Here is a 57,671-nt window from a genome sequence, read left to right on the forward strand (position 1 = left end):
GAAATTGTAAGCCAGCGGCATCTTTTTCAAGGCCATCACCAAAGCCTTGGTAAGCGATATCAACAAAAGGTAAAAAGCCATTTTTATTAGCAAGCTCTGTAATCGTCTGCCAATCTGAAAATGTTATGTCTGCCCCCGTCGGGTTATGACAGCAACCATGTAATAACACCACATCTCTCGGGCCCGCTTTCGCTAACTCAGCCAGCATGGCTTGGCTGTTCACTTGCTTAGTCGTTGTATCAAAGTAAGGGTAAAACTTAACCTTTAATCCTGCCGCTTCCATCACTGGCTTGTGGTTAACGTAACTGGGGTTGGTTAACCATACAGTCGTATCTGGCTGCGCAATATGGATTAGATCAGCCAACATGCGAAGCGCACCACTCGCGCCTGGTGTTTGCACAGCTGCCGCGCGACTATAAGCCGATGTACCTTTCAACAACAGATCCATCATGGATTGGTTAAATACTTCGTCACCCGCTAAACCAACATAAGCCTTCGTGGTTTGTTCGGCCAACAATTGTTGCTGTGCTTTTTGAACAGCCAACATGATTGGGGTTTCACCATGAGTATTACGGTAAACACCAATGCCTAAATCGACTTTATCTGCTCGCGCATCTTCACGGTACGCTAATGAGAGTGACAATATAGGATCTAATTGTGCAGGGCTAAGTTGTTTAAACATTGCGTAAAAATTCCATTTCCGGCTGGTAATATCTTCAAAGTATCACACTCATTAAAAATATCACGGTGTTATTCACTGTTAATACCAACTATTTGGGCGCATAAAAGAGAGAAAGTGTGACATCAGAAAGCATGGTCTTTGATCCTAGTTAATGAAAATTCAACTTACACTGGAAAGGAAGCACCAACGTTCTACAGTAAGAGTAGATAAATGAAAATATGCACAGTCAGGAGGCAGTAATGAGAAACAATGCAGACGTTCGCACGCTGCTAAGTGTATGCGAAAAAATAAAATCACAGGGTCAAACCATAGGTGAGAAAGGAAGCCAATTAGACGGTATAACCTGTCAGGAAAGCTATGACGGCTATAGCATCACGCTTGCCGATGATAATGTCAGCTTAGACATTAATTTCCACAATACTTACCACTTCCATACTGCCAATGAAGATCCTGAAGGTATTATTAATCAAACAACCACAGATTTTCACAGCAATAATGAAACTCAAATCCAAGCCTTTATGAAAAAGCTCATCATTTTAGATGAAACCTACTAATTTGAATGGCTTTGCATTGTCAGCATGTTACACCTAACATGCTGACTTTGTTGAAATAACAAACACCCCACTGTGCACATTAAAGCCAAACAATCCACTAAAAACACAAAGCGCATAAAATCCCAACAGTCGTACCTCTCACCTATTTACAGATACCAGCTTCATCTATATTATTCACCGCACTTACGGAGAGATGGCTGAGTGGTTGAAAGCACCGGTCTTGAAAACCGGCATACGTTTATAGCGTATCTAGGGTTCAAATCCCTATCTCTCCGCCATATTTAAGAAAGGCGCTAATTTATTAGCGCCTTTTTTGCGTTTGAGCTAACGTGATATTTAGACGTGTCTCAATTTAAAACGACCACGCCTTACAATACCGAAAAAGCATAATGCAATTAAACTAAAGATTGAGGCGCTACCGCCATTATCATCACTCGATGAAGAAGGTACAACAGGAGCTTTCGGAGCCGCAGTGTAGTCGGCTTTAAAAGGATCGATTGCGAAAGTTGATGCAGCCGGTAAATGTCCTCCGATATTGCGTTTAATCCACGGAATATAATTGCTGACCTGCGTATACACAGCACTTTCTGAGGTACCACATAATCGTTTACCGTAGCTAACAATACCCACTAGGCGTAAGCCCTTATCTGAATCACTACGATGAGATGGGTCTTGCCATACTAAAGGGCCACCTGAATCACCAAAGCACGAATCTGTCGCAAGTTCTGGATCTGGTGAGTTGGTACAAACCACCTTCTCATGTGGAAGCGATGACCAGTCCCGATCACAAACACTATCAGGCACACCTGTTAGCAATGTTTGCTTTAGGATGAAACTGTCACTTTTTTTTGGCTTGCGACTATCCGTCGATCCCCAACCGGAAGTAAGTAAATATGCTTCACGTTTTTGATTTTCTACCCATTTATTTGCAATAAGATTATCGAGTTCAACCTGTTTACTCGCTGACAATAATTGAATCATAGTATTGTCAGGAAATTCAGTATTAGGATTGCCCCCCATAAAAATGCTATCGCTGATCTTTAAAAGGGCAATATCATCATGGCGATAATCATTTAAATAGCCAGGGTGCACAATAACGTCTGCAACGACATAAGATTTACCCTTTTGATTATCCATGATGTTTTCAGCGTGGGCAAAAATCGTAATGTCATTCGGTTTATCGATTTTATTAGTATCCGGATCAATAACACAATGGGCTGCGGTTACAACCCATTTACCACTAATTATACTGCCACCACAGATAAAATTAACAGACACTTGCCATGGTAAGCTGTTAGCGGGTGTATCGATACCATTGATGATTTTTGGCACCATAACTGAATGGGATATATCTTCGTTTCCAAAAGCAGAAATGGTAGTAGGTCGCGCATCACTTGCTGTAGCAGTAAAAGCCAAAAGTAATAGCGAAAATGTCGTGCTGCGTGGGGTAATAATCTTATTCTTATACACAATTAAATACTTGTATGACATATGTGCAAGCTATTATCCGCATTTGTGGTTAAATAGTGGTCGGATGAGGCCGCAAATAATCCTATGAGTCATGTTTGGTATTAATATTTTGCATGCAATTAAAATACTGCTGAATAATTCGCCATTATTTTGGAGGGAACTCAACCATCTGCAATCCATACATGGCTTAATTCGCACCAGCCATAGCCATTCACAATGCTGCCGTTTAACCTTTCTGATACTTCGAGTGTAAAAGCCTCATGTTTGAGTTCGCGCATAATCCCTTGCTCGCATAACCAGTCATGAAGCGCTACTAGCTCAGCAGAGGCCTTATCAAAATCCTTTTCTCGACGGACGTGAGTAAGGTATAGGTCAATAGTTCCGAGTAATTCTGGTGTCAAATTATGGCTTGCAAAAGGGTAACGAGATAAGAAGCTTAACCACGCACTAAATGCATCGTTTTCTTCGATAATACTGCATAGCGTTATCTCTTTTACTTTGCGGTAATCCCCGTATTCTACTTGCTCGCCATGACTTTCCTCTGCGGATAACTCATTAAATAATCTTGCACATTCAAGGGTATCTTCAAAGGTGAAGTAACGGGAGCTATATGCTATTTCAGGATTTTCGATTTTGAGGAAAATAGCGCGCCAATCACTACCAATGATGCGGGTTTGATCTTGTATCTCAAGGCTAACTTTATTGCTTGCACACGTTTTACTTTTGGCCCATTCAGGGTAAACCCAAAGCTCTACTCTATTCAGAATAGCGAGTGCGTGTGAATAGTTAGGGTTGCGGTTAAGTCTCAGCATTTTGCTCGAAAAAACGTCTAATGAGAAAGCCCCTGATCCCATTAAACGTTCAGATGGCGACGCTTTAAATATCGAACCTTTAAATATCGAAGCTTCAGCCCTCGCAAGTAATCGGGGCAAATGCCAATCCGTTTGATTTAACCTGATCGCGATGCTGTCCTCAGAAACCGTTTGTACACTTGCAATGTGGCTGAAACTCGCCTGCCAACACGTGTTTTGAATCAACAGATTCAGACAGCGCGTTACATCTTGTGCGGTTAACATAGTGCCATCATGAAAATGTACACCATTTCTAATTTGAAAGTGCCACAGACTTGCATCGTCATTGGCTTGCCAATGGTACGATAAGTCACCCACCACCAGCCCTTGCTCTATCGAGGTTAAACGCTGGCAAATTTGCGTCACTAAAAAGCGTTCGGTACGCCTTTGTGAATGATGAGGATGAAGTACTTCTAACTCTCGATGAAAAGGAAGATAAGCAATACGCAGCCTAGATTCAGAGGAATAATGTAAAAAAGATTGAAACTCGACATTTGCATCGCGGCCACCAAAACTCAGAATATTCAGTAACGGCTCTACATTGCCTTGATCTGCCAAGAGGCTCGCAGACTGATAACAGGCGTGAATGGGTTCAATGCAACAGGTTAACAAGGCTTTTTTGTTCCGCCCTGAGCTTGCTTGCCAAGCAATCCACCCCGCGGCAACCAACTGCTTTATGAGCGTTTGTACGTGGCGCTCACTTACATGTAACAACGATGCCAACTGGCTTATCTGACACCGCGATTCCCCAGGGCCATAGGTTTGGAAGATCTGTTCATAGATTTCAAGCCTGCGCTTAAGGTTTCCCATTCCACTTACCAAAACTGTCTACTTCTCCATACTGTATGCTTGCGTTAAATGACCATACCCGGCATCTGTTAATCCACACTCCATGATCGAAAGAACCTGAGTCGTCACTTGTGGCAGTAAGATATCAGGCACGCTATCTTCCTCAAGCAAACGTCGTGAAAAATGGTCAATTTCAAACTCAAACCCATTTCCTTTCACCTGGTGCTCAATCGTCATGCTCTCTCCATGATATTCGATATCAATAACATCTGGATTCCACCATTTATCACGAATCGTGATTGTGAGTTGATCACCACGTAATATCGCATCTCGCGGTAAATTGTTTACGATTGAAGCTGAAATTTTACCGTCTATTTCACCTGTAAATGAAAAACACGCCTCTGTATCGACTTGAGATTGAACAATCGAGCTAGACATATCAACACTCGGCTCTGGTACATCAACCCCCAAGGTTAAGCACAAATCACAATATAACCATAAGCCATAAACGCCAACATCCAGTGTCGCCCCACCCGCTAAATTAGGATTAAATATAAATAATTCAGGATCGTATTCATGCTCGTTACCAAAGCTCGCTTCAATCGATGTCAGTTGAAGATTATTGGTAAGTAGAAAAGATTTAAGCGCTTGATAAGCTGGAAATGCCACTGTTTTCATCGCTTCACGCAATATCACACCATGTTGGTCTGCCAACGCACTCATTTTTAGCCAGTCGTCAAGGTTAGTGAAAGCAGGCTTTTCTACCAACACATGTTTTTTGTGACTTAAAAATAGTTCAGCTAAAGGTTGATGGAACGGATGAACCGTCGCGATGTAAACAGCATCAATATTGGGATCTTTTGCCATTTCGTCATAACTGCCATAACTCACCGGACACGCAAAAGTTTCACTAAAGGCCTCAGCTCGGACTAGATCTCTAGCGGCAACCGCATGCAATTCGCCATGCTCGCTATGTTTCGTTAATGCAGTAGTAAAGCGCTTTGCAATATTACCTAAACCCGCAATGCCCCATCTTACTTTTCGTGTTGTTTGACTCATAACCACTCCTAACAAACTGTATTGCTTCAGTGTACCCAGAGAGTCGTTAATTAAATATGGAACAGATGAACCAGCTTGTTCATAATTTAACGTGCGGATTAGGATTAGAGATAAGGCCTAACTTTTAGAGATAGATCTATCCGAAGATGTGGATGAGTGGAGTGGCGTAGAACAAAACGCCCAATGCAAAAAAGGAAATTAGAAAAGGCTAGAAAGTTAAATGAGATTTCTCCCCTCGGCACATGTATCGTAATAAAACGGTGTAAAGGGGAGTTAATTGAATTGCGCTAGCCTTTAAATCCTTTACCTACTACATAAACTTCACGAGAACGTGGGCGTGAAGCTGCAGGCTTACGAATAATTACTTTGTTAAAAGAAGTTCGAACATCTTTCACATACTCTTCGTAGCCAACGCCTTGGAAAACCTTAGCACAAAAGTTACCACCCGGTTTTAGGACATTACGCGCCATATCTAACGCCAACTCAACGAGATAAATTGAGCTGTATTGGTCAGTCGTTTTTACGCCACTCAAGTTGGGTGCCATATCCGAGATCACCACATCAACCCCTTTGCCATCGATGGTTTCCACGATACGCTCATACACAGCTTCATCAGTAAAATCGCCCTGAATAAAGGTGACGTCCATCAGGCTATCCATAGGTAAAATATCAGAGGCGATCACCTTGCCATTATCCCCAACGATCGGAGCGACAATCTGCGACCAACCGCCTGGTGCAGAGCCAAGATCCATAGCGATATCTCCCGGCTTGATCAGCTGATCTTTTTCGTTAATTTCAATCAACTTATAGCTTGCTCGCGATCGATAACCATCGACTTGAGCTTTTTTTACATAAGGATCGTTAACGTGTTCATCGAGCCATTTCTTACTGGTTTTTGAACGTGCCATAGGTTGTTCGCCGTGCTGGTAAAATATAGGAGCGCTATTGTAATCATGTCCCGTTGTTTTGCAAATATCTCCTGACTTCCAGTGGTGACATTTTGCCAAACAAAAGAGTACAATCTCTGCGAAAACTTGCTAAAGCACAATATATGAAACTGGACCATCTATGAAACTGGATAATGCAAAGAAGCTGCATCAAAAAAAATATCGTGAGCAGTTTGGCCACTATTTAGTTGAAGGGGAGCACCTGATCCTCGAACTGGATAAAGCAGCACTGGCTCAGCCCTATCTAAAAAATACCATTTTATATGTGACTGATGAGTATCAAGCATGGGCACAGCAGCTCAATCACTCTTACACGATCATTGAGATTAATAAAAACCAGATGGCTGGACTGAGTGATACCAAAACACCACAAGGTATCATCGCCTGCGTTCCTTTGCCCGCTCAGACAGAGAGAGCACCTCTGCAAGACGGTGAGCGCTGTATCTACTTACATGAGGTACAAGATCCCGGTAACCTGGGCACTATTTTGCGTAGCCTTGCGTGGTTTGGGCACTTTCGCTTGTTATTAAGTAACAACAGTGTCGATCCCTACAATCCAAAAGTAGTGCGCTCTAGCATGGGGGCTATTTTTCACCTTCCTCTAGAGCAAGGCGTTGAGCTTACTGAGTTAAATCAGCGTTTTAAGCGTTTTGCTTATCTTGATATGCAGGGTGATAAGGTTAACACGCCCCAATTTTCCGACTATGATTGTTACCTATTTGGTAACGAAGCTCGTGGCGTACCAAAACAAGCCTTGGCCGATTGTAACGCGCAGCCTTTTACTATCGCAGGTAGCGGTAAGATTGATTCATTAAACTTGGCTAGCGCTGTTAATATATGCGCTTATCAGTTGTCGATATAAACGAACTATTACAACTGGTCATAAGTTGATTTCCTCCGATAAGAGCTATCAAAAACCAGACTGAGCAGCAGAGTTTACTTGTTTGAAGCTATGTCGGCTTCTCCCCGAGTTCAGGTTATCAGCCTCTAAAAAGGAGGCCAAATTGAATGAACCACTACACGTAGCACTCCGCCACATTCAGAAAGCCTCGACAGAAATGTCGAGGCTTTCGTCGTTTTTTTGGGGGGTAATTCTGCCACTCTCATGAAATACGCCTCACATTAAATACTTAGACATTATCTTCGAAAAGTTGCCAAGAATATTTAAGATTTATTGGTCAGTATCACTTATAGCGTTTTCATATACGCTCTTGGCGTTAATCCAAACTTTCGCTTAAAACGCTGGCTAAACCTATCTTCAGATTGATAACCACATAGTTGTGATAACAGTGCGACGCTAAAATGCTCATTTTGCATCAGGTATAGCGCATGATTTAGCCTCACCTCTGCCAACAATTCACGGTATTGCATTCCCTCATGCTTTAACTTGCGTATTAAGGTAGCTCGGCTCATTGCGAAGTGCTCAGCAACCGACTCTAACGGGTGTTCTTCACCTGGGGAGTGCGATAAATACTGGCTCAGCCTATGACTAAAACGCGTATTCGCACTGGGAAATAACAAATGTAATACCCCCCTCTCAGCCAGCTGTTGATAGAGCCCCATCACCCAAAATGTTTGCGTTTCTTTGCTTAACTGGCTTAATTCAAACGAAAACAACGCATCTAATGTCGATTGCAAAGCACGATCAGTATTGATCATAGGTGCATCTTGATCGCTTGCTATTGCTTGGCTCATCGTCAGCATTGCTTCACTCGGCGTGCAATGAAAACTAAATACTCTCGATAAAAAATGGCCTTTTTGTGGCAGGTTTTCAAAGGTCAAACAAGCTGATGCCTCACACAATAAGAGCTGAGATGAAGAAAGGGCTATGGTCGCCTCTTTCCAAAATAACTGTTTACTACCCGAGATAATTTGAATAATACAGGGGGAGTGAAGCCTAACATTACGCAGCTGTTGAAGCTGCTCAGCCTTGAATATAGTGACTTGGTATTGATTGTTCATCACTTCCCCTTTGGTTTCATACCTTAATTTAACGTGTATATGTCGCGGTTAAGGTTACTTTATCCAGCGCCATGCTGTTCAGCGTAAATCCAGCAACGGCAGCTGACGTATTTTCATTTAAATCTAACTTGTCTGTTGGTAGCGCCCAAACCGTAAATTGGTAGCGATGCATACCGTCATTTTCTGGCGGACAAACACCGCCAAATCCAACCGTGCCGTAATCAATACGCAGATTTTGACCACCCAATTTTTCAATGTTCACTCCACGGGGCAGCTCACTCACAGAAGCGGGAATATTAATCGCAATCCAATGCCAAAAACCACTGCCCGTCGGTGCATCAGGATCAAACGCTGTAATGGCAAAGCTTTTCGTCCCTTCAGGGGCATCTTTCCACATTAATTGCGGTGACAAATTACCACCATCACACCCCCAACCTTTGTATTCAAAAGTCTTAGCCATTGGGTGGCCTTCTTGAATATCTTTACTGCTGACTTCAAATGCATGAGCGGGAATTGTGGTTGCTAAAAGACTTAATGCTAAAACCGATTGGGTAACTAGTTTCATCGTGATATTCCTTCTATTTAGTTCGATATAAGTATATTCAAACCAAGAAGCACCAACTCAACATTAAGTATCAATTATAGCCACACAACCCCTAATTTTGATACTTTAAGTGTAATCGCATGGGGAAGGGATAAGAATACCGCCTCTGCGCATGACTCCTTAAAATTTAAACGAATAACAATCACTACTGTTATAGCAAAGCAAGTATGTCGAAGCAGTTAAGTAATTAAAACTTAGATCGCTGATATAGATATAACTCAACAACAAACCTTAAACCCATCAGTAACAGCCACACCCAAACGTGACAGCCATTCACAGTAATGATGAATCTTTTTTCAAGCTCAATCTATAATGAGATATTCGTTCACAATACTGCAACATGCCGGCTTTTTTGTTTAAATTCATATTATTAGCGTGATACCGGTTCAAGTCAAAATGTCACTTTTCTCCTACCATATTAATGGCACCGCATAACTATTAATTAAATTACCCAACGGTCTCACCGTTCATGCTTGTACTATAAATAGGATATAAAACATGATCAGATTTAAACCTCTGCATCTTTCTCATTTAGCACTCGCAATTATTTCTTCTTCAGCTCTGGCACAATCTTATGAAATAAATTTGAGCCAGCTACAACAAGACGAAGCAAGTATCATTGCCAGTGCACCTGAAGGGTTGCAGCTTGTAAAAGATTCAATAAAAACGCTCGATAACAAAACAGTAGAAGCCATCCAAATTAACGCGGCTAATAACCCAGACAACGTTAAGCGAGTTGAGCGACTCGTCAACCAAGCTGCTTGGAACGAAGTATTCCCTGAGCGTAACGCCCAATACACATACTTAAACTTTTTAAAGGCCATAGGTAAGTACCCTGCTTTTTGCGGCACTTACAGTGATGGGCGAAATTCAGACGCTATCTGTCGGAAATCATTAGCGACCATGTTTGCCCACTTTACCCAAGAAACGGGCGGCCATAACCCACATAGCAGTAACCCTGAGTGGCAACAAGGGCTCTATTATCTGCGAGAAGTGGGCTGGGAAGAAGGAACATCAGGTGGTTACGGTATTTGCGATCCATCATTGTGGCAAGCACAAGCCTACCCTTGTGGTAAATTTGCTGACGGCAGTTACAAGAGCTACTTCGGTCGCGGCTCAAAACAATTAAGCTATAACTATAACTACGGTCCATTCTCACAATCTATCTACGGTAATGTAGACATACTCCTCAATGAACCTGAACTGGTGGCTGACACTTGGTTGAACTTAGCCAGTGCGGTCTTTTTCTACTTATACCCACAACCACCCAAACCAAGTATGTTGCATGTTATTGATGGTACTTGGCAGCCCAATGAGCGAGATGCCGCCAATGGATTAGTACCCGGCTTTGGGGTAACCACGCAAATTATCAACGGTGGTGTCGAATGTGGCGGTAGCAGCGAACACCTGCAATCGCAAAATCGCATCAATTACTACCGTCATTTTGCGGAATACTTAGGCGTGCCCATTGCAGACAATGAGGTACTCGGTTGTGCTAGCATGAAACAATTTGATGATGGTGGTGCAGGTGCACTCAACATCTAGTGGGAACAAGACTGGGGCTGGTCACCAGATACACCTTCTGGCGAAACCTATAAGTGCCAGTTAGTGTCTTATCAAGGGCCTTTCTCTGCATTCATCGAAGGTGATTACCGTCGGTGTGTCGAAAATAAATTTGATGTTACCGTTATCGATGACACTGAAAGTGCAACGCCTAAAGCCAATGCTGGTGCTGATATCGAGCTAATTTCAAACGATGATGTCGTTATTCTTGATGGCAGTCGCTCAACATCTGCACCTGATGACACGTTAAGCTATCACTGGGTCGCGGTTGATGGCACTTTAGTCGTTCAGTCTCCAAACCAAGCTAAAGCGCAAGTGTCTGTCCCTAGAGTGGATACGATCACCCAATACCGTTTTGTACTGACAATCACCAACCAAGATGGTGTTAGTGACAACGACGATGTGACGATCACTGCAAAACCTAAACCCGATAACTTCCCACCAACGCTGACCCTAACAGGTCCCGACAGTGTGAAAAGTAACGAAGAGATCAGCATTAGCTTAGCCATTGAAGACCCAGATGATACTGCATTTAGCATCGCGTGGAGCAACGACCGTAACATCACCATGGTCATCGCTGACGACAACCGCAGTATGATGTTTACCGCACCAGACGTGGAAGCCGAGCAAGTGGTTAATGTTCAGGTGAATGTGATTGATGGTGGTAATAATGCAGTTGATTCAGCCAAAACGATCACCATTAAGCCTGAAAACAGCAGCACGTCTACATGGGATAAAAACACAACCTATATTGAAGGTGATACCGTTATCTATGATGGTGTAACTTATACTGCTAAATGGTGGACCAAAGGCGATACTCCTGGACAATCAGAAGTTTGGCAAGCCAACGACAACGGTACCATTTCTGAGTGGATCGCAACGAAAGCCTACAATGGCGGTGATAAAGTGATCTATCAAGAAATCATTTATAAAGCGAAATGGTGGACTAAAGGCGATGTACCTAGCGCTGCTGGCGCACCATGGGAACGAGCTTAATCATACTGCATATTGATATATCACCGTGTGGTGACTTCATTCACAATCACCACTGTTAAATGAAATACCGAAACCAAAATCGCTCTATTCCTCTCAGGTTAGAGCGATTTTATTGTTGTACTTATAGACTTCTTGTACTTTCCCTTTCATGCTCGCTTCATAAAACGAGCAGTACTTTTAGCCACAAGTTGTTGGCCAACATAAATTCCAGCTTCAACTTTATAGAGTGTTAAACAAGAAGATGTTATTTCACCGCGAATAAGCATATCTGCATTAAGAGGAATTTCTGCAAGATAACGAATATTCATATCACCCGTAACGGCTTCAATGCCTTGATTAAATACCGCTTGGCACATACCTGCATCTAACAATGATGCAATAAAACCACCATGCAAAATACCTTGGTAGCCTTGTTGATGGATGCTGCCTTTCGCTTTGCTCCAAACAGCACCTTTTTGATCATTATAAAAGTCGAGTTTTAAGCCAAAAGTTGGCTCAGTACCACACAGCATACAATGTTGATGACTTTGGTGTTTAGTCACCTTCTCAACTAAACGTATCGATTTAAAGGGTTCACACTTCGCTATTTCTGCTTGTAACAAACGTTGATCTGGGTTGTCCATTTTCCACTCTTTCTACTCAATACCCATCGTGGTATAGCTTGTTTATACGCCTAGTTTATGGCGTATGCCACAAACTAGAGCCTATATCGAGTGGAATCTAATGTTGCACTTTAACCATAGGTTAAGGTAGCCGCCAAGACGCGCCATAGTACTTGATTGATAACCAACCTGTATATTAACGCGCGTTTATCAAGGAACCACCTTGGGTATTAATCACCTCTTGGTACCAGTGGAAACTCTTTTTACGCTTACGAATGAGTGAGCCCGTACCATCATTGTGCCTATCAACATAGATAAAGCCGTAACGTTTACTCATTTCTGCCGTTGAGTTTGCAACCAGATCAATCGGTCCCGAACTCGTGAAGCCCATTAACTCAACCCCATCAGCAATGGCCTCTCGTGCTTGCACAAGATGATCGTTGAGGTATTGAATGCGATAATCATCGTGGATCTCGCCATCTTCGCTGATCTCATCACGTGCCCCTAAACCATTTTCAACCACAAAGAGCGGCTTTTGATAACGGTCATATAGGAAGTTCAGCAAAATCCGCAGTCCTTTAGGATCAATGAGCCAGCCCCATTGGCTTTTCTCTAAATAGGGATTTGGCACGCTATCGACAATGTTACCCACTTCTTTTTGTTTAGGATCAGCACTCGCGCAACCACTGGCGTAATAACTAAAAGAAATAAAGTCGACCGAAGCATTAGCGATAGTCTCTAAATCTCCCGCTTCCATTTCAATATGAATGTTATTCTCACGGAAGTATCGCTGCATATAGCCAGGGTATTTACCACGCGTTTGCACATCACCAAAGAACAGCCATTTGTTATTTTCATGCATGGCCGCAATCACATCATCAGGATTACAGGTATACGGGTAATTAATGGCACCCAATAGCATATTGCCAATCTTGCCATCAGGAATAATGCTTTTACACAGGCTAACTGCTTTAGCATTGGCGACTAATTGATGGTGAATAGCTTGATAAATTGCCTGCTCGCTCGCATCCTCTTGCAGACCCACACCAGTAAATGGCGCATGAAGCGACATGTTGATTTCGTTAAACGTCAGCCATAACTTCACTTTATCTTTATAACGCTCAAAGACAGTGCTGACATACCGCTCAAAAAACACAATAAGCTTTCGATCTGCCCAACCACCATAATTCTCGACTAACGCATAAGGCATTTCATAATGTGACAAGGTCACAAACGGCTGAATATCATGCTTGGCCAGCTCATCAAAAATGCGGTCATAATAAGCAAGACCTGCTTCATTCGGCTCTTGATCATCACCGTTAGGATAAATACGCGTCCACGCTATCGATAAGCGTAAACAGTTAAAGCCCATCTCTTTAAACAATGAAATGTCTTCTGGGTAGCGGTTATAAAAATCAATTGCAACATCTTTGATGCCGGCGGTACGCGCTTCACGCGTTTGGTGCGGACTTAAGATCCCCGAAGGCAGCATGTCGGACGTTGACAACCCCTTACCATTTAGATCATAAGCGCCTTCAACTTGGTTAGCAGCAATTGCACCACCCCATAAAAAATCATTCGGAAATTGAGTCATACAAACCTCTGTTTATCGCTTCTGTCTTATCGCCTTGGCTTTCATGCTGTTTTATGCATAGTTAAACAGAAAGCATCTAGCAAATTATGCGGAACATGGCGCTAGTATTGATGAATATAACAGGAAGAAAAAGAGTGTATTTACTCGCGTGTTAGTTCCTTATTTATCGGGTTTATCGCCTTACATTGCATAATATTCAGTCTATCCATTAAAAACAGGCACTTTCTATGATGTAAAGTGCCTCGTTTTCAGTGAAGTGGCTCACTGCTTTTTATATTTATTCAATAATCCGAAAGGGATATGGCAGTAATCATTGGGGAAACGTGTCAGCCTGTCTTGGTGCTCATCATCGCTTTTAACGTAGTTACTCAAGGCTAATACTTCCACAACAATTTTAGCGCAGTCTTCTCTCTCAGAAATATACGCCTTTACTTGCTCAAGATGTGAAGGGTTAACACTGTACACGCCAGTTCGGTACTTTTCGCCGACATCATCACCCTGTTTATTGACGCTATAAGGGTCAATGATTTCAAAAAAGTACGCCATTAGCTGCGCAATAGTCACCTGCTGAGGATCAAACTGAGTACGCACACATTCCGCATAACCATCGTAGTCACTTTGCGTGGTATTCGTTGTACCATTCGCACGCCCACTCTCTGTTGTAATCACACCGGGTAGGTGCTTCATAAATTCTTGCACGCCCCACAAACAGCCGCCCGCAAAATATATTTCTTCCATCAGATACAATCCAATTAATAAACAAAAAACAGGTGATCGCTAGCTACGTAGGTCGCCTGACTTTTCTAGCAACTCAGGAAAGCGTTCAAACAAGTAATCTAAAAACAGTCTAATCCGTTTAGGTTGAAACTGCTTACTGATATACACCACATTCAAATCAGCACTAGAGACCATAGTTGAAGTATTGAAGTTCTTCATGTAGCCATTAAGCACAGTCACTAAGCGCTGGCTATTAATGTCAGCTTGAACATCCAGTACAGATTTAAGCGCAATTCCCGCCCCTTCTAATGCCCACTGACGAATAATCTCACCATCATCGGAAAAACGTTTTGGCGACACCGTTATCGAGACTTTTTTTTCTTGTTCTTGAAAGTGCCACGTTTTCAGCTCTTCATTGCTTCGTAGCATCACCAAACAATCATGACTAGCTAAATCTTCAGGCTTCAAGGGGGTACCGTGCCTAGCAAGGTATTCAGGTGAGGCACACAAAACCCGTCGGCTAGGCGATAAACGCCGTGAGATCAGGCTACTATCAACCAGTTCACCATAGCGAATCACAATATCACGGCCAGATTCCGCAATATTTGAAATACGATCATCAAGGTATAAATAAGGCACGACATCTGGATACTGCTCAACAAACTCATTCAAAATTGGCATGATGTATTGCTTGCCGATATCTTTAGGAGCAGAAACTCGGAGCGCACCTTTAACTTCCTTCATACCATTCTGGATAAGGTTCTCTACCTCGCTAACATTATCCAAAATGTCGAGACAGGCCTTGTAATAAAGTTCACCCGCATCGGTTAAACCAACATGCCTCGTACTTCGGTTAAGTAACTTAACACCATACCTCTCTTCTAATGCTTGAAGCCTCGCCGTCATGGTCGCAGGAGAAAGTCCAAGGTCTCGCCCAGCCGCAGCCAACCCCTGACGCTTAACAATACTCACGAACATGGTCATATCCGAGAATTTATCCACTCACACCTCGATTATTCAGTTATTCAAAATAATGAATTCGAATTCTACCCAATTATCAAAATAAATCGAATAAATATAATAACCAACATCAAAGGAAAACATTTAAACCAGAACAACTAAATCAGAATAACGACAGAGAGGCGGATTATGAGTCAGGATAAAACAAGCTACGTCATTTTAGGTGGTACATCAGGTATCGGTGCTGAAGTAGCAAAACAATTTGATAATGGCGAAAACATTATCCATGTGGCTAGCCGCCAAACAGGTCTAGATATCAGCGATGAAAAATCTGTGCACGCTTACTTCGAATCGATTGGTGCTTTTGATCATCTGATCATTACAGCAGGCTCTGCGGCACCTGCAGGTAAAGTGGTAGACGTGAAAATTCCAGACGCAAAAGCGGCTTTTAATATTAAGTTCTGGGGATCAATTAACGCCGCTAAACATGCTAGCCGTTATATCAAACCCAATGGCACGATTACGTTAACCACAGGGATGCTATCACGCAAAGTGGTTGCTAATACCTACACAAAAACCGCTATTAACGCCGCGCTAGAAGCGGTAACAAAAGTATTAGCGAAAGAGCTGTCTCCTATTCGCGTTAACGCGGTGAGCCCCGGCTTAACAATGACAACCGCCTACCAAGGCATGGATCAACAAAGCCGAGAATCCATGTATGAAAACGCACGTAATACCCTTCCTGCAGGCCGTGTTGGTACAGCAGAAGATGTCGCTCAAGCCTATGTAATGGCTATCACTAATCCCTATATGACGGGCTCTATCATCGATGTTGATGGCGGCGCATTAATCAACTAATTCCATCTAACTCTCTCGATAGCAAAAAATATAACCACTCTACCTTTCACTAGAGTAACAAATAGGAATAAACATGAAACTCTACATTTATGAACATTGCCCATTCAGCGCCCGTGTACGCTTTGTTGCTGGCATGCTGAATTTACCACTTGATGTAGTAACCATTGATTACGATGATGACAAGACAACGACTGATATCGTGGGTAGCAAACAAGTCCCTGTCTTAGTGAAAGATGATGGAACAGCAATTGCTGAAAGCTTAGATATTATTGGTCACTTTTTATCTCTTGCTGACTCAATTCAAACCAATATTCCATCTGAAGCAATTCTAGAATGGCAACGTCGCGCCTTCCTGCCATTACAGAAAATTGGTTACCCACGGTGGTCTTCGATGGATCTCGCTGAATTCAAAACCGCATCATCTCAACGTGCTTGGCGCAGTAAAAAAGAAACCGAAGCACTTAGCTTTGATGCTCTATTAGCAGATACACCTGCCATTGCAAAAGAAGTGGGATCTTTGATCCGCGAAGCGGGCATTTTACTGAATCTAGGTTCTATTAGCCCTATCGCCATCGTCGATGAAGCGATTATTTTCTCTATCCTTCGCGGCTTCTTTAGCGCCGCTGAAATTGATTGGGAACCATCAGTAAAAGAATGGATGGAACTTGTCAGCAAAGAAACAAATGTTCGATTACTAAAATAAGATGAAGACCATGAAAAAATTATTCGAAAAAACAAACCTTAAAAGCCTAGACCTACAAAACCGTGTTGTTATGGCTCCCATGACGCGAGCACGTACCAGCCAACCTGGCAATATTCCCAATGAAATGATGGCGACTTACTACCAACAACGAGCAACAGCAGGCTTGATCATTTCAGAGGCCACTCAAATCTCTGATGACTCACAAGGTTATTCATTCACGCCTGGCGTTTACACCGCTGAGCAAGTCAAAGGCTGGCAACCTGTCACGAAAGCAGCACACGCACAAGGTGCGGCCATGTTCTGTCAGCTATGGCATGTCGGCCGTGTTTCTCATCCCACGTTCCAAAAAGGTGAACTACCTATAGCGCCTTCTGCCCTTGCCCCCATCGAAACCAAGGTCTGGATTTCTGATGATCAAGGTAATGGCAACATGGTTGACTGTATTCAACCTCGTGAAATGGATCAAAGCGATATCAGTCGTGTTATTAAAGATTTTGCCTATTCAGCCAAACGAGCCATTGAAGCTGGCTTTGATGGTGTGGAAATTCACGGCGGTAACGGTTATCTCATTGACCAATTTCTCCGCACCAATTCCAACAAACGAACCGACAACTATGGTGGCACACGTGAAAACCGCATTCGTTTCTTAATTGAAGTGGTCGACGCCGTTATTGAGGTGATTGGCGCAGATAAAGTCGGCGTTCGCTTAGCGCCTTTCATTACATTCAAAGACATGAACTGCCCTGATATTGTGCCAACAATTCTTGAAGCATCTCGTCAATTACAAGCGCGAAATATTGCTTACATGCACCTATCTGAAGCAGATTGGGACGATGCGCCAGTCATTCCTGAGAGTTTCCGTATTAAACTACGTGAAATTTTCACCAACACCATCATTGTGGCAGGTAGTTACACCCAAGAACGTGCTGACGAGGTTCTTAACAAAGGTTATGCGGATTTAGTGGCATTCGGTCGCCCATTTGTGTCTAATCCAGACTTAGTCGCCCGCTTAGAAAACGGTTATGAGCTTGCCGATTTAGACGGCGCAACCTTGTTTGGCGGTAATGAGCAAGGCTATACCGATTACCCAATAATGCAAATCGCAGAAACTGTGGACTAATTTAGCCTTTTAAAACAAAGTTCTTAAACAAAATCACAGCAGATAGAAGCCACCGTCAGTCGCACCATTTCGTTACGTGATTTTAATAAGCCTGCTGAAATTGCAGGCTTTACTCATTGAATAGATGTATGGAACATCAACTTTTCATACCCCATCTTTATCTTCAACTTGCTTCAGTCGAATAAAATCAATAACCTCATCACTGCTGTTTTTTACTATCGCGTGGAAGTTATGCCATCTGCTGTAAGTTATCGACTAGGCACTGATTCTAAAGTCACTTTTATTCCAGAACAAAATCGTCTAATTGTAGATGAAGGGCATAACAGTGAAGAGCGTCACCTTGAGCCCCTTCAAGCGCGGATGCTCAGTTTCTTCATCCAACATCAAGGCAAAGTACAAAATACCAGAACGATAGCAGAAGCCGTTTGGGATCGTAGCCAAGTATCCGACAACTTAGTGCGCCAGGTGATCAGTCAACTTAGAAGTCAGTTGAACGATCAACAACGCCCGTATTCAGTTATCAAAACAATTCCTAAGCAAGGGTATTTGTTTGATATTGAAGTGAGTGAACATCACCTTCCCCTCGTCACAGCAGCAATTCAGCAGCAGTTAGAACAAGAAATAGATGCAAAAGAAAACCAAATATCCGAGTTACAATCCACACTCGACAACCATGTGAAAGATACAACGCGAGCGCCTCAACCTCATTCCAACATAAATAAGCCAGATAAAGCGCCGTCAATTCAGAAGCCGTCTCAGCAGCAAGCTCGGCAATCAATGAACCGTTTAATGATATTGTCCATTATCATTGCGGCCTTACTCTCGACTATAATGGGTATTAATCATTTCACACTGCCAGATAATGAAAATGTTACCGTCACGCAGGATGAAAGCAGGAAAGTCATCCCTGTTATATTTCACGATATTGAATTAGACCAAAATAAAGATCTCACTGTCGCTCGCAATGTCTATAACTACCTTTTCTTTGGCCTTAACTCATCAAACAATATTGTGGGTTATCACTATTCTCAACTTACACCAGCGGCAAGAAAACAGTTAACGCCAGACGCTATTTCACTCAAGGGCTGGATTAAAGAGACGAAAAATGGGTATCATCTTAAGCTTCTTATTGATATACCTTCACATTCTGGTGAAATAAAAAAACTTGATGTCACTTTTACTAAGGATGATTTCTTTTCAGCAATTGGCGATCTTGTTCTTTCGTTAAAAACGACCATATCACCTGCTACGCCTGATTATAGTTTTGCGAACCATAGAGTCACCTCAGTGCAAAACTATAATGATTGGCAGGCTATATCAAAAGGTATTTCTCTTTTTTATCAAGGGAAAGGTACGGAAAGTTTTAGTGGGTTATCATCTGAACTTGAAATGATTAAAAGACAAGGCAGGGATAATTACTTAATTGAAGCATTATTTTCTTACATGTCATCGATGAATTATTTAGAGACGAAAGATAGTGAAGATAAACGGTTAGCGCTCAGTTACGCAAAGAGAGCTTTTGAAAAGAATCCACGCTGTAATATTGCCAATATAAGCTTAGGGCTCGCACTGATCGTGAACAATCAAAGTGAACAAGCATATCCTTACTTATTCTATGCTGCGGAAAACTCACCAAGCCCGCTTAGTTACTACTTACTGAGTATCGCAGATCTACAAGCAAACAACCCTAAAGGGGCTGAGTACTATTACCAGCGCTTTAACCGCCTGAGCAAGGGACAAAAGAGCCAACTTGCTGAACTTAAAGCATCTTTACAAAAATCAAACCTTTTCCCTACAAGCAAATAAGCCGATTAATTCTAGTCTCTAGGCACCGTGAAACCCTTAGGGCACGGTGCTTTTACTCTATTCACTCTTTTCGCATGCATGCTCCGACTGTTTGATTTTTGTTTGTTTTTTTCTGAGTTTGTCTTGCATCAGTTAAGTAAAATCTGCCTCCCGTCATACTCTTCACATCAACAAATCATATTAACAATTCAATAGATGTGAATATTATGAAAGACACTCAAAATTCAAACTTCATCAAATCACTTGCATTCAACATTATCCCAATACAAATATTCTTATTTGTTTTTTGGTTCAAGAATGGTTTTATCGATAAAGTATGCGGCGTACTCCTTGGACTTATATCTCCAGAGACGGCTTATCAAGGCGATACCTGGGTAGGTTGGAAAACCTACATTGTCGGTACTTGGGATAAAAGCGCAGTTGGTCACCTTTTTATTAGTCCAACATTTGATTTCATGTTCCCTATTTTAATCATCCTACAATGCATTCCATTCCTGCTTATTTTTCGCTCTGTTATTGCGGGTGAATTTATGCAAGGTAAAGAGCGAGCATGGCTACTAAGGGCTGCTATTGCCTCGTTATTCGTCACCTCTTGCATGGCATTTACACAAACGATTACAGGCGCGAGCGATGGTCAATACCTATGGCAATTCCTTGGTTTTGGCATGGTTGCTCTTATGTACATCCGTAATGAAAACGGAAAGTAATAATTACTATCACCTTTAATTAAATATCCCTTCTATTTTATTGGCACGTTATACAGCGATGTATTACGTGCCTATTTTCACCATGTAAAGAACAATTCGCTCGCGCTAATGTGCGATAGCGCTTAAAACGATAAATTATCTGTATGTTGGCATTTATCGCTCGCCTAAAACGCCAGCAACGTATTACGACAATTGTTAATTAACCACCGTACACACCCAAGCCAATTCATACCCAGAATGCCGAGCGTTGATGGTCGTTTTGATGGCTTTGACGCCCGAAGGCTCATATGTGTTAGTTGCCCTGCCACATATCGAGTGCTAACATTTGTACACACACAAATTTAGGCGCTACTTATGGACACCAGAATTCAATTTCGTGTTGATGACGAAATCAAACGCTTGGCTCAACAAATGGCAGAGAGCCAAGGTCGCACACTCAGTGATGCCTGTCGAGAACTTACAGAGCAAATGGCTGAACAACAAAGAAAAGCATTATCGCACGACTCTTGGTTAACAGAACAAGTTAACCTTGCATTCGATAAGTATGATTCAGGAAAAGCTTCATTTCTTGATAACGATTCAGCAAAAGCCCGAATGGCTGAACATAAAGCAAAAATTCGTAATCGAGGTCAACAATGATTTTATGGGAAGAAGAATCCCTTAATGATCGTGAAAAGATCTTTGAGTTTTTGTATGACTTCAACCCTAGAGCAGCAGAAAAAACTGACGAAATCATAGAGACAAAAGTAGAAAACTTATTAGAGCAACCGCTAATGGGTGTTCAGCGCGACGAAATTCGCGGAAGATTACTCATTATTCCTGAAATCTCAATGATCGTGTCCTACTGGGCTGAAGGTTCAACCATTCGTATCATGCGCGTTCTTCACCAAAAGCAAAAATTCCCAACCGACTGATTTTTTCGGTTGGCGACTAATATCCCAACCAATATATTTTCATCTCGATGTATCGTCAGGCTCTACACCAAACGCATGTAAATTGAAGAAACATTCCGTGTTTTAAAAAACCGTACTCATGACCCTAAACGATTCGACATTTTACTGCTCATTAGTCTACTCGCTTTTATGGTCTATTGGTGGTTTGAAATAATTGCAGAACATAACGGTTGGCACCGTCACTTTCAGGCAAATTCAGTTAAAGACCGGCGCGTTTTATCATTTGTTAAGCTAGGAAAAGAGGTCATCCGACGGCTGGAATATCACATCAATGAACCAGCAATACGCTGGCCACAATCCACCCTAATTCTAATGGCAAGGAACAATTACCGTCCGTAAATTATGTGGGGATCCGCCAGTCACCCAGGTTAATGGCAGAGTTCGCCATCACGACCTTGGCGAACTCATCAGTTTTAAGTTACCTCTTTTTTACACAACGAGAAAAAGCCAGTATAGGGGGAAGCTAACTGGCTTGTTGTCGTTAGTAAAAAATACCGTTATTGCTGAACTGCTTCGGTACGACTGTTTCTACCCGAGACTGTCACACTACGCGTTTTAATCGTTTCAGCATGGTTAACATCAACTGGCGCATAATATGGCAGCCACGTGCTACCACCATCAAGCGAATATTGATTTCTCAAACCAGGGAAACGTGTATTTATCTTCAACTTACCTGCATCAACAACTGCACCAGGCAGAGGGATTCGGTAATTCACACCATGCAGAGGTGGCAACTGCTCATAAATATCAACAGGTTGAATATATTCCAGTTTACTTAAAGCGTACTGGCCTAAGGTATTAGAGAAGGTATCCCAAGCCTGATCCATTGGCGTTTTACCACTTTGATCGATTGGCAATTCTGCTGGCATATTGATTACCCAAGCACGCTCCGCAACACCCAATAATTTAGGGAAAACCAAATACTCCATAATCTCTGGGGATTTCGAGTTTTCAGAGAATAGCTGACCTTGCAAGCCAACTACATTACGTTTACCTTCTTCCGTCAATGAAACCCAGTTTGGATTCCATTCAACAGGATTACCCAGTTTATCTATTTTCCCATTGGCGTAAATATTAAATGGTCGATATTCAAACGCTTTTTTTGTATCGGTATAACCTGCCCAATGATAGCCAACTTCGTCTGGGTGTTTATTGTAAGCTAAATCAAAGTACAAGTTGGTCGCATGCGATAGCACCACATCATAGCCTTTGTTAGCAAAGACATAGGCTTGATGTTCATTACCCCACCCCCACACGTTATTCCAGAATATAGGATACAACTCACCATAATCGACATTACCTGTGCCATTATGGGTTAGTACATCACCCCAACTCGCCATTTTGAATCCATTCTGATTAATAATGGAAACCCAGCGCATGAAAAAGTAATCGAATAACTCGGCATCTGTTTTGCCTGCGGTTTCAGGGTTTTGCTGTATAGCTGGCGACTTCGCCCACCATTCATTGGGCCCTAAATGAGGGAGTTCATCACCGCCGCCATGTAACCGAGTTATCTCCGCACTAGGCACGGCATCATACATTGCCTTTGTTTCGCTGATGACTTTTTCTAAGAAAGCATAAGTACCGTCTAACGATGGGTTCACAATATTATCGGTATAGAACTGCGGTGTGTAATACTCAGATTTATCTAGAGGATCAATCAAGCGATAGCGATTGGCTTCAACAAGATCTGTCTCTTTATATTTATTGTAACGGTACTCCATCGCTTTAATAGCAGCACGGGCATGTGCGGGGAAATCATATTCTAATATGACGTCGATATGACGATCGGCTGCATATTTTAATATGTCTTTAAAATCCTCAGTTGTGTAGTAACCCCAACCTTTGCCTAAAAAATTCTGCTGAGCAATTTCAAACCCTTGGAAATCGGGTTGTACCCCATTATTCGCTTCTATAATATTCTTAGGCTTTCCTTCAATGCCATCTCCAGTATTAAATTCATTGCTTGACCCCATAAAAGTATGAAGCATTTTTGTTTCACTTAACTCATACCCTCGTTTTGCACCAAACTCAGTCAGCTCAGGTAGACCTGGAATTTCTAAACGCCAACCTTCATCGTTAGCTACGTTCATTTCAAATTTATTAATTTTATAATAGGCTAATAAATCAATTAATTTAAAAATAGTCTCTTTACTTTGGAAATTTCGGGCAACATCAAGCATCATGCCACGATACTCAAACCTTGGAGCATCAAGTGCAGTCATCGCAGGTAATACTGCATGTTGCATTTTATTTGCGCTAACAGAAGATTGATAAACATCATTCGGTATCAGCTGACGCAATGTTTGAATACCATAAAATACGCCGCTTGCGTCTTTTCCTTCAATGGTGATGCCATTAAAAGGATCGATATCTAATCGATAACCTTCCTTATCTGCGACACCATCAGCATCTGTATCTAATAAAGGGTTAATGGCTAAGTTTATGACGCCCGCTACATTAGGCTCTGTCGCATTAATTGGGAAGTCGCCCTTCATTAAGTCTTTAAGCGAGCTTTGTAGATATAATGCTTCATTATGTAAGCTTTCTGGTGCTTTGATAGAAGCAGTCCAGCCTAATAGTGTTAGGAATGCACCATCTTTTAACTCAGCCGCCTGCAACTGAGGAACAACTTGGTGCTGCACTGGAACCTGCGATTTTTCTGCGTTATTTTCAGTGAAACGTAATTGGGCGGTTTGAACAGGCATATTGTCGTTAATGCTCTGTCGCGTCTGCTTAGGATCAGATGGATCCATCATAACGTCAACGGAGATAGCGTGAGGCGCCTTGCCATTATATGCGATATGAAAACCTGATGGAGAATCATTCTTCAGCATCTGCCAATATTGCGCGGTGATCATAATCTCTCTAGATTCACCCGGTAAAATAGGCTTAAAGCCAGCCACAGGCTCAAGTACAAAATAGTCACCGCTAGCGGCATCGTCTGCATTTTTTAATAATACATTTTGGTCTAACATTTGTTTTCGCGCATTTATTCCATCTATATTATCTGATGGTAAAACAGATGCTGGCGGCCTTACTGAGCTAAAATAGAGTGACCAACCTTTATCGCCAAGCGTTTCAGTTCCATTATTAGTAATGGTTAAGCTTCCTAAAAATATATTTTCGCCTATATCATGGTCAACGACCTTCCATAGTAATTCGAGTTCATTGGCTTTTGGATGGAATGTTTCGGAATAAGCAGGGTTACTAATTGCAAGCTGTGACATTAAGGCAACCGCTAGTACTTTAAGCGGAAGTTTTATCTGATTCATTTTATCTACTCCATGATAAAAACATATAACGAAGATTTTAAATGATGTGGTTCAACAACTTTCAATAAAGTTAAGTCAGAGGCATATAAATATATGCCTCTTTATGTACCCTTTAACTCTATTTAATATTTATTTATGCAATTAACGTCGATTCGCCATTCTTTTATATTGATGACGTCGTCCACGTAGGGTTAACCCTAATTGCATAATATTTTCAGGGGGTGCAATGCCACTATAACCACCATCACCAATATGAACAATATCAGCACCAGCGGCTTTGCATGCCATAGCAACTTGCTCGATGTAGGTTTGCGATGCTCCCTCTTGTGACGTGCCAATCGCTAACATGCCTAACATACCGCTATTATGCACTGCATCCATCATAGCTTTTGCCATGTCTGCACTGACTCCTGGTGTGGTATAAGGCGCTGGGAACATCATGACATCAGCACCTGCTTCTGCAAATTGGCTCACTATATGAAGGTTATAGTCATTTCCTACCCCGCCAGCATGCATTTTCCCTGCAATGATGATGATATCTTTCGAAACATTGCGCACTAAAGCAATCGCATCCAAAATGGTTTCCTGCGTCACTGCATTACCCGGGTTCCCTGTTAGCATTACGTAATCTAACCCGAGTTCAATCGCTTTTTCGACAGTTTCTTTGGTGACCGTTCGACCAATATCAACATGCGTTACATCACTTGGCACTGGCTCTAAGTTACAACCAATTAAACGCCCGGTTGCGGCTTTTACTTGTGAAATCGTCATGACTTCATCGGGATTTTCAGACAAGACCTTAATCGCAGGTTTCATTACATCAAGGCAATTTAGTGTAATCATATCTGCGCCAAAGGCTGCCGCAATCTCTGCGCCTGAAACCATATCTATGGGTGGTGTTATCGCAACAACATTTTCCACCATAACGGTGCGGCCTTCTGAGTTTCGAATACTCTCTACTAATTGCTGACGAGAGGCTGTTTCAAAATCATGGGCGGTATAATCAAATATTCGCTTCTGCATAGCTGTCATTCCTTTGAGCTTCTAATTGCGTTAATTTATGTTGAACTGCCACCATCTCTTCAGCTAAGTCTCGGCAAAGCATAGTGGTCATAATATGATCTTGAATATGGGTCAAAATTAAAGTCATCTTGACTTTACCTGCCCCTTCATCAAAACCGATCAACGCAGTCTGTGTTTTATGGACTGCGACTAGGGCTTGGTCGCTATCTTTTAATAGACGTAGTGCTTTTTCATTATCACCCTGCCGAGCGACTTGCATAGCTTCCATGCAGGCAGCACGCGCTTCACCTACTTGGCACAATAAGGTCATCAAGAATTCTTCGCTAATGTCTTCACTGCCCTGAATTACCATATCCATTAACTTGCCTCCGTAGGTACAAGATCTTCCGCGCTATCTGCTGCTGCATTCATGGCTTTTTCTTCAGCTAACAGCTGCTTTTCATGCACTTTTAAGAATGGATAAAACACTAAGCTACTCACTATGATGCTACTTAATACCACTAAAGCAGCTGTACCCGAGTTCGTCGCAATAATTGCTCCGATAGGTGCTGGCATTGTCCAAGGTGGAATCGCAATAATTTTTGCTACAAAGCCCGTTTTAAAGGCCAGCCAAACAATCGTGGTATTGAGTGTTGGTGCTAATAGCCAAGGGATGAAGTAGATAGGGTTCATAACAATCGGCGTACCAAAAATAACAGGTTCATTAATATTAAAGGTGCCCGGGATTATCGACATTTTACCGATTGTTTTTAGTTGAGTTGCTTTAGAACGCATCATCAAGAGCACTAACCCCCATGTCCCTCCGGCCCCACCAACAAAGATGAAGAAGTCCATAACAGGGTTAATAAATATCGCTGGTAATGGTTGTCCAGCAGCCAAAGCATCTTGGTTTAAGCCAAGGTTGATCAATAGCATAGGACCAATAATGCCACCCACAACCGAACCACCATGAATCCCGCTAAACCATAAGAGTTGCACGATCAACACAGCAATCAAACAAGCGATATAACTGTCAGATGCTAAGACTAAGGGTTGAAATAGCTGCATGATTGCAGACGGGATTTTTAGATCGTATTGACCTAAAAACACATTAATTCCCATAACAATAAATGAAATAAAGACGATAGGAATAAGCAGATCAAACGAGGCCGATATCTTAGGTGGCACGGCTTCAGGCATCGTAATACGTATGTTGTACTTGATCAGCAAGCGCTGCATTTCAGGCACTAATAGACCACATAAAATAGCAGTAAATGCACCAGTCCCCCCTAAAAATGCGCCGGGTAAAACACCCCCGACGTCCTTCACATTGATCATAGGAGCAACTGCAAGTAAGAATGCAAAAATTGAGAGCATGCCTGAGTTCATTGCGCGTAGTTTATAAGATTCAGCAAGGCTAAACCCAATACCAAACGCGGCGTATAAAGCGAAGATCCCCATACTAAGCTGAAATGGGGTCATGATATTTTCTTTGCCAATCAGCTGAATTAATCCATGCCAACCATCAAAAAAGAAATTACCTTCTGATGGTGGGAAAGCCAGCACCAGTAATAATGATCCAACAATCAGAAATGGCATGGTTGCAACAAAGCCATCTTTAATTGCATTCACATGCCTTTGAGCGGATATTCGCCCTGCAACCGGAGCAACAACATTTTCGATAAAATTAAGGACTCGATCAAATATAGCCATTGTGCTACCCCTCCGTGACGGTATGTGCGTGATACAAACTCACAGCCTGCGCAAGGACAGCGTCACCTTTTAGCAAGCCATAATTCATCATGTCGATCAGACCGCATCCCTTTCCTTGCTCATTAGCGATACGTTTAAATTCTTCGTATTTAAATTTAACTTGTGGCGCCACTAAACACACATCGCTCCACTTGATGCACTCTTCAAATTCTGAAATGGAATGCGCAGAAATCTCGCATACTAAGCCTTTTTCTTTTGCCGCTTGCTCCATCCTACTCACGAGCATGCTGGTCGACATGCCAGCAGCACAACATAAAAATATTTTCATACTGTCTCTCCTTAGATAGTCACAATTTGGTCGTCACGATTTGATATTCAATACCGTCAAACTAATCATGTTACTTATCAATGAAACCGGTTACTGAAACCGGTTTCATTTATACTAAGAGAAGCAGTTAAGCGCATGCTTATTTGCTAATAATTGCCAAGCCAGTCAATCTATTTAAATGCAACGAAGTGTGTACCAAGCGTCGATTTGAGAGGGTGAGCATCTTTAGAAGAATAGCGAAGGTGATCAATAGGCTGTGTCCTCATAACATTTATGAAAAAGCAGCCTATTGAGTATCAAAGAGGTAGATGTAGCGAGTAAACGGTATTACGGCGAAACAGCTTGGGTTGAATCTCGAATAATGAGTTGGCCACGCATAATGTCTGATTCAAACGTTTCTTTCTTTTCGACCAACTGCTGAGCAACCAACATAGCTTGTGCCATCACTTCCTGAATTGGGACATCAACTGTGGTCAGTGAGGGGGTGACAAACGGACTACAGGGATCATTATCTATGCTTACGATAGAGATATCACGTGGGATCTGTATACCATGCTCGTTCAGCGCTTTTATACAGCCAATCGCAATATCATCTGAAGCAATCACCATGGATGACGGTAAGTTCCCGCTTTCTACTATCTTTTTACCTGCTTGATAGCCTTCAATATAACCAAATTCAGACGTACTAAACTGAGCCGAGATCCTTAGTTCAGCTCGATGATTGATAGCATCTTGAAAGCCGGTCAGCCGAGAGTGAGATGTTGGGGTAATAGGCTTTGGTCCTAAGTACATCATAGAACGGTGACCAAGTTGAATAAGGTGCTCCACGGCCATCTCTACCGCGTGTTTTTGATCAAATGCGATGGAATAACCCGCGTCATCAGGTAATTCACGGCCCACGTTCACCAAAGGAATATCAATAGACTGATTAAGTGCGATGATTTGCTCAGATGTTAACTGACGGCTATACAATACAATGACATCGCATTTTTTTTCCACCAGCGAATGCACTGCTTTTAATTCAGATTCTGCGTGATTATGCCCATCTGCAATTAATAATTGCTTTCCCATTAAATCGGCACTAACAGAGGCTTGCTTTAATAAGATGCCAAAGTAACTACCGGTGAAATCAGAAAGCACTAAACCAACACTATTACCACTTTTCGTTGCTAAGGCTTGCGCCACAGAACTGGGTTTATAGTTAAGTTCGGACATAACCTGTCTAACCAATAAACGGGTACTTTCTTTAACTTGCCCAGTCCCATTAATCACCCGTGATACCGTTGCTTTTGATACACCAGCAATGCGAGATACATCAGAAATTGTTGCCATTCATCCCTCGGCATAACATTCAAAACTACATCTTGTTCAGCTAAGAAAGATACCAGATTTCAATATCTTTAACAGCGCAACACCACACGTTAATCCATAATAACAACATGTTTGAACAATTTACGCTTAAATAAAATACTATGGCTGCAATAACTGATTTAGATGAATTACTACAAACAATGTCACCCAAAGTACAAGCTGGCAGCTATGTATTTTGTACCGTCAACGGAATGCTAAAGGATTACCTTGCCCTCGATCCTATTGCTTTTTTTCATGAAGATGAAGGGATCACACTGGTACTTAACAAGCAAGTCGCACAAAGAGCTGATTTAGCGTTTGATGGCGTATTTAAGTTAATTACATTAACGGTTCATTCTAGCTTAGAAGCTGTTGGCTTAACCGCTGCTGTAGCGAGTAAATTAGCCTCTTATGGTGTCAGTGCCAATGTGATTGCGGCCTATTATCATGACCATATTTTTATCCAAGAAGAGAAAGTGAATATCGCTATGTCAGCACTGGCAGAATTTTCTGACTAGCCGTTAATACGTAACTTCACCCTGCGATCCACACTTGCATCGCAAGGTGAAATATATTGCCCCTATTAGCACTTTTTCCTTTTCGCCAGACCAACTCCTAATGTATTGTGCGCGGGTGAAAAGTATCCCTTCGATACACATCACGTTTCTTGCTCTGTAACCGAACACTTTCCTTCTACCTTTTAACCTAACTAGGTATGACGCCTTCTAGGCATTACAGAGACACACTTTTTACCATTTATCTTAACTATTAGCGGTATCCATCTTGAACACCACCTATAAATACACACTTGCTGGCTGTATGGCCATTTTATTGTGGAGCACAAATGTTGCTTTCATTCGAAATGTGACCGAACAATTAGGCCCCATAGGTGGGGCAGCAATAATATATACCGTCAGTGCAACGCTACTGGCTATTTTTATTGGTTTACCCAACCTTAAACGCTTTTCTATTAAATACTTAATATTAGGTGGCGCGCTATTTGTCTCGTACGAAATGTGTTTGGCGCTAGCGCTAGGGATGGCAAATGATCGCCATCAAGCCGTTGAAATGGGTGTCATTAACTACTTGTGGCCAAGCCTCACTGTACTGCTTGCCGTATTAGCCAGTAAAAAGTCGGTTAACCCAGCTCTTTACCCTGCGATGGCGCTTTCATTTTTTGGAGTTGCTTGGACAGTAAGTGGTGAGGACGGTTTATCAATCACTCAACTAACAACAAATATCGCTTCAAACCCTATTAGCTACTGTTTGGCTTTTGTTGGGGCATTTTTGTGGGCAACCTATTGCAACCTCACTAAACGCTTAGCAAAAGGTGAAAATGCGATCACTTGGTTCTTCATTGGCACCGCCATCGCACTATGGATCAAATACGCTTTTAGCAATGAACCAGCGTTAACGTTTTCGATAGACGCAAGCATAGATTTGGTGCTTGCCGCGACAGCAATGGGCGCAGGCTATGCACTTTGGAATATTGCCATCATTAACGGCAATATGGTGATGTTAGCCACTATGTCTTATTTCACCCCTATTTTTTCGACTTTCTTTTCGGCGATGCTACTTGATCTCGAACTCACTGCGACCTTCTGGCAAGGGGTTGTCATGGTAACGATTGCATCTTTAACATGCTGGGCTTTAACGAGAAAAAGGTAGCGACCCTCCCTTCAACTCTGATTAACCCCCAATAAACAAACATTTATTGGGGGTACTTTATATTAAATAGACGCCAAGACTGCATCGATCGTATCAACAACCTGCTGTGCTTTTGCTTCATTAAGCGCATCAGGATGAGGTTGGCTAAACTGACCAATATCGTTGTCAAAATACAGGCCGAATGCACCTGCAAAATCGCCCGATAGCGCGGCACGACAAAGAATATCAGCACCTATGGTTAGATCCCCACCTGCGACACCGTAAGCATCTTTTACCATTTTGCTACCAAGCATAGACGCAGGGTTAACCGAGACAATCATAGGTCCTGTCTCTTTCAGCGCTAATCCCATCACGCGAGACCACATGGTTAAAGCTAATTTACTTTGTGCGTACGCTGCACCATCAGAAAGTTGACCATTACCCGCCAATGCAGATACATCCACTGGTGATTGCGCTGCTGACGACAGGTTAACAACACGGCTTTCTACTCCTAACAAAGGCATCAAATGTTTAGTTAACAAATAAGGAGCGATTGTATTCACCGCAAAACGTACGTCTAACCCATCAGCAGTTTCTCGCTGTGGCGTGGTAAATACACCTGCATTATTAATCACGACATCGATGGCTGAGTGTTTTTGGGCAATATCATTAGCCAGTTGAACAACATCACTCATTACAGACAAATCAGCAACAAAGCTTTCTATTACCGCATCAGCGCCAGCCTCTTGACGAAGATTGGCTAACATAGTTTCCGCTGTAGCTAACTTAGCTTGGTTACGCCCATGCAATAAAACCTGATGCCCTTGAGCAACCAACTTTTTAGCCGTTTCTAAGCCAATGCCATCCGTTGCCCCTGTTACCAGAATTTTTTTTGTCATGGTGTACTCCCAACTTGAATAAATGCTACAGAACCCTGTATCAATGAGTTATCAGCATACTGCTAATTACCCTCCGTGATAATTAGCGGCTGATCAAAAACAGTTTTAATCAAACATTGATAATCCATGTACGCCAATATTTATTACCACGCTTAATAGTTAAAGCACCAACCCATTAGTCAAGCTTCAAGGTGCTTACTCCCCCTATTCTAGCTGCTCCCTTAAACTTGGCTTCATTCCTGTTCCAGACCAATTTAAGGTAGCCCCATGAAAAAGACTTTTTTATCTCTAACTCTAGCAACACTTATGGTTTCAAGCCTTGCCAACGCAGTTCCATCAGAAGGTAAGGTTCGCGCCGATATGGGTATTACAGAATCAAACCTACTTGCAGCGGATCAAAACCGTTATACCTACAAAAACATGCAAGAGTTTATGAAAACCAAAAACATCGACGCTGGTGCTATGGCGCCAATCATCTTAGAAAGTGCCAAGGCTCAGTTAGGCAGCGTTGAATTTACGCACAACGGCAAAAAGATGGACTTACAAACAATGCTCAAAGAGCATCGAGCTGATGCATTTATTGTACTGAAAGATGGCAAAGTGGCACATGAACAATACTTTGATGGCCAAACCGAACGTACAAAGCACCAAATGATGAGTGTAACCAAATCGTTCACTGGTATTTTAGCTGCAACTTTGATTGCAGAGGGAAAACTAGATCGCGACGCACTTGTGGGAACCATTGTGCCTGAACTAAAAGGTTCAGCCTACGCCGATGCAACAGTGGGACAAGTCATGGACATGACAAACAACGTGAAATATTCAGAGGCTTATGAAAATCCGAACGCTGAAGTGTTTCAACACATGAAGACATTTGGCTTTGCGCCAATGGAAGACGGTTACAATGGCCCAAAGACTATTCATGAGTTCTTAAAGACACTTGAAAAAGTAGGTGATCGGCCACACGGTGAAGAATTTCATTACATTTCAGCAAATACAGATGTCGTGGCATGGATACTTGAAAAAGTAGAAGGCAAGTCATTCAATCAAATCATGTCAGAACGTATTTGGTCTAAAATTGGTGCCGAGCGTGACGCTTTCGTTATTGTTGACGAAGAAGGCATCTCACTGGCATCTGGCGGCTTAAATGCAACCGCACGTGACCTAGCAAAATTTGGCCAGTTACTGGCAGATCAAGGTAAGAACCTCCATGGGGAACAGATACTACCGGCTTCGGCTATTGCATCAACTCAAGCTGGTGGCAGCCCAGTGAAATTTGAAAAAGGCGGTTACAGCTATGATGGCGCCACCTTAGAAGGTTGGAGCTACCGCAACCAATTTTGGCACACTAATAACGAGAACCAAGCATACACGGCATTGGGAATTTTCGGACAGTGGATCTACGTTGACCCAACAGAAAATGTTGTGGTCATTCGTCAAGCAAGCATGCCAACTTCGATTGATGACGCTAAAGATGCTGAGATGATCAGTGCTATTAACGCGATTATTAGTAAGCTTAAATAAGCTGATTTAGATTAAAAAATAAGGCGAGCCGCATGACTCGCCTATTTTGTACATCCCTCACCCTAACGCTCTCTTAGCGCGACTGAGTCATCCATATTACTTTCACTGCCTCGCTTCATAGCGACCAAATAGAAGGCGTACTGATTGGGGGGAACGCCATACACACTAATCGATTTAGTTACTGATTATCCAAATCTCGAATTTTCTTGGCAGGAATACCACCATACAGCGTATCTGGCGGAACATCTTTATTCACCACAGAACCTGAAGCAATCACTGAACGCGCCCCTATCGTCACCCCTTGGTTAATCACAACATTGCCACCAATCCATACATCATCTTCGATTTTGATCGGTTTGCTGTGTGTTTCCCATGCCCGACGCTCACGATAATCTAAACTATGGCTGGCCGTATAAAACTGGGCGCTAGGACCAATAAGTACATTATTACCAATTTCTATCGGTGCATTATCAAGCATAGTGACGCCCATATTCAAAAAAGTCCCGGCGCCTATAGAAATCGTTTTACCGAACTCACAATGAAACGGTGGGCAAATCAGCGTTTTCTCGCCAATACTTGCGAGAAGCTGTTGCCACAGATGTTCAGCATGCCCAACGGGGACTTTGTTAATCTCTTGCTGGAGCGCAAACGAACGATTTCTGATCTCGGCAATTTCTGGATCGAGCCCATTAAAATTCGATCCTTGCACCATTTTTTCAAATTCAGTCATCTTCATACTCCACACTTACTTTTTATTCAGTTTTTTATTCTGCTTTCTTTGTTGGATCTTGTTTGCCCACAAGGTTCTTGATGTGCGCAAGCTCACTTTGGCAAACAATCTAACCATCACCGTTTAGCTTGCGCCAAACTTTAAAATATGTGGCCTTAAATAAAGGTGAACAGGCTCGCACATTCCCAAAAGCATAATAAACCACCCTATCAATAGCCGACTTATTGAGCACAACTGAATGCAAGCTCGATTGTGAACCACTCAAAATGCAATAACTTAACATTATCATATTAATAAAAAACCATAATTTAAGTTTATCCCTTATCACCATTAAGATTGCTCTATCGAATGAGGTTTAGGTAGCTCGTCACATCCCTACCGCTCAGTGCTAACTCACACTTACAAAGGTCGTATATGAAATTTTTACACACCATGATCCGCGTTGTTGACCTAGAAAAATCAATCGCCTTTTACACCAAAGTACTTGGAATGAAAGAGCTTGATCGTTCTGACAATCCAGAATATCGCTACACGCTTGTATTTGTTGGGTATGAAGAAAATGGCACGACCATAGAGTTAACCCATAACTGGGACACTGACCAATATGAAATGGGCAATGCCTTTGGTCACTTAGCGCTCGGTGTCGACGATATTTATCTCGCCTGCGACAAGATTAAATCCTTAGGTGGCAAGGTCACCCGAGAGCCCGGCCCAGTGAAAGGTGGCACAACCCATATCGCTTTCATTACCGATCCTGATGGCTACCAAATCGAATTGATTCAACTAGGTTAATTTTCTGAGGAAGAACACATGAAAAATGCATTATTTCAACCTATTCAGCTAGGCACACTTTCTCTTAAAAACCGAATTGTCATGCCTCCAATGACGCGCTCTCGTGCCAGCCAGCCAAGCAACGCAGCCAACGAACTTATGGCGACTTACTACGCCCAACGCGCCTCAGCAGGGCTTATTGTTGCTGAAGGCACACAAATTTCAGCCATGGGGCAAGGCTATGCTTGGACACCGGGGATCTACACAGCAGAGCAAATTGCAGGCTGGAAAAAAGTAACTGACGCCGTTCACCAACAAGGCGGTGCTATTTTTGCCCAACTTTGGCACGTAGGTCGCGTAACCCACCCTGACAACATTGGTGGAGAACAACCAATTTCATCTTCAGCATTAAAAGCTGAAAACGTAAAAGTGTTTATCGACAATGGTACGGATGAGCCAGGGTTTGTTGATGTGGTTGAACCGCGAGAGATGACGAAAGCTGACATTAACATGGTGATAGAGCAATACCGTCAAGCCGCCCTCAATGCGATTGAAGCAGGCTTTGATGGCATTGAGCTTCATGCAGCGAACGGTTACCTAATAAACCAATTTATTGATTCTGAAGCCAACAACCGTACCGACGAATACGGTGGCTCGATTGAAAATCGCTTACGTTTCTTAGGCGAAGTGGTTGCCGCTATGGTCGATGCCATTGGCGCTGATCGTGTTGGTGTGCGTTTAGCACCATTCACTTCATTAAATGGCACCGTTGATGCGACCCCTGTAGACACTTATACCGCAGCTGCCGCTTTACTAAACACATACAAAATTGTCTATCTTCACATTGCAGAAGTCGACTGGGACGATGCACCAGACACACCACAAGGCTTCAAACAAGCGGTACGTGATGCTTACCAAGGCGTCATTATTTATGCCGGTCGCTACGATAGCAAACGTGCAGAGCAAGCCATTAAAGACGGTGTGGCTGATATGGTTGGTTTTGGTCGTCCATTTGTGGCGAACCCAGATCTGCCAAGCCGTATTGAACAAGGTCATCCACTCGCACAACACGACCCAAGTACTTTATTTGGCGGTGACGAAAAAGGGTTAACCGATTACCCAACTTATGCGCAATATCGACTGGCTATCTAGCCTTCTTATATGCATTACGCTAGACCAGAAATCAGATCATAAGTAATAGAACTAATAGCAACCTCAACAATGGTCAGGTTGCTATTTTGATACCTCAATCCATTCGCCGTTTAGCGACAAGCCTTGGATTATCCGTTAAAATTCATAGCAATTAGAATAACAGGCTGTATTGATATGAAAATTTCCGTTGATGGTGGTTCATTTAAGGTCGCAATTGAGACTGAATACGAAGGTTTGGTTGTTGAAGCCACACAGATCTTCCATGAGACGCGTGAGCAAGCAAAATCCAATGACAAAGCAATCCTACGCTTTCTACAGATTATTTTGGAACACCGTGAAAGCGATGATGCGATTGGCTATTCAGTATTAGGCTTACTGGGCTGGTATAACGAAGTGATCGATCCGGTGCAAGACCAAGATATCGAGTTAAATCTACCTAAAATATTGCCACATTTGATCAATCCAGCGGGCGATTTAACGGCAACCAGTGACAATGAAAGCAATACATTTAAGCACTAAGGCTTTTATATATTAAGACTTTGTGTACTAAAAATTAAGCGCTCTAACTCTAGGCGCTTAATTGACTCTATTTTGCCCTCTCGATTACATAGCGATGGTTTTATTTATTCCAACCTCCGCAACAAAATCTCTGTCATGGCTCACTAAGATAAAGGCTCCTTTATACTCATTCAGTGCTGCGGATAAAATCTGCTTTGATTCGATATCTAAATGGTTATCGGGTTCATCTAACAGCAGTAATGGCGAATGCGCAGCATGGCTAACAATAAGCATAGCCAGCTTCATTTTCTCCCCCCCACTCAAACATTCAAGCTTGCGATACACGGCATCGCGTCGAAAACCGATTCCCGCCAATAAAATTCGGGCATCACTTTCTGTTAAACCATCACAGTGTTTGAGTAAGCTCTCAAGTAAAGTGTTTTCGTGCTCAAGCAAGCCAAAATGTTGATCGAGATAGACAGTGTCAACATTCAATTTAACCGAACCTGTATAGTCAGAATGTACGCCTTGGATTGCTTTCAACAAGGTTGATTTACCGCAACCATTATCACCTTGCAGATAACAGCGTTCAGCATGCGACAAAGTGAATGACAATGAATTCCCACGCCCATACTTCAATCGGCACTTTTCAATATTCAATAATGACCTTTTCTTTACCACCGAAGATTGTTGCAGGTACAAAGTCTGCGGTTTGAGCTGCTCCCTTTGTTTTTTCAGTGCTTGTAGCTTATCGAGGTTTCGCTCTTGCTGGTTCTGTTGATTGATCACAGCAGCAGATCGGCTTTGCCCAGCTTTGTCTTTCATGGCATCGAGTAAAATCTTGGGCTGACTACCTGTTTTCCTCAGCTTATTTCCATGCGCTTCACGCTGTTGTGCTTTCTCTTTGCTGGCTTGTGCCTGACGCTCTAATCGTTTTTGTTCAGCGCTAAGGTACGAGATTTTTTTATCTAAGGCCTCAGATTTGGCCGATGATTGCGCCAAGAAAACATCATAGTTCCCTTTAAAATAACCTAACCCTAAGCCTGTTAATTGATAAATAGCATCAACATGCCGGAGTAAGTCTCGATCATGACTGATAAGCAGCACTTGCCCGTCAAATTGGTCAAGTTGCTCAATCAACCATGCCCGACCTTGGCTATCTAGGTGGTTAGAGGGCTCATCGAGTAACAAAATATCTGCGTCTGATTGAAACAAGAGATACAGCTGTAACAGTGCTAATTGTCCACCACTTAAAGCATGGCAATAGTCATCAAGGCGGGCATCAATCCGCAATGCTTTTAGCACGCTAAGCGTTTGCGCTTCTATATCCCAATCGTCACCAATCAGGTCAAAGTCGCGTTGTTCACAACTTCCCTGCTCAATAGCTCGTAACGCTATCAGCTTTTCTTTGATTCCCAGATAATCAGCAATCTGTTGTTTGCTCGCTAACAAATCTGACGGTAACTGGGAATAATGCGCGATTTTCGCCTGACATGTCACCTTCCCTAAAGTAGGGCTTGTTTCGCCCAATAATAGCGATAGAAATACAGATTTACCGACGCCATTTCGCCCTACCATCCCAGTAAGGCGGTCAGTGAGGCTAAAGTTAATATCGCGAAATAACCACTCGCCCGTATCGAACTGAAATGACAATTTGTGTGTAAATAATGCAGGCATAAAAATACCTCCCTTTACGTTTTAAACTGTAAAAGGGGCTTGGTCGTTACTTAAGTACGATCGTCGAAGAACAGGTAAACCGTTCTTTAATGACAATAGTGATATTTTCTGCAAGATAGAGATGACGAAGTAACGCCCACTAACCCCGAGTGTCCAAATGATTTGAGATTTATTGGATGTCAGGAAGTTAGTACTTCATTATGGCGTTAAATCCTATTGAGGTGATGGCATCAATTCTATCTTCATCTCAAGTGAAGCGTCAACTCAACCACAGAGATAAAAATTGATGTAACTCTTACTACATAATGAACACTTTGAAATGAAAAAAGCACCACATTGTGGCGCTTTACTCAATAAGCAGCTATTCAATTAAACCAATTGACACTTTATTTACCGCTCATTACAGCTTGGTCCAAGCATCTTGCCAATACAGGCTATCCGCTGGGGCATACGATGCACTGGCGCACCATGCTGTATATGGCCACGGCTTACATTCGTAAACACCGTTATCTGCACCAAGCACTTTGTCACCCGCTTGGTAACTCACACCCGCTTGATATGGTGGGTAATCACCAGAAGGTGGGGTTACTGTACCTTCTTCTTTCACGGTAAATGGCGCGGTAAACACCACCGTTTCACCGTCTGCGGTTGTACCCACGACGTCTAATGTGTAGCGCCCTGCATCAGCGTTAAAGATATCAAGCGTGATCGCTTTGGAATCAACAAGGTTTACTTTCGCTTGATTCATTACAACGCCTGCACTGTTAGATGCCATCACGGTGACATCAAGTGCTTCATTCGCAGTTAGCGTTAGCGACAAACGCACTTCCCCATTCACAGCCATATACTCAGAGGCAAGACCTGCGATATTAAGTTCAGCATCGGGATCGGGCGTTTCACCACCACATGTGTTGTCGGACACTTTTTTCCACACGCCCCACTCACCAGTTGTGCCTGGTTCATCACCACGCGTCCACCAGCCCGCTTCCCAAGTCGCACCATTATGCGAAACTTGATCACCTTCTACGTAGGTTGTGGCTGCATTCCATTCATTTGCACAGCTACTGCCGTCACTCACAACAACTTTACGCTCAGCACGCACCGTTTGGTTGGCGCTATCAGTCACCGAATATTGAAGCGTGTAGCTACCTGCACGGTTTGTATCAACAGCCCCTGTTACGCGGATCTGATTGGTCAATTCACCGTCTTCCGCATCCGTTGCTGTGACATTGGCTAAAGGATCAAACGTTGCACCAATCATTACATTGGTATCTTTCACGCCGTTCAATACCGGCTTTTGGCTATAAACTTCAATACTGCGCGCTTTGACGGTTTCGTTGTCATCGCTGTCTTGTACTCGGTAAGTTAAGACGTATGTCCCAAGCTGACGTACATCGACACTGCCCTCAACAACGATTGAACCTGTTAGGTCACCGTCTTCTTTATCAAACGCCGTAACATTCGCTAATTCATTAAACATCTCACCATACAACACGCGAGTATTCTCTACCCCTTTAAAAACAGGTTCGCCTTCTGCTGGTGGCGGTGGTGTTTGACCATGTACGAATGGGCCATAGTTGTTAATGAACGTCTCACTGTAGGCTTGGCCTGACGCATTGGTGCCCATATCCCAGTTCACCGACCATGTCATCACACCGCGTAATGGTTGTCCTTGCTTGTTCAAGCGCTCAAATGCATCGTAGAGATCTTGTGGATCTTGTACATAGCCTGTTGCGGCAGCATCAATGCTTGATGGAATACCAAATACCAGTTTACTACTAGGGATTTTATGGAAGCCACGCGTCCCATTGGCGAGTGAATCTGAAATATAGTAAATAAATTCTTCTTTTAACGCATCGTTGTTTTGAGCAATCCAGCCAACGCCTTCAACCCAAATCCCATCGCCACCTTGGTTATAAAACTGCGGGTTAATCCAGTCGTAGTAACCTTCAAGGCTCTCTATGTATGGCACGTATTTACCGCCCGAAGTTAAGTATGGAAACTCAGGTGCCATGGTAATCAGGAAGTTTTTACCCTGCGCTTTATAGTGATCTTTTACAATGCGTAACGCGGCAGGGATAACTGTTTGGTTATCTGCAGCAGTAACGGCAGCCTGCTCTAGGTCGATATCTAAACCATCAAAGCCATAAGCGTCCGTCACACGGATAATTTCTTCTGCGAACGCTTGTTCGTCTCCAGCTTTTAATTCAACGTGTGCATCTGCACCGCCTAACGCGATAAGCACAGAACGACCTTGCTTGTTCAATTCACCGATCTGCTCGGTAAACTGTTGCTCGGATAGACCTATGGTTGGATCTAAACGGAACGTCGGAATACGACCTTCAGCAACATCGAACACTTTCATAAATGAAACATTCACCACGTTGTACATTGGATTTACTGCTTCCAATGTTACACACGGTGCGTTACCGCCTTTATAACCAGCGCCATCACACCAGTTGTGCCAGTAACCAACGACCACACCCGCTTCCGGGTTAACCATTTTTGCGCTATCAGCGTATGCTGCGCCAGAAAAAGCAACGATACCTAAAGATATTGCGAGTTGGAGTGCATTACGTTTTAACATCTCTATTTCCACAAAAGTCGCTGTGGTTATCACAGCCATGACACTTATTTTAGTCATCAAATTTTGTGTTTAGGTATAGAAATTTCTACTTCAATGTACTGTTTTTTATAAGATTGAGATCTTCTGTCACATTTTAAAAACTAACTATATTTAAAAATTGACGATTTCACCAATATACCCATTAAGTCAAAAATGAAATTTAAAATCCTTAAATAACAATAGAATAACCGACAAAATAAGCTTAAATCACATGCGTTTGGTTAATGCTATTACTAGGTGCCATAATACGAAGTAAAACGACAAATGCGGTTACTTACTGATGCGTAGATTTGACTAAGTGCAGTCTGAAAAATTAGGCGAGGTCAGTAGCAATGCTGCAGTATAGAAATAAGTAGGAAGGAAATATCATAATTCACTCCCCCTCGAGTTGAGGAGGAGCTTAATCGCGTCTTGCATTAATCACGCTTTAAAGGCCGAATAACCGATTCTAAGCCTTCAATCTTAAACTCTAATGCCAGCGCCAGCAGTGTACCCAGCTCACCTTCAGGGAAGCCCTGCTTGCGAAACCACAGTAAATATTCTTCTGGTAAATCAATAAGCACGCGACCACTGTACTTACCAAACGGCATCTTCATGTTCGCGAGCTTTACCAAGTGTTCTTTCTGAAACATAGTTCAAACCTGTATTAACTTGGTGTAGATAATACCAAGGTTATTGGTCGCTATCTAATGGCTCTTGGTTATTTTTAAAATGCAGCGAAACATAAACAGGTACACTCGGTACTATGGTATTAAGTTTGGCGATTTCACGTAATGCCTCTACCCCTTCATCAAGCTTAAATTTGGCTGCATCAACCACCACAGGCTGAAGTGAATTAGCAAGAAGATCGCCATTTTCAAGCTTGGTGATCTGCAAGTTTGTTTCTAGCGTTTGCTGCTGACCGTGAAGCTCTAGGGTAAACAACACTGGGAGCATAAGAGTTTGACCAACCTGCATCGCTTCTAGCTGTTTACTATCAAGCTGAGCATCCAAAATTGCGCTAGGAAACAAATCGGTATTAAACAACATGGTGCGCATACGCTCATCACGAATATCAATATTAGTATCGACACTCGCTAAACTAATCACAACATGCGCTTTTCCCGAATCTGACAGTGTGCCTTGGAGTGCAGAAAAAGAATGGTTTTCGATAACACTTGCGTTTTTAACCGATAAAAAATTTATCGATGAACTGTCATTCTCTAACATCCAATCCGCGAGTGCCGCAGGTGCATTAACCATCGCGAGTGCAACCAATAGCGCTTTAGCTTTAAACATTCATTTTCCCTTACAATGAGTTGTGATGATTAAAACTATAGATGATTTATTGGGTGAGCAGCGTAACACCGCAGAGCACTCCCCACCGTAAGCATCCAGCTGCATATTGCTATTTGTGACTACAACAAAAGAATACTAGCCAAACATCCAGTACTGTATAAAAAACAATCACACTGGAGTATTTAAAATGCAAATTGATGGACATCACACTTTAACTTATGTTGTTGCTAGAATGGCTGGTATGGAACATACCAATGCAGAAAAACTAGCATACTGCGCACAATATGTAGATGAAGCAACAAACTCGGAGCCTATAAGATTCCAAAATGGTGCAATGTTCAATCGAATATCATCCGCTCATAAAATGCTGGACTATAGAAATGGAAATGAACTCGCTAACCACTTAGCATGGATCCCATTTCATTTTTTGCCTGGAAACGATGGTCTGAAGAGCGGCTCGATACCGAATGGTGGTTTTATTGAGCGTTTAGTCTGTAAACCAGATAGCCCTGTTGCTCGAGATATGCTCCGTTCAGTCAGTAAATATCGTCAAACCCCACTTAGTCTATATATTATGGGAATTGCTCTACATGTGTATGCCGATACATTTTCTCACCAAGGGTTCGCTGGTGTTAGCCATAAAATTAATGATGTGAAAAATATTGAATCTGACGAAGATGAAAGCTTACTAGATAGAGTTAGGGATAACATTCTGAACTGGAGCGTGTCATCAGTATCACCACTCGGCCATGGGCCTGCACTTTCTTTTCCAGACCGTCCATACATTACTTGGACTTACGAAGATGGAGAAGGTAACACTATCAAGAGAGATAACACTCAAGACTTCTTAAAAGCAGCCAACCAAATGTACAAAGTCATTAAATGTTACCTTGAAGAAGATGAATCAATGAATATTGATAGTCAAGATGACATGCCTCCAGAAAAATTAAAACTTATTGAAAACGCATTGAAACAGTTCAAAGATGAGAATGGAGAAGAGCGACACAAACAATGGTTAAAGTGGATATCGCAAGGAAAGTTTAATTTTGATCCTGTTGAGCTGAAATTTTTAGCTCACGGAAAAGGTAGTTGGAAAGAAATTGCACGAGGAAAAGCTGTTGCTTCACCAATGTCTAGTGATCTAATTACTTATCACTACGACGAAAGCTTTATAACATCTGACTGGAAATATTTTCACGATGCACTCAAAACATATAGGCTAGACATTATAAGAGATGTGCTTCCTAAGTATGGTATTTGTGTCGCCTAACAAGCTAATTTCATTAATCTCTATCGAATCAGCTTAATTTGACTGATTCGATAGCTAACAAAAACCACCCGTAGGTGGTTTCATTTAGCGTAGCGTTAACGGTAATGCTTACGATGCTTTTTGCAGGGGCTGTTCAATCAGCTCTTCGACAATTTTCTTTAATAAGAAAGTTTCACGCTCTATCGACATGCCTTTCTTATCACTATTGGCCATGGTGTCTTCGTTATGCGCAATCGCTTCGAAAATATTCATCCAAACAGGCTTCATGCCATTTTTGATTTCGTAATCTTCAAACTTAGTTTCACCCAACTCTGCATCAATCGTACACACGTAGCAGTAAGATTCCATGTGAACAATGTCATGCTCTGGCTTATACCAAGGACGGTATTCTTCATACATACCGAATTCACGAATATCCCGAATATTTTGCGCGCCTGTTTCTTCTTCAAGTTCACGGATCAGGCCTTCAACCAGATCTTCGCCCTCATCGACCCCGCCCCCCGGTAAGGTGTAGTCATGGTAACGCTCGGTGTAAAGCATCAGAATATTGTCACCATCAAGAATGATCCCTCTCGCAGCACGGCGATGAAACACCGATCCTGCTAATTCAGTTAAATCAGGATGTGTAGAGGATTTTAATAATCGCATAGTGATGGCACTCAATAAAAAACGAAGGCGACATTGTAATGATTTTTCACGTCGATGCCAGAGGCACACCAAACCTTAGTACGCATCTGACAGCATATTATTATGTCGATCAACATAGAATAACCGTCCAAACAGAACAAAAACATTCATTGTTTCAATTTAAATCTTGTTGCTATAGTTAGCACTACTTTCATTCATAAAAATATTTACCTTTCAATAAACCTCTTTCATTACAATGAACAATATCACTATAAATCATACCTTTAATACCATGCGAAAGAGCGACAGTTTGGTACCTTTCTCGGTAAAAAAAATAGATTTAGTTAAATACATCTCATAATATACAAAAAAAACGACGCTCTTAGATTGTATTTATCGATAAACAATATAAGATGTTAAACATATAGGAGAGCATTATGAAACCATTTGAAACTCTAGCTGGGTTATCTGTAACTTTTTCTCACTTTCTACAAAACAAAGTTCAAGCAGAAGTGGTACGTCGCCACCCTGAACTGAATGTAGAACGTCTTGCGTTACTGATTGAACTCGATTACGAAGACGGACTTCGCCCTAGTGTCCTTGCGCGTCGCATGGGTCGTTCTAAAGGTACTATCAGTAGTATCCTTCGTCACTCTACAAAACATGGTTTGGTTGCAACAACACCTGATGAGCTTAATAAAAATGCAAAACGTATTTTCATTACTCAAAAAGGTAAGGTTATTCATGATGAGCTTTCTGTCGTTTTAACTGAAATGTTAGAAGAAAGCGTTCAGGATATTCCTCTTGAGCAACAAGCAGAAATGAAAAAAGCTTTCATTACCTGTATCAAGCGCCTGAATCCTATTTGGAGCGAAGAAGAGTGGCTAGACTAAGCCTAACCCGCTGATGTTTCTACAAACTCTTGAACCATACTTGTAAAGGCTTCCTTCAATAGGAAGCTTTTTTATTGGGCAAAGAAAAACCCGAGAAACTTTCGCTTCTCAGGTTTATTTGTAACATTCAGTTTATCTGTTTTTATAACGCTAACTGCCAACGCTTCAGTGGCGCTTTGCTGTCAATGCCCGCTCTACCCCAACGATCAACACTGTCAATCACTAGAACACGTTCCACATTAGGTACTAGCGATTTTAGCTGCGCACTCATTTTACGGGTTGTCAGTACCCATAATGTTTCATCTTCTTCCAACGCTGATTTCAGGTTCGCTTTATCAGTATCTGTCCACTCCAGTTCAGGTGTCGTTAAACGATCCACGACAAACAGCTGGTTACCCGATGCAAAATCTTCAAGCTCGGTGGATAATAAAATAACTGAATCAATATCAGCTTCAATAAGCTGCTGTTGCTGCTGGTTTATCAACTGGCGCACATTCACCATTAGCGACTGCTGGTTTTTATTAATTACTGCGGCTTGCTCTGGCCACACACGTTGTAAATCATCGCTCACAATCGCAGCCATACGGCTCAAGTTCGAAGGGTTAAGCCATACAAACGGTGATAGTGAACCATCATCTAAACGCAAAGCCGCAACCCCTGTCGCACGCGGTGATATCGCTTGAGATGCATCCACTTCAATAATATTAATGTTACCTTGGCGAGCATGAACATACAGAGGATCCGCTGCCCACACCGCGCCTAAGGTTAATGCTACCGTCGCATCTTTTGCCGCTTTCTCAGTCGCCTCTTCCCCTTGGCTATTAAACCAATTCGGTAAGCGTGAAACACCATAACGTTTAGGTGGCAAATACTCGGTCGTTAGCGCAGTACCTTTGGTTAGCTCTGTTGCCAGCATATAGGTTACAGGCGTAGCTGTGAGAATATCTTTTGCGAGTGCCGTTGTACTTGATAACGCCATCGCTAACGCAGTGATAGATAGAACACTTTTAGTAGATAATGATCGAAGCACAGAATTACCCTTTACGTACGATGCGATAAAAAGTCGCAGTCAAAAAGAAAATAGCAGAAACAATAATAATCGCCGCACCCGATGGAACTGGCAGTTTAAGCTCCATCGGAAGAATGGTTCCGACTAAGCAGCTAATGGTTGCTAACACTGCTGATAACACCACAAAGCTACCCATATTTTTAGTGAGTAATCGCGCGGTTGCACCAGGAATAAGCAATAATGCCCCCACAAGTACAGCACCAATGATTTTTACTGAAGCAATAGTCACTAAGGTGATCATCATGACAAACAGGTAATCATAAAAGTTAGTCGCATAACCGCGTACGCGGGCAATATCGGGGCTAATACAGGTGAGTAAAATCCGATTAAACGTAGGGATCAACACCAGCACAATCAGCAAGCAGCTACCTGCCAATAACAGTAGATCACTGTCAGTTACTGTTAGGATCGAGCCAAATAGCACATTTTCGAGTAAGTGAACGTTAATCTTACGCGCAACATACATCAGTAAAGCCGCACCTACCGCCAATGCTAAGGCCAGAAACACACCCACTAAAGTGTCATAAGGCACATTGGTTCGATTACGTACAAAATGCAGCAGGAGCGCAAAAATCATACAAAAACTAAACAGACCAATAATTGGGTTATCTGGCGGCTCGCCAAGTAAAACCCCAAGAGCAATGCCGGTTAATGCAGCATGACCTACAGCTTCAGAAAAGAAAGCCAAGCGCTTAGCAATAACCAAAGTACCTAAGCCACCGAGTAAAGGACCAACCATCAAGGCGGCCACAACGGCATTTACAACAAAGGCGTAGGAAAAGCTCTCGCTAAGCCACCCTGCATCCACACCCAAGAGTGCCCACTGACGAACAAAATCCATCATGCGACCTCCTTCTTGTTTTCGGCGTCGACTGAAGATACCGCTGGTGCTGCGGTGTAATGATTAAACAAGCGTTCAATTTTTTCAGGCACCAACACTTCAGCAACACTGCCGTTATCGATAACACTGCGGTTAACCACATGCACATGGCCATCTAAACGGCGTACAGCAGTTACATCATGGTGAACCGCCAAGATAGTTCGGTTATCGGCCACTAATTCATGGATCAAAGACTCTAAATAACGAACCCCCTGCTCATCCATACCTGTGGTCGGCTCATCTAACACTAATAGCTGAGGATCATCGAGCAGCGCCTGAGCAAACAATACACGTTGCTGCTCACCACCCGATAACTGGCCCATACGACGATCAGCACGGTTTGCCATACCAACACGTTCAAGTTGAGTCAGCGCACGCGCTTTGTTCTTGGCATTTTGACGCCAAAACAGTGGGCTGCTGCTTTGATTTAACAGAATGAAATCCATTACTGTCAGTGGCAGACTGCCTTCAAACATGGCTTTTTGGGGTACGTAACCTAATTTGCCCTTGCTTTGCTCCCATTGAATGTCAATTTCACCCGAAAAAGGTGTTAACCCCAAAATTGAGCGCAACAGCGATGTTTTACCACCACCATTAGGCCCCATAACAATGTGGCACTGACCAGCAGAAAAACGGTGGTTAATGTCTTGCAAGATGACGTTTTCACCGTACGTCAGCCCAACATTTCTTAATTCAATTGAAGGTCCCACAGTTAGCTACCTTTCTTTTCAGCTGCGAATTTCATCGCTTCAACCAAGGTATTTAAGTTCTCTCGCGTTTCAACTTCCACTTTTTCCGCTTCATACGGGCCGTGCGTCATATGAGAGAAACGGTATAGCTGAACACCCGTTGCTTTCTCAATTGTGTCTACATAACGGTTCGGCATATTTAGCTCGTAAAACAGCACATCAATCCCTGATTTACGGATTTTCTCGATCGTTTCTTGCAGCTGACTCGCACTAGGTTCTACGCCGTGTGCAGGTTCAATCACAGTTGCGACATCGACACCAAACTCTTGTAGCAAATAGCCGTACGCGTTGTGTGTAGTGGCTACCGTCATACCGGCCGTATCAAGATCGCCCAGCGTCATCATGGCGTTATGTTTCATTTTACGGAATGTTGTTGCGTATTTACGCGCATTAGCACGGTAATAACGTGCATTTTCTGGGTCGATTTTCGCCATCTCATTGGCGATGGTGTAAACCTTTTGAATCGTGGTTGAAAGCCCAACAAAGGTATGTGGATTCACCGCCCCATCACCAACAGACTGGCCCATAGCTGGCAGTAAAGGCACGTCTTTGTTCGCTTCAATCACAATAAGATCGCTGCGGTTAGCCGCCTGGATCACTTTCATTGCAAAATCATCGTGACCAATGCCATTGACAACGATCACGTCCATTTCGCGTAAACGGCGTAGGTCATTCGGTTGTGGCTGATAGTTATGTGGGTTAAACCCGGCATCAACCAAAGGCAAAATTTCAGCTTTATCACCTACAACCGCTTTTACATAGCTGTAGTACGGTTGCAGCGTAATACCGATATTGAGTTTGTCGGCAGCATGAGAAAAAGAGCTAAAAGCAAAAAGAAGAAATAGCGAAGCCACTTTACATAAAAGTGCTTTGGAGAAAACAGATTGAGCTGAAATTACGGGTGATAGTATTTTTATCATTGTGTTACCACTGACAGTATGGGTATCGATGTATTAAGCAAAAAGACAGTTTAATGTCCGTGAGAGGTAGCATTCGCTTGCTCAAAAGCAATTTGAATCCAGCCTGCATCAATCAAGGCGTTATCAGACATCACAGTTTCTGAGGCTAGAAGCTCTGTTGCGTTGTTATTGAGATCTAACCAAATTTCAGGTGTTTCATGTGCTGCAACCAGAACCAAGGACTTGGCGCCACCAGATGCTTGTGCCATACCTTGGTATGTCGCTGGTGCAATCAATGTCCACTGATGCTTGCCTTGGAAATCCCAGCTTTTGTCTTCGATAAAAGGAGGCAGCCACATTTCCCGCAGTTCATCAATATCAGCCCATTGGCTTAATGAACTCTTGGTCAGTTCCGTTTCTAGTACATTCGCCTGCTGTTCAGATGCGTTTAACTCGCGTGCATCAAAGTACAAGTTTCTGACTTCTTCATGCGCTAAACGTAAATCAGCGATGAGTCCTAATGACGCTTGCTCTATATCGGTGAGCGCAATTTGGTGAGACGGTAACGTGGCAGTACCTGCTTGTTGCTGGTGATAAGGAAGTAATACCGCCGAGATCATCAAGATCAGCAAAATGGATAAGGCAACCCACTTCCCTTCTCGGCCACCGTTATCGGAGCGCACAGTTTGGGTGATCATTTCTCTTTGATCTCGACAACGTCAACTTCAACTGGATTTTCGTGGCCAGCATCAAACACAATGTAAAAATCCGTATCTGGCTTAGCAAAACTCACTTTAGATGCTTTATCTGTTGTTTCTTTTGCAATCAAATTGTCATCGTAATCGTAAAGATTGATATCGTAATCAATGGCTGTACTGCCATCACTGTAACCCGCCTCACAGACAACTTGATCAGATGCGAACCAGCAGCTCATTAGTGGAAAATGCGCCTGCGCAGACGTAGAGAAAAGCGCTGCTGATGAGAATAAGAAAAGCGCGATTTGCTTTTGCATAACAACCTCGAAAAAGAGTAAAAAGCCTACCGAGGCAGGCTTATTATGAAAACTAAGAATAATTACTGAAGAACAGCTTCAAACGTTAGGTGAACATTCACGCCAGCTTTGTCTGCTAACGGGTGGTTTTTAAGGTCACCACTGTAATGTGCACGCATTAGGTAACGGCCAGCATGTTCAGGAACAAAACGGATGTAACCGTCTTTGTCACTTTCCACTTCGATTTGTTCTTGGTGGTTACGGTAAAGGCTACCTTCACGTGTGATGTCGGCTGTGACACCTTTTTGAGGCTCACCATTGAAGAACATTTGGAATGTCACTTCTTCGCCCTCAACAATATCTGCTGGGTGTGTAATTGGTTTTAGCTCAAGCAGTTTGCCTTCGATTTCCAATGCTTTTTGTGTTGGCTTACCCACTGTGATGTAAGACTCTGCACGGGTAAAGCTGATCTTAGTAATAACATCACGTGATTTCTCAGGGAGTAACATATCGCGTTCAGCTTTCGATGCTTTTACCCATTTCACTGTGTCACGACGACCCGCTTTGTATTCAGTCCAGTATGATGGCTGGTTATTAACCGCGACTTTGTGCGTGCCTTCTTCTGAAAAGTGGAAATCAAAAATAGAACGGCGCTTGCCACGAATCACAAAGTTTGGACGCTCAAAGCGGCCGTCAGGCATTAATACTTGCGCTGACTCACTGCCCGCAGGCTTATCAAACACAAAGGTGCCGTGTGAAGCGGTTACATCAAATGTTAACCAGTCACCGCCTTCTTTTGATACGGTGAAGTGAGAAGGCAAAATCCAGCGAGGGTGTGCATTTGCAGACGCTGAAACCGCTAAGCCAGTCAATAGTGTGCACGCAAGCGCGGCTGCTTTCATTTTGTTATTTTTGATCATGATTGTTCTCTTAAGTCCTATTTAATTTTGTAGGTCAGCGCGACGTTGCCAATTTCCACTGCTGGCTTAATATCAATTTTGAAAGGTTTATCCGCTAAATTCAGTTTCTGGCGAATAACACTACGACCACCGTGCTCACGAACAGATTCGGCATAGAAGGTGTACTCACCTTGCTCAACACGCTGACCTGAATCATCGAGTCCATCCCACGTAAATCGGTATTCACCAACTGTACGAGTCGCAGACGTTACTGCATCAACCAATTCGCGATCGTAACGGCCCACTTTGCGCCACCAAGTGCGCAAATCTTTTAACCACTCATCCTTACCAACCCATAGTTCAATGGTGCGTACCGGTTTACGGTTAGCATCTTCAATCCAAATAGCGACGTAAGGGCGCGCATATGGCGACGCCTTGATGTAAGGTATTTCAAATTCCACATCCATTTGGGCATTTGTAGGTAGTGGCGCTGCGTGTGCCATTAAGGGCGCTGATAATGCAGCGACAAATGCGCTAGACTTCAACACGGTTTTTAATGCCAAATTCATCAGATAATCCTTGATATATGAAGCAATTAACTCAGTAGAGATAACGTGGAGTATTACGATTGCAGAGTGGAATAGGCCAACAAAACGCCCATTAAGGCACTGCAACAAAAAAGATAATTAGGGTAACGGCGGTACCTAACGTCATCCATTGCATGGATGTTTTAAGTGTTTTCTTTTTAGGAATGAGTAAACACACGCCCGTTAAAACAAAAAACACCATCAATAACGCGGTAATATCAATGAACCAGCGCCACACTTCCCCACTGTTACGACCTTTGTGTAAATCGTTCAGTACAGCAACTAGGCCATAATGAGTCTTCTCAATGACCGCTTCTTGGGTTGTCATGTCGATGAAAACCGCTGAGTTAAAGCCTGGGCCTTTAAAATCCACTGCGATTTCGCCTTCAATCAATTCACCATCTTCGATATCACGGTAAACGTTAAAGCCTGAAGGCTGACCTGAAACCTGTGCTTCTTTAGTTAAGTAAGCCAGTAAACGCGCTTCATCGGGGCTGTACTGCCCTTTATCTGAGTGCAATAACGCGTCAGGGATGGCTAACGTAATCTCAGTAATATTTGGCTGACTTTTCACGAATAAATGCGGGCGATTAAGCGTGATGCCTGTAATGGCAAAAAACAGCACGACAAGTAGTAAGGCCATGGAAATGTAGATATGCAGTCGACGTGACCATAGCTGCACTGTTTTATTCTTAAGCATGTATTACGTTTCAGTGGTGAATCAGAATGAAGCGTATTTTAAGTGATAATAATTTTCATTGTGATTCAATTTACAAAGTTTACATTAGGCGTAAAAAAGCCGCTAGGCAGCGGCTTATGGGAAATGAGGCGAAGAAGATAGCTTAATGTTAGAATTCAGACATCAGTTGTTTATACTTCATATCATCTTCATACATTTGGTGAAATATTTGATATTTCGTGTCGTAAAAACGCTTAATTCTATCTGTTTGAGGTGTCACTGCGCGCCCGATGCGGCTCATTGCATTCATCGCATTAGGAATATCGGAATAAAAACCAGACGCTACTGAGCCTAACATGGCAGATCCTAATAACACGGCTTCACTTTCTTCAGGCAGTACCATCACACAACCAGTCGCATTCGCATGCTCTTGAATGAAAATCGTGTTTTTCGTACCACCGCCGCAACCCATGATGGTATCAATCTCATACCCTGCTTGGTTCATCACCTCAATGATATGTCGCGTACCCAAGGCTATCGCTTGAATCGTCGCTAAGTATGCCAGTGCCATATCATCGACGGTTTTCGACATTTTTAACCCTGTCATAGTACCTGTCAGATTTGGATTGGCGCGTGGTGAGCGGTTACCATGAAAATACGGCAACACATGAATATCTTTGGTCAGAAACGCAATGTCTTCCTTGGTGCCAGCTAATTTCAGTAAGTGATCATTCAATAACTGGTAAACCGTTGTTCCCTCTTCTACCGCTTGTGCTTTCATAGGCTCATAAAGAGGATGGGAAGTGATCACATGATCAATTAAGGCCCCTGTGGCTGACTGTCCACCTTCGTTTAGCCAATGTTCAGGGATCATAGCGCCGTAATAAGCCCCCCAAACACCATCAATAAAACGTGCTGTTTTGGATGCAGCCATATGACACGATGATGTGCCACCAATCAATGCTAAGCGCTTATTAAAGTCAGCCGTTTCGCCCGCCATACCTGCCGCACCTAACACGCCAATACCACCAGCATGGGCATCGATAATCGAGGTACCAACAGGCGTACCGCGCATTAAGCCTAAATCATTAGCAGCATGCGCCGTCAGGCCTTCCCCAACAGGTGCGCCCATTGGCTTAATCACATTACCAATGGCTTTTGCATCATCCGCCAATAAATCTTCTAACCCAATACGCTCGAAAAAGTGTGCATCCCACTTATTCTCGTGACCCAGGTATGTCCATTTACATACGGTGGAGCACAGCGAGCGACTATCATCAAACGTTGCTTTCCAAGTTAGGAAATCAGGCAAGTCGAAAAAGTACTTCGCTTGAGACCAAGTATTTGGCATGTTTTGCTTTAACCACAGCAACTTAGGCGTTTGCATTTCAGGCGAAATTCGATTGCCAACATAAGCCAATACTGGGTGCTCAGTGGCGTTAATCCGTTCAGCCTGTGCAATCGCGCGGTGATCCATCCACATAATGATATTTTGTTCACTGCGGCCTGTCGGGCTTACCGTCAATGGCAAGCCTTTTTTGTCTAACACGACCAGTGAACAGGTTGCATCAAAGCCAATACCTTTAACTTGAACTGGGTCGATATTCGCTTTAGAGACAGCATCTTTTACTGCCATACACACACTTTGCCAGATGTTCTCTGACGATTGTTCGACAAAATCCGCCCGTGGTTTAAACATTTGGGTATCACGCTTAGCTTCACCGACTTTTCGACCAGAGGCATCGAAAACACCCGCTCTAGCGCTACCACTACCAACATCAACGCCAATAAAATAAATACTCATCTTGCTCTCTCCACTAAGCTTTACGTTTCTGTAGGGTAATGAATAGAATTAAAATGCCACCCCAAAGAGCCATCGTTAGATAGCTGCTCACACCAAGTAAGTTCAACCCGCTTTCTAACGTTTGTAATACAATCAATGCCAAGCCGATACCTATGATTCGACCAAAACCACCATCTGGATTAATCCCGCCAAGTACCGAGGCTAAAATGGCGATTAACAGATAAGACTCACCATAGCCTGCTTTGGCAGAGTTGAATTTCGCCATCATAATAAGGGCTGCAACCCAGCAAAGAATCGATGAAATGGCATAGACATAGAGCACTGCCTTTTGGGTGTTAATGCCAGAGAAACGCGTTGCTTTCTCGTTTGATCCCATCAAGTAAATAGTGCGGCCTAGGCTGGTATGCTCAAGTAAACCCCACAAGCCAATTGCGAAAAAGACAAAGAGGAACAATGGCATCGGAATGCCCAGTATCGAGCCATTGCCGATCACCAATAATGCATCAGGGAAGCCTGACATTACACTACCACCAGAAATCAATACATTCAGGCCATTGATCAGTGTCATCATGCCAAGGGTTGCTAGTATGGGTGAAACCCCGACATAAGCAATCAAAGCACCATTGAGTAAGCCAACAACAATCGCAGTCACCAAACCAGCGACCAAAGCCAATAGCAGTACCATGCCATTATCGGGTGCCATGGTGATAATGCTTGCCATTACTAAGCTGCAGGCATTGGTCGTGGCAATGATAGAAAGATTAATCCCCCCCGTTAACATACACACGGCCATAGCAAGCGCTAACATCCCTAGCAATGGCATTTGCGATGACATCGATTGTAGATTGGCAATCGAGAAGAAAGTATCACCACTTGCCACTGCCATAATGGCAATAATACTCACGAGGATAACTAACAAATAACGGATGTTTCTGTCCGTCGGTAGCTTTAATGCGTTCAATACCTGATCCATTATGCCCCCTGCAATGCTTGTTTCTTTTCATTCAGCGCAGTCATACTGATGCTGAATACAATGATGAGACCGGTAACAACCGCATGCCAATAAGAAGGCACGCCGAGTAAAGTGAGGCCATTCTTCATAATTGCCAGTAACGCCACCCCCAGCACCACGCCCATCAGTGTTCCTTTACCGCCTGTCATGCTTGTTCCGCCTAATACCACGGCTGCAAGTACGGTAAGCTCAAAACCCATTAATGAGTTTGGCGCCACGGATTGCGTGATTTGGGTTTGAACCACAGAAGCAATACCCGCAAGTGCGCCCATGTAGCCATACACAAACAAGTTAATACCGAATAAGTTCACACCAATACGACTTGCTGCATCCGCATTACCACCCATCGCATAGATTTGACGGCCAAGGCGTGTTTTAGACATTAAGAATGACGTAAATAAAACCACGGCAACCAGGGTGATGATCGGCAACGAGAGCCCATAGTCGTAACCATCACTACCCACAAAGGTGAACCACTCTACCCCATCCATAAACCAATCAGGGAAGCCGTATAACCAAGCGCCATTGCTAAAGTAAATCAACAAACCAAAGAATAAGTTCAGCGTTGAAATCGTGATGATAATCGCTGGTACTTTGAGCTTATACACCAGCACAGCATTAATCAGACCTAGCAACATACCGACAGCTGCTGCTATCAGAAAAGCAATAAAGAAATTGCCCCCCACAGATAACACATAGGTCGCCATCACGTACTGCGCAATCGCGGCAGTCGCAGGGAATGAAATATCAATCCCACCCGCAATAAGCACCACAAACAGCCCACATGCCATGATGCCTAAAATGGCTGAACTTACCGACATATCAAAGATATTGCCTAGAGTAAGAAAATCTTCTGAGCTAACGGCTAATCCAACAACCATTAACGCAATCAGCGCGGCTAGATAAAACTCGTGGCGCTTGATTAAAGCAGCCCAATTTAAGTGGATACGATCACGCATTGACGGCCTCCATGATCTCTTTTTCTGACGATGTCGTTGGGTGGAAATCATGGGAGAAGCGCCCATCTTTCATCACAATGACACGATGACTGTTGTAAAACACCTCGGGGATTTCATCACTCACCATAATGATGGCCATGCCTTTTAGTGCGAGATCTTTGGCTATTTGGTAAATACTTTCTTTATTGGCAATATCAACGCCGACAGTGGGTGAATCGAGAATTAACACCTCAGGCTCTGCAGCAATCCACTTCGCAATAGAAATACGCTGCGCATTACCACCCGACAAGCTAGTCACGGGTAACATAGGATCGGCCACTTTGATCGATAATGAAGAAATGAGTTTTTTAACTAAATGAGTCGCCTTAACATGGTCGAGGAAACCATTTTGCTTTCTTAATCGAGGTAACACTGTCGCCGTTGTGTTGTCTTGGATCGATTGTTCCATGACTAACCCCGTGCTCATTCGGTCTTCAGACACGTAGCCAATACCGTGATCAATCGCATCTCTATTCGAACTAAACGTGACCTGTTTACCATTTACTTTTATTTGGCCGCTATCGGGTTTGGTCATGCCAAATAACGCTAAACATAATTCTGTACGACCAGAGCCAAGTAAACCCGTTATCGACACTATCTCACCAGCACGCACTTGCAGGTTAATGTCATCAAACTGACCTTTTTTAGTCAGATTATTCACCTCTAGCTTCACGTCACCTTGCTGGGTGTACTCCCCCAACGGCGAAAATTCGAAACGCTGTCCTGTCATCAGAAAAGCCAGTTCGTCACTGTTCATCTCTTCTGCTGGATAAGTGCCTATGGTTTTACCGTCACGAATAACCGTTATACGATCAGAAATTTCCATCACCTCATCGAGCTTGTGGCTAACAAACACTACAGTGATGCCTTTTGACTTAAGATCAGCAACAACGCTAATTAAGTTATTCACTTCAGTACGGGTTAACGATGCCGTTGGCTCATCCATGATCACCAGCTTGGCGTCTGAAGCCATGGCGCGACAAATAGCAACCAACTGACATTCTGCAATCGACAGTTGCTCTACACGCTTGGTTAACGGTAACGAGACACCCACTTTATCCATCGCGGTTTGGGCAATTGTGTTTAGACGAGATTGCTTAACCAAACCTTTGGTCCAAGCCATATGGTCTTGTACTGCAATATTTTCAGCGACAGTCAGGTTGGGAAATAAAGATAAGTCTTGGTAAATAACTTGGATGCCGTGTTCAATGGATTGTTGCGGATTTAGCTGAGAATAGCTTTTACCATCAAGGATAATCTCTGCCCCTTTTTCAGGTGCATGAACCCCTGAGATAACTTTAAATAACGTGCTTTTTCCGCAACCGTTTTTGCCTGCAAGACAATGCACTTCACCTTTATTAAAGGTTAAGTTGATGCCATCAAGGGCCTTAACGGAACCAAAGTGTTTGGATACACGCTTTAAGGTAATGAATGCTTCGTTTGACATGATGGATTTCCAGCTAAAGGGCAGCATTGCACTGCCCTTGTATAAGGTTTACAGAAAGATCGGTTAGAAGCCTAGCTCACGTGCGTTTGACTTATCTACTTCCAAGATTTTGTTAAACTTGATCACGCGTTTTTCTTTATCGATTTCTGCCACACCAAGATTGTCGACAGTCACACCGTCAGCCACTTTCTTACCGTCCAGCATCTGCTTAGCAACAGCAACCATGGCATAGCCCGCATCAGCTGGGTTCCATAAGAAGCCTTTATCAATTTCACCGCGCATCAAATACGGTGCAGCCTGACTTGGCATCATGATACCGACAGTGGTCATTTTATTCTTAGCACGTTTCTTCTTAATCGCTTCGCCCGCACCAATGGCGCCTAGTGAACCGTAAGAAACGATACCCGCCATATCTGGGTGTGCTTTCATTAAGTCATTAGTCGCCGCGTATGACGCATCAATGCTTTCTGCAACAGGCATGCGGCTAGTGACTTCATACATCTCTGGGTAAGCCATTTTTTGGTAATCAATCGCTAAGTTCGCCCAGTTGTTATGTAGCGGTACAGTTAACGAGCCCACGTACACGGCGTATCCGCCTTTCTTGCCCATATTTTTAGCAAGCTCATCCATGGTTGCTTTGGCATAGGCTTGATTATCTATGGTTTCAATGTCCCAGTCTGCACTGTGGCCATCTGGTGATTCGTGAGTCAGTACGATGATCCCTTTTTCACGCGCTTTCTTAAATACAGGCTCTAAAACTGTCACATCGTTAGGTACAACTGTGATTGCATCTACCCCTTTAGCAATCAGATCTTCAATGATCTTAACCTGCTGAGCAGGATCTGGGGTTGATGGGCCAAGTTGACGCGCATTCACGCCAAAATCAACAGCTGCTTGATC

General features: G+C 42.9%; 57 protein-coding genes, 1 tRNA gene and 1 pseudogene (2 of these 59 cut by a window edge). 21 read left to right on the plus strand and 38 right to left on the minus strand.

Annotated elements, in window-relative coordinates:
* Positions 1-682, minus strand: the 5' portion of a protein-coding gene (locus L4C35_RS05905) for an amino acid aminotransferase (protein ID WP_428462012.1). Its footprint begins 500 nt before the window's first position; only the first 682 of its 1,182 coding nucleotides appear in the window; its start codon is at positions 680-682; its stop codon lies beyond the left edge, outside the window.
* A gap of 239 nt (positions 683-921) precedes the next feature.
* On the opposite strand from L4C35_RS05905, the gene L4C35_RS05910 reads away from it, so the two are divergent.
* Positions 922-1,236, plus strand: coding sequence for a DUF3081 family protein (locus L4C35_RS05910; protein ID WP_094957995.1), 315 nt, complete (start codon positions 922-924; stop codon positions 1,234-1,236).
* Positions 1,237-1,423: 187 nt separating this feature from the next.
* A tRNA-Ser gene (locus L4C35_RS05915) sits at positions 1,424-1,514 on the plus strand.
* Positions 1,515-1,572: 58 nt separating this feature from the next.
* Here L4C35_RS05915 and L4C35_RS05920 read toward each other — a convergent pair.
* From L4C35_RS05920 to rlmE, 4 genes are all read right to left on the minus strand, one after another.
* Positions 1,573-2,706, minus strand: coding sequence for a S1 family peptidase (locus L4C35_RS05920; RefSeq protein WP_428462013.1), 1,134 nt, complete (start codon positions 2,704-2,706; stop codon positions 1,573-1,575).
* Between the two features lie 161 nt (positions 2,707-2,867).
* A complete protein-coding gene (locus tag L4C35_RS05925) occupies positions 2,868-4,367 on the minus strand; it encodes an SgrR family transcriptional regulator (RefSeq protein WP_428462014.1) in 1,500 nt (499 codons plus the stop codon).
* Positions 4,368-4,385: 18 nt separating this feature from the next.
* Positions 4,386-5,405, minus strand: a complete 1,020-nt coding sequence (locus L4C35_RS05930) for a Gfo/Idh/MocA family protein (protein ID WP_428462015.1) — start codon at positions 5,403-5,405, stop codon at positions 4,386-4,388.
* Between the two features lie 287 nt (positions 5,406-5,692).
* Complete coding sequence (rlmE, locus tag L4C35_RS05935; protein WP_428462016.1) at positions 5,693-6,313, minus strand: 23S rRNA (uridine(2552)-2'-O)-methyltransferase RlmE; 621 nt, start codon at positions 6,311-6,313, stop codon at positions 5,693-5,695.
* Positions 6,314-6,473: 160 nt separating this feature from the next.
* Here rlmE and L4C35_RS05940 point away from each other — a divergent pair, with 160 nt between their 5' ends.
* Positions 6,474-7,214 carry a TrmH family RNA methyltransferase gene (locus L4C35_RS05940; RefSeq protein ID WP_428462017.1) on the plus strand — a complete coding sequence of 247 codons (741 nt, stop codon included), beginning with the start codon at positions 6,474-6,476 and terminating at the stop codon, positions 7,212-7,214.
* A gap of 326 nt (positions 7,215-7,540) precedes the next feature.
* Here L4C35_RS05940 and L4C35_RS05945 read toward each other — a convergent pair whose 3' ends face one another.
* Positions 7,541-8,314: a helix-turn-helix transcriptional regulator gene (locus L4C35_RS05945; protein WP_428462018.1), complete on the minus strand. Its 774-nt coding sequence runs from the start codon at positions 8,312-8,314 to the stop codon at positions 7,541-7,543.
* Positions 8,315-8,342: 28 nt separating this feature from the next.
* Positions 8,343-8,879, minus strand: coding sequence for a YbhB/YbcL family Raf kinase inhibitor-like protein (locus tag L4C35_RS05950; RefSeq protein ID WP_428462019.1), 537 nt, complete (start codon positions 8,877-8,879; stop codon positions 8,343-8,345).
* Positions 8,880-9,416: 537 nt separating this feature from the next.
* On the opposite strand from L4C35_RS05950, the gene L4C35_RS05955 reads away from it, so the two are divergent.
* Both L4C35_RS05955 and L4C35_RS05960 read left to right on the plus strand, forming a co-directional pair.
* Complete coding sequence (locus L4C35_RS05955; protein ID WP_428462020.1) at positions 9,417-10,463, plus strand: chitinase; 1,047 nt, start codon at positions 9,417-9,419, stop codon at positions 10,461-10,463.
* A 63-nt stretch (positions 10,464-10,526) separates the two neighbouring features.
* A complete protein-coding gene (locus L4C35_RS05960) occupies positions 10,527-11,477 on the plus strand; it encodes a carbohydrate-binding protein (protein ID WP_428462021.1) in 951 nt (316 codons plus the stop codon).
* A 146-nt stretch (positions 11,478-11,623) separates the two neighbouring features.
* Here the strand turns inward: L4C35_RS05960 and L4C35_RS05965 are convergent, their stop codons facing one another.
* From L4C35_RS05965 to L4C35_RS05980, 4 genes are all read right to left on the minus strand, one after another.
* Positions 11,624-12,100: a PaaI family thioesterase gene (locus L4C35_RS05965; protein ID WP_428462022.1), complete on the minus strand. Its 477-nt coding sequence runs from the start codon at positions 12,098-12,100 to the stop codon at positions 11,624-11,626.
* Positions 12,101-12,275: 175 nt separating this feature from the next.
* Complete coding sequence (locus L4C35_RS05970) at positions 12,276-13,673, minus strand: glycoside hydrolase family 1 protein (RefSeq protein WP_428462023.1); 1,398 nt, start codon at positions 13,671-13,673, stop codon at positions 12,276-12,278.
* A 261-nt stretch (positions 13,674-13,934) separates the two neighbouring features.
* Positions 13,935-14,411: a peptide-methionine (S)-S-oxide reductase gene (locus L4C35_RS05975; protein ID WP_428462024.1), complete on the minus strand. Its 477-nt coding sequence runs from the start codon at positions 14,409-14,411 to the stop codon at positions 13,935-13,937.
* 39 nt (positions 14,412-14,450) lie between these two features.
* Positions 14,451-15,392, minus strand: a complete 942-nt coding sequence (locus L4C35_RS05980; protein WP_428462025.1) for a LysR family transcriptional regulator — start codon at positions 15,390-15,392, stop codon at positions 14,451-14,453.
* Between the two features lie 147 nt (positions 15,393-15,539).
* On the opposite strand from L4C35_RS05980, the gene L4C35_RS05985 reads away from it, so the two are divergent.
* The 8 genes and pseudogenes from L4C35_RS05985 to L4C35_RS06020 all read left to right on the plus strand — a co-directional run.
* Positions 15,540-16,208, plus strand: coding sequence for an SDR family oxidoreductase (locus L4C35_RS05985; protein ID WP_428462026.1), 669 nt, complete (start codon positions 15,540-15,542; stop codon positions 16,206-16,208).
* A gap of 73 nt (positions 16,209-16,281) precedes the next feature.
* Entirely contained in the window at positions 16,282-16,911 is a 630-nt protein-coding gene (gene grxB / locus L4C35_RS05990) for a glutaredoxin 2 (RefSeq protein ID WP_428462027.1), read from the plus strand.
* A 10-nt stretch (positions 16,912-16,921) separates the two neighbouring features.
* A complete protein-coding gene (locus L4C35_RS05995; protein ID WP_428462028.1) occupies positions 16,922-18,031 on the plus strand; it encodes an alkene reductase in 1,110 nt (369 codons plus the stop codon).
* A 231-nt stretch (positions 18,032-18,262) separates the two neighbouring features.
* Positions 18,263-19,837: a transcriptional regulator gene (locus L4C35_RS06000; protein ID WP_428462029.1), complete on the plus strand. Its 1,575-nt coding sequence runs from the start codon at positions 18,263-18,265 to the stop codon at positions 19,835-19,837.
* A 206-nt stretch (positions 19,838-20,043) separates the two neighbouring features.
* Entirely contained in the window at positions 20,044-20,544 is a 501-nt protein-coding gene (locus L4C35_RS06005; RefSeq protein ID WP_428462030.1) for a hypothetical protein, read from the plus strand.
* A 354-nt stretch (positions 20,545-20,898) separates the two neighbouring features.
* Positions 20,899-21,183 carry a damage-inducible protein J gene (locus tag L4C35_RS06010; RefSeq protein WP_428462031.1) on the plus strand — a complete coding sequence of 95 codons (285 nt, stop codon included), beginning with the start codon at positions 20,899-20,901 and terminating at the stop codon, positions 21,181-21,183.
* On the plus strand, positions 21,180-21,458 hold the full coding sequence (locus tag L4C35_RS06015; RefSeq protein ID WP_428462032.1) for a type II toxin-antitoxin system RelE/ParE family toxin: 279 nt from the start codon (positions 21,180-21,182) through the stop codon (positions 21,456-21,458). Before L4C35_RS06010 ends, L4C35_RS06015 begins: the two co-directional genes overlap by 4 nt.
* Positions 21,459-21,467: 9 nt before the next feature.
* A pseudogene (locus tag L4C35_RS06020) lies at positions 21,468-21,836 on the plus strand (IS4 family transposase); the annotation flags it as partial.
* 158 nt (positions 21,837-21,994) lie between these two features.
* Here the strand turns inward: L4C35_RS06020 and L4C35_RS06025 are convergent.
* From L4C35_RS06025 to L4C35_RS06050, 6 genes are all read right to left on the minus strand, one after another.
* The gene (locus L4C35_RS06025; RefSeq protein WP_428462033.1) at positions 21,995-24,772 is read right to left on the minus strand and encodes a family 20 glycosylhydrolase; all 2,778 of its coding nucleotides are present in this window, start codon (positions 24,770-24,772) and stop codon (positions 21,995-21,997) included.
* Between the two features lie 141 nt (positions 24,773-24,913).
* On the minus strand, positions 24,914-25,795 hold the full coding sequence (locus L4C35_RS06030; protein ID WP_428462034.1) for a DUF7916 family protein: 882 nt from the start codon (positions 25,793-25,795) through the stop codon (positions 24,914-24,916).
* A complete protein-coding gene (locus L4C35_RS06035) occupies positions 25,776-26,153 on the minus strand; it encodes a PTS lactose/cellobiose transporter subunit IIA (RefSeq protein ID WP_428462035.1) in 378 nt (125 codons plus the stop codon). Before L4C35_RS06035 ends, L4C35_RS06030 begins: the two co-directional genes overlap by 20 nt.
* Positions 26,153-27,487: a PTS sugar transporter subunit IIC gene (locus L4C35_RS06040; RefSeq protein WP_428462036.1), complete on the minus strand. Its 1,335-nt coding sequence runs from the start codon at positions 27,485-27,487 to the stop codon at positions 26,153-26,155. Before L4C35_RS06040 ends, L4C35_RS06035 begins: the two co-directional genes overlap by 1 nt.
* Positions 27,488-27,491: 4 nt before the next feature.
* The gene (locus tag L4C35_RS06045) at positions 27,492-27,815 is read right to left on the minus strand and encodes a PTS sugar transporter subunit IIB (RefSeq protein ID WP_048898987.1); all 324 of its coding nucleotides are present in this window, start codon (positions 27,813-27,815) and stop codon (positions 27,492-27,494) included.
* A 327-nt stretch (positions 27,816-28,142) separates the two neighbouring features.
* Positions 28,143-29,147, minus strand: a complete 1,005-nt coding sequence (locus L4C35_RS06050; protein ID WP_428462037.1) for a LacI family DNA-binding transcriptional regulator — start codon at positions 29,145-29,147, stop codon at positions 28,143-28,145.
* Positions 29,148-29,287: 140 nt separating this feature from the next.
* On the opposite strand from L4C35_RS06050, the gene L4C35_RS06055 reads away from it, so the two are divergent.
* Together L4C35_RS06055 and yddG are read left to right on the plus strand one after the other, a co-directional pair.
* Complete coding sequence (locus tag L4C35_RS06055) at positions 29,288-29,683, plus strand: ACT domain-containing protein (RefSeq protein WP_428462038.1); 396 nt, start codon at positions 29,288-29,290, stop codon at positions 29,681-29,683.
* A 265-nt stretch (positions 29,684-29,948) separates the two neighbouring features.
* Positions 29,949-30,833 (plus strand): aromatic amino acid DMT transporter YddG, encoded by an 885-nt coding sequence (yddG, locus tag L4C35_RS06060; protein ID WP_428462039.1) that lies wholly within the window; start codon positions 29,949-29,951, stop codon positions 30,831-30,833.
* 62 nt (positions 30,834-30,895) lie between these two features.
* Here the strand turns inward: yddG and L4C35_RS06065 are convergent, their stop codons facing one another.
* Entirely contained in the window at positions 30,896-31,711 is an 816-nt protein-coding gene (locus L4C35_RS06065) for an SDR family NAD(P)-dependent oxidoreductase (protein ID WP_428462040.1), read from the minus strand.
* 267 nt (positions 31,712-31,978) lie between these two features.
* Here L4C35_RS06065 and L4C35_RS06070 point away from each other — a divergent pair, with 267 nt between their 5' ends.
* A complete protein-coding gene (locus L4C35_RS06070) occupies positions 31,979-33,235 on the plus strand; it encodes a serine hydrolase domain-containing protein (RefSeq protein ID WP_371702997.1) in 1,257 nt (418 codons plus the stop codon).
* Between the two features lie 178 nt (positions 33,236-33,413).
* On the opposite strand, the gene L4C35_RS06075 is transcribed toward L4C35_RS06070, so the two are convergent.
* Positions 33,414-33,965, minus strand: coding sequence for a sugar O-acetyltransferase (locus L4C35_RS06075; protein ID WP_048898982.1), 552 nt, complete (start codon positions 33,963-33,965; stop codon positions 33,414-33,416).
* Between the two features lie 414 nt (positions 33,966-34,379).
* On the opposite strand from L4C35_RS06075, the gene gloA reads away from it, so the two are divergent.
* From gloA to L4C35_RS06090, 3 genes are all read left to right on the plus strand, one after another.
* Positions 34,380-34,757 carry a lactoylglutathione lyase gene (gloA, locus tag L4C35_RS06080; RefSeq protein WP_048898981.1) on the plus strand — a complete coding sequence of 126 codons (378 nt, stop codon included), beginning with the start codon at positions 34,380-34,382 and terminating at the stop codon, positions 34,755-34,757.
* An 18-nt stretch (positions 34,758-34,775) separates the two neighbouring features.
* On the plus strand, positions 34,776-35,888 hold the full coding sequence (locus L4C35_RS06085) for an alkene reductase (protein ID WP_428462041.1): 1,113 nt from the start codon (positions 34,776-34,778) through the stop codon (positions 35,886-35,888).
* A gap of 174 nt (positions 35,889-36,062) precedes the next feature.
* Positions 36,063-36,407 carry a hypothetical protein gene (locus L4C35_RS06090; RefSeq protein ID WP_048898980.1) on the plus strand — a complete coding sequence of 115 codons (345 nt, stop codon included), beginning with the start codon at positions 36,063-36,065 and terminating at the stop codon, positions 36,405-36,407.
* A gap of 84 nt (positions 36,408-36,491) precedes the next feature.
* On the opposite strand, the gene L4C35_RS06095 is transcribed toward L4C35_RS06090, so the two are convergent.
* The 4 genes from L4C35_RS06095 to L4C35_RS06110 form a co-directional block, all read right to left on the minus strand.
* Complete coding sequence (locus L4C35_RS06095) at positions 36,492-38,063, minus strand: ATP-binding cassette domain-containing protein (protein ID WP_428462042.1); 1,572 nt, start codon at positions 38,061-38,063, stop codon at positions 36,492-36,494.
* Between the two features lie 400 nt (positions 38,064-38,463).
* Positions 38,464-40,650 (minus strand): immunoglobulin-like domain-containing protein, encoded by a 2,187-nt coding sequence (locus tag L4C35_RS06100; RefSeq protein WP_428462043.1) that lies wholly within the window; start codon positions 40,648-40,650, stop codon positions 38,464-38,466.
* A 455-nt stretch (positions 40,651-41,105) separates the two neighbouring features.
* A complete protein-coding gene (locus tag L4C35_RS06105) occupies positions 41,106-41,321 on the minus strand; it encodes a DUF3820 family protein (protein WP_428462044.1) in 216 nt (71 codons plus the stop codon).
* A gap of 40 nt (positions 41,322-41,361) precedes the next feature.
* Positions 41,362-41,967 carry a YceI family protein gene (locus tag L4C35_RS06110; protein WP_428462045.1) on the minus strand — a complete coding sequence of 202 codons (606 nt, stop codon included), beginning with the start codon at positions 41,965-41,967 and terminating at the stop codon, positions 41,362-41,364.
* 187 nt (positions 41,968-42,154) lie between these two features.
* Here L4C35_RS06110 and L4C35_RS06115 point away from each other — a divergent pair, with 187 nt between their 5' ends.
* A complete protein-coding gene (locus L4C35_RS06115; protein WP_428462046.1) occupies positions 42,155-43,237 on the plus strand; it encodes a DUF6765 family protein in 1,083 nt (360 codons plus the stop codon).
* A gap of 108 nt (positions 43,238-43,345) precedes the next feature.
* Here L4C35_RS06115 and L4C35_RS06120 read toward each other — a convergent pair whose 3' ends face one another.
* Entirely contained in the window at positions 43,346-43,885 is a 540-nt protein-coding gene (locus tag L4C35_RS06120) for an NUDIX hydrolase (protein WP_428462047.1), read from the minus strand.
* A gap of 416 nt (positions 43,886-44,301) precedes the next feature.
* On the opposite strand from L4C35_RS06120, the gene L4C35_RS06125 reads away from it, so the two are divergent.
* A complete protein-coding gene (locus L4C35_RS06125) occupies positions 44,302-44,757 on the plus strand; it encodes a MarR family winged helix-turn-helix transcriptional regulator (protein WP_428462048.1) in 456 nt (151 codons plus the stop codon).
* A gap of 142 nt (positions 44,758-44,899) precedes the next feature.
* On the opposite strand, the gene L4C35_RS06130 is transcribed toward L4C35_RS06125, so the two are convergent.
* From L4C35_RS06130 to L4C35_RS06195, 14 genes are all read right to left on the minus strand, one after another.
* On the minus strand, positions 44,900-45,736 hold the full coding sequence (locus L4C35_RS06130; RefSeq protein ID WP_428462333.1) for a metal ABC transporter solute-binding protein, Zn/Mn family: 837 nt from the start codon (positions 45,734-45,736) through the stop codon (positions 44,900-44,902).
* Positions 45,737-45,791: 55 nt separating this feature from the next.
* Positions 45,792-46,667 (minus strand): metal ABC transporter permease, encoded by an 876-nt coding sequence (locus tag L4C35_RS06135; RefSeq protein WP_428462334.1) that lies wholly within the window; start codon positions 46,665-46,667, stop codon positions 45,792-45,794.
* A complete protein-coding gene (locus L4C35_RS06140; RefSeq protein WP_048898961.1) occupies positions 46,667-47,416 on the minus strand; it encodes a metal ABC transporter ATP-binding protein in 750 nt (249 codons plus the stop codon). Before L4C35_RS06140 ends, L4C35_RS06135 begins: the two co-directional genes overlap by 1 nt.
* A gap of 2 nt (positions 47,417-47,418) precedes the next feature.
* A complete protein-coding gene (locus L4C35_RS06145) occupies positions 47,419-48,375 on the minus strand; it encodes a metal ABC transporter solute-binding protein, Zn/Mn family (protein WP_428462049.1) in 957 nt (318 codons plus the stop codon).
* Positions 48,376-48,425: 50 nt separating this feature from the next.
* Positions 48,426-49,052: a DUF6162 family protein gene (locus tag L4C35_RS06150; RefSeq protein ID WP_428462050.1), complete on the minus strand. Its 627-nt coding sequence runs from the start codon at positions 49,050-49,052 to the stop codon at positions 48,426-48,428.
* Entirely contained in the window at positions 49,049-49,366 is a 318-nt protein-coding gene (locus L4C35_RS06155) for a hypothetical protein (protein WP_048898958.1), read from the minus strand. The genes L4C35_RS06150 and L4C35_RS06155 overlap by 4 nt, the downstream gene beginning before the upstream one ends.
* A 62-nt stretch (positions 49,367-49,428) precedes the next feature.
* Complete coding sequence (locus L4C35_RS06160; RefSeq protein WP_428462051.1) at positions 49,429-50,265, minus strand: DUF4198 domain-containing protein; 837 nt, start codon at positions 50,263-50,265, stop codon at positions 49,429-49,431.
* A 17-nt stretch (positions 50,266-50,282) separates the two neighbouring features.
* Entirely contained in the window at positions 50,283-50,813 is a 531-nt protein-coding gene (locus L4C35_RS06165; protein ID WP_428462052.1) for a DUF2271 domain-containing protein, read from the minus strand.
* A gap of 91 nt (positions 50,814-50,904) precedes the next feature.
* Positions 50,905-51,531, minus strand: coding sequence for a PepSY-associated TM helix domain-containing protein (locus tag L4C35_RS06170; RefSeq protein ID WP_428462053.1), 627 nt, complete (start codon positions 51,529-51,531; stop codon positions 50,905-50,907).
* A 148-nt stretch (positions 51,532-51,679) separates the two neighbouring features.
* On the minus strand, positions 51,680-53,314 hold the full coding sequence (locus tag L4C35_RS06175; RefSeq protein WP_428462054.1) for an FGGY-family carbohydrate kinase: 1,635 nt from the start codon (positions 53,312-53,314) through the stop codon (positions 51,680-51,682).
* Positions 53,315-53,327: 13 nt separating this feature from the next.
* Positions 53,328-54,287 carry an ABC transporter permease gene (locus L4C35_RS06180; protein WP_428462055.1) on the minus strand — a complete coding sequence of 320 codons (960 nt, stop codon included), beginning with the start codon at positions 54,285-54,287 and terminating at the stop codon, positions 53,328-53,330.
* The gene (locus L4C35_RS06185) at positions 54,287-55,285 is read right to left on the minus strand and encodes an ABC transporter permease (protein WP_428462056.1); all 999 of its coding nucleotides are present in this window, start codon (positions 55,283-55,285) and stop codon (positions 54,287-54,289) included. Before L4C35_RS06185 ends, L4C35_RS06180 begins: the two co-directional genes overlap by 1 nt.
* Positions 55,278-56,771, minus strand: coding sequence for a sugar ABC transporter ATP-binding protein (locus L4C35_RS06190; RefSeq protein ID WP_428462057.1), 1,494 nt, complete (start codon positions 56,769-56,771; stop codon positions 55,278-55,280). Before L4C35_RS06190 ends, L4C35_RS06185 begins: the two co-directional genes overlap by 8 nt.
* A gap of 63 nt (positions 56,772-56,834) precedes the next feature.
* Positions 56,835-57,671, minus strand: the 3' portion of a protein-coding gene (locus L4C35_RS06195; protein WP_428462058.1) for an autoinducer 2 ABC transporter substrate-binding protein. The gene runs 138 nt beyond the window's last position; the window shows 837 of its 975 coding nt (coding positions 139-975); its start codon lies off the right edge, out of view; it ends in the stop codon at positions 56,835-56,837.

It is taken from the genome of Photobacterium kagoshimensis (assembly GCF_050337045.1).
Lineage (GTDB): Bacteria > Pseudomonadota > Gammaproteobacteria > Enterobacterales > Vibrionaceae > Photobacterium > Photobacterium kagoshimensis.

Coding starts and splice junctions, on each gene's coding strand:
- L4C35_RS05910 (WP_094957995.1), top strand. CDS start 922: ATGAGAAACAATGCAGACGTTCGCACGCTGCTAAGTGTATGCGAAAAA.
- L4C35_RS05925 (WP_428462014.1), bottom strand. CDS start 4,367: ATGGGAAACCTTAAGCGCAGGCTTGAAATCTATGAACAGATCTTCCAA.
- L4C35_RS05930 (WP_428462015.1), bottom strand. CDS start 5,405: ATGAGTCAAACAACACGAAAAGTAAGATGGGGCATTGCGGGTTTAGGT.
- rlmE (WP_428462016.1), bottom strand. CDS start 6,313: ATGGCACGTTCAAAAACCAGTAAGAAATGGCTCGATGAACACGTTAAC.
- L4C35_RS05940 (WP_428462017.1), top strand. CDS start 6,474: ATGAAACTGGATAATGCAAAGAAGCTGCATCAAAAAAAATATCGTGAG.
- L4C35_RS05945 (WP_428462018.1), bottom strand. CDS start 8,314: ATGAACAATCAATACCAAGTCACTATATTCAAGGCTGAGCAGCTTCAA.
- L4C35_RS05950 (WP_428462019.1), bottom strand. CDS start 8,879: ATGAAACTAGTTACCCAATCGGTTTTAGCATTAAGTCTTTTAGCAACC.
- L4C35_RS05955 (WP_428462020.1), top strand. CDS start 9,417: ATGATCAGATTTAAACCTCTGCATCTTTCTCATTTAGCACTCGCAATT.
- L4C35_RS05965 (WP_428462022.1), bottom strand. CDS start 12,100: ATGGACAACCCAGATCAACGTTTGTTACAAGCAGAAATAGCGAAGTGT.
- L4C35_RS05970 (WP_428462023.1), bottom strand. CDS start 13,673: ATGACTCAATTTCCGAATGATTTTTTATGGGGTGGTGCAATTGCTGCT.
- L4C35_RS05975 (WP_428462024.1), bottom strand. CDS start 14,411: ATGGAAGAAATATATTTTGCGGGCGGCTGTTTGTGGGGCGTGCAAGAA.
- L4C35_RS05985 (WP_428462026.1), top strand. CDS start 15,540: ATGAGTCAGGATAAAACAAGCTACGTCATTTTAGGTGGTACATCAGGT.
- grxB (WP_428462027.1), top strand. CDS start 16,282: ATGAAACTCTACATTTATGAACATTGCCCATTCAGCGCCCGTGTACGC.
- L4C35_RS05995 (WP_428462028.1), top strand. CDS start 16,922: ATGAAAAAATTATTCGAAAAAACAAACCTTAAAAGCCTAGACCTACAA.
- L4C35_RS06000 (WP_428462029.1), top strand. CDS start 18,263: ATGCCATCTGCTGTAAGTTATCGACTAGGCACTGATTCTAAAGTCACT.
- L4C35_RS06005 (WP_428462030.1), top strand. CDS start 20,044: ATGAAAGACACTCAAAATTCAAACTTCATCAAATCACTTGCATTCAAC.
- L4C35_RS06010 (WP_428462031.1), top strand. CDS start 20,899: ATGGACACCAGAATTCAATTTCGTGTTGATGACGAAATCAAACGCTTG.
- L4C35_RS06015 (WP_428462032.1), top strand. CDS start 21,180: ATGATTTTATGGGAAGAAGAATCCCTTAATGATCGTGAAAAGATCTTT.
- L4C35_RS06025 (WP_428462033.1), bottom strand. CDS start 24,772: ATGAATCAGATAAAACTTCCGCTTAAAGTACTAGCGGTTGCCTTAATG.
- L4C35_RS06030 (WP_428462034.1), bottom strand. CDS start 25,795: ATGCAGAAGCGAATATTTGATTATACCGCCCATGATTTTGAAACAGCC.
- L4C35_RS06035 (WP_428462035.1), bottom strand. CDS start 26,153: ATGGATATGGTAATTCAGGGCAGTGAAGACATTAGCGAAGAATTCTTG.
- L4C35_RS06040 (WP_428462036.1), bottom strand. CDS start 27,487: ATGGCTATATTTGATCGAGTCCTTAATTTTATCGAAAATGTTGTTGCT.
- L4C35_RS06045 (WP_048898987.1), bottom strand. CDS start 27,815: ATGAAAATATTTTTATGTTGTGCTGCTGGCATGTCGACCAGCATGCTC.
- L4C35_RS06050 (WP_428462037.1), bottom strand. CDS start 29,147: ATGGCAACAATTTCTGATGTATCTCGCATTGCTGGTGTATCAAAAGCA.
- L4C35_RS06055 (WP_428462038.1), top strand. CDS start 29,288: ATGGCTGCAATAACTGATTTAGATGAATTACTACAAACAATGTCACCC.
- L4C35_RS06065 (WP_428462040.1), bottom strand. CDS start 31,711: ATGACAAAAAAAATTCTGGTAACAGGGGCAACGGATGGCATTGGCTTA.
- L4C35_RS06070 (WP_371702997.1), top strand. CDS start 31,979: ATGAAAAAGACTTTTTTATCTCTAACTCTAGCAACACTTATGGTTTCA.
- L4C35_RS06075 (WP_048898982.1), bottom strand. CDS start 33,965: ATGACTGAATTTGAAAAAATGGTGCAAGGATCGAATTTTAATGGGCTC.
- gloA (WP_048898981.1), top strand. CDS start 34,380: ATGAAATTTTTACACACCATGATCCGCGTTGTTGACCTAGAAAAATCA.
- L4C35_RS06085 (WP_428462041.1), top strand. CDS start 34,776: ATGAAAAATGCATTATTTCAACCTATTCAGCTAGGCACACTTTCTCTT.
- L4C35_RS06090 (WP_048898980.1), top strand. CDS start 36,063: ATGAAAATTTCCGTTGATGGTGGTTCATTTAAGGTCGCAATTGAGACT.
- L4C35_RS06095 (WP_428462042.1), bottom strand. CDS start 38,063: ATGCCTGCATTATTTACACACAAATTGTCATTTCAGTTCGATACGGGC.
- L4C35_RS06100 (WP_428462043.1), bottom strand. CDS start 40,650: ATGTTAAAACGTAATGCACTCCAACTCGCAATATCTTTAGGTATCGTT.
- L4C35_RS06105 (WP_428462044.1), bottom strand. CDS start 41,321: ATGTTTCAGAAAGAACACTTGGTAAAGCTCGCGAACATGAAGATGCCG.
- L4C35_RS06110 (WP_428462045.1), bottom strand. CDS start 41,967: ATGTTTAAAGCTAAAGCGCTATTGGTTGCACTCGCGATGGTTAATGCA.
- L4C35_RS06115 (WP_428462046.1), top strand. CDS start 42,155: ATGCAAATTGATGGACATCACACTTTAACTTATGTTGTTGCTAGAATG.
- L4C35_RS06120 (WP_428462047.1), bottom strand. CDS start 43,885: ATGCGATTATTAAAATCCTCTACACATCCTGATTTAACTGAATTAGCA.
- L4C35_RS06125 (WP_428462048.1), top strand. CDS start 44,302: ATGAAACCATTTGAAACTCTAGCTGGGTTATCTGTAACTTTTTCTCAC.
- L4C35_RS06130 (WP_428462333.1), bottom strand. CDS start 45,736: ATGGCGTTATCAAGTACAACGGCACTCGCAAAAGATATTCTCACAGCT.
- L4C35_RS06135 (WP_428462334.1), bottom strand. CDS start 46,667: ATGGATTTTGTTCGTCAGTGGGCACTCTTGGGTGTGGATGCAGGGTGG.
- L4C35_RS06145 (WP_428462049.1), bottom strand. CDS start 48,375: ATGATAAAAATACTATCACCCGTAATTTCAGCTCAATCTGTTTTCTCC.
- L4C35_RS06150 (WP_428462050.1), bottom strand. CDS start 49,052: ATGATCACCCAAACTGTGCGCTCCGATAACGGTGGCCGAGAAGGGAAG.
- L4C35_RS06155 (WP_048898958.1), bottom strand. CDS start 49,366: ATGCAAAAGCAAATCGCGCTTTTCTTATTCTCATCAGCAGCGCTTTTC.
- L4C35_RS06160 (WP_428462051.1), bottom strand. CDS start 50,265: ATGATCAAAAATAACAAAATGAAAGCAGCCGCGCTTGCGTGCACACTA.
- L4C35_RS06165 (WP_428462052.1), bottom strand. CDS start 50,813: ATGAATTTGGCATTAAAAACCGTGTTGAAGTCTAGCGCATTTGTCGCT.
- L4C35_RS06170 (WP_428462053.1), bottom strand. CDS start 51,531: ATGCTTAAGAATAAAACAGTGCAGCTATGGTCACGTCGACTGCATATC.
- L4C35_RS06175 (WP_428462054.1), bottom strand. CDS start 53,314: ATGAGTATTTATTTTATTGGCGTTGATGTTGGTAGTGGTAGCGCTAGA.
- L4C35_RS06180 (WP_428462055.1), bottom strand. CDS start 54,287: ATGGATCAGGTATTGAACGCATTAAAGCTACCGACGGACAGAAACATC.
- L4C35_RS06185 (WP_428462056.1), bottom strand. CDS start 55,285: ATGCGTGATCGTATCCACTTAAATTGGGCTGCTTTAATCAAGCGCCAC.
- L4C35_RS06190 (WP_428462057.1), bottom strand. CDS start 56,771: ATGTCAAACGAAGCATTCATTACCTTAAAGCGTGTATCCAAACACTTT.